This is a genomic window from Leptolyngbya sp. GB1-A1 (assembly GCF_039962475.1).
GTDB lineage: Bacteria > Cyanobacteriota > Cyanobacteriia > Elainellales > Elainellaceae > Leptolyngbya_A.
Genome location: NZ_JAMPLI010000001.1, coordinates 1 through 57,671, shown reverse-complemented (window position 1 = coordinate 57,671; position 57,671 = coordinate 1). Strand labels below are relative to the sequence as shown.

At 51.1% G+C, this 57,671-nt stretch carries 50 protein-coding genes (1 of these 50 running past the window's edge); 23 read left to right on the top strand and 27 right to left on the bottom strand.

The features are described from left to right. A protein-coding gene (locus tag NDI45_RS00250; RefSeq protein ID WP_348245730.1) for a Rieske 2Fe-2S domain-containing protein crosses the window boundary here: on the top strand, positions 1-458 show its end. 982 nt of this gene lie to the left of the window's left edge; the window shows 458 of its 1,440 coding nt (coding positions 983-1,440); its start codon lies beyond the left edge, outside the window; its stop codon occupies positions 456-458. Between the two features lie 28 nt (positions 459-486). Beyond that, a complete protein-coding gene (locus NDI45_RS00245; RefSeq protein ID WP_348245729.1) occupies positions 487-1,047 on the top strand; it encodes a hypothetical protein in 561 nt (186 codons plus the stop codon). 142 nt (positions 1,048-1,189) lie between these two features. Here NDI45_RS00245 and NDI45_RS00240 read toward each other — a convergent pair whose 3' ends face one another. Continuing rightward, entirely contained in the window at positions 1,190-2,263 is a 1,074-nt protein-coding gene (locus NDI45_RS00240) for a M48 family metalloprotease (protein WP_348245728.1), read from the bottom strand. Positions 2,264-2,766: 503 nt separating this feature from the next. Here NDI45_RS00240 and NDI45_RS00235 point away from each other — a divergent pair. After that, positions 2,767-3,561, top strand: coding sequence for an SDR family NAD(P)-dependent oxidoreductase (locus NDI45_RS00235; RefSeq protein WP_190791474.1), 795 nt, complete (start codon positions 2,767-2,769; stop codon positions 3,559-3,561). A gap of 25 nt (positions 3,562-3,586) precedes the next feature. Here NDI45_RS00235 and NDI45_RS00230 read toward each other — a convergent pair whose 3' ends face one another. The 6 genes from NDI45_RS00230 to hppD form a co-directional block, all read right to left on the bottom strand. Further along, entirely contained in the window at positions 3,587-4,024 is a 438-nt protein-coding gene (locus NDI45_RS00230) for a hypothetical protein (protein WP_190791463.1), read from the bottom strand. A 144-nt stretch (positions 4,025-4,168) separates the two neighbouring features. Continuing rightward, a complete protein-coding gene (locus NDI45_RS00225; protein WP_190791462.1) occupies positions 4,169-5,362 on the bottom strand; it encodes a thiolase family protein in 1,194 nt (397 codons plus the stop codon). A gap of 31 nt (positions 5,363-5,393) precedes the next feature. Next, on the bottom strand, positions 5,394-7,484 hold the full coding sequence (locus tag NDI45_RS00220) for an AMP-binding protein (RefSeq protein WP_190791461.1): 2,091 nt from the start codon (positions 7,482-7,484) through the stop codon (positions 5,394-5,396). After that, positions 7,481-8,431, bottom strand: coding sequence for a hypothetical protein (locus NDI45_RS00215; protein WP_348245727.1), 951 nt, complete (start codon positions 8,429-8,431; stop codon positions 7,481-7,483). The genes NDI45_RS00220 and NDI45_RS00215 overlap by 4 nt, the downstream gene beginning before the upstream one ends. A gap of 164 nt (positions 8,432-8,595) precedes the next feature. Next, positions 8,596-9,753, bottom strand: a complete 1,158-nt coding sequence (locus tag NDI45_RS00210; protein WP_348245726.1) for a homogentisate 1,2-dioxygenase — start codon at positions 9,751-9,753, stop codon at positions 8,596-8,598. A gap of 63 nt (positions 9,754-9,816) precedes the next feature. Next, entirely contained in the window at positions 9,817-10,908 is a 1,092-nt protein-coding gene (gene hppD / locus NDI45_RS00205; RefSeq protein ID WP_348245725.1) for a 4-hydroxyphenylpyruvate dioxygenase, read from the bottom strand. Between the two features lie 738 nt (positions 10,909-11,646). Here hppD and NDI45_RS00200 point away from each other — a divergent pair. Both NDI45_RS00200 and fahA read left to right on the top strand, forming a co-directional pair. After that, positions 11,647-12,570 carry a hypothetical protein gene (locus NDI45_RS00200; protein ID WP_348245724.1) on the top strand — a complete coding sequence of 308 codons (924 nt, stop codon included), beginning with the start codon at positions 11,647-11,649 and terminating at the stop codon, positions 12,568-12,570. Positions 12,571-12,750: 180 nt separating this feature from the next. Beyond that, positions 12,751-14,085 carry a fumarylacetoacetase gene (gene fahA / locus NDI45_RS00195; RefSeq protein ID WP_348245723.1) on the top strand — a complete coding sequence of 445 codons (1,335 nt, stop codon included), beginning with the start codon at positions 12,751-12,753 and terminating at the stop codon, positions 14,083-14,085. Here the strand turns inward: fahA and ada are convergent. Together ada and NDI45_RS00185 are read right to left on the bottom strand one after the other, a co-directional pair. Then, the gene (ada, locus tag NDI45_RS00190; protein WP_348245722.1) at positions 14,070-15,197 is read right to left on the bottom strand and encodes a bifunctional DNA-binding transcriptional regulator/O6-methylguanine-DNA methyltransferase Ada; all 1,128 of its coding nucleotides are present in this window, start codon (positions 15,195-15,197) and stop codon (positions 14,070-14,072) included. The genes fahA and ada overlap by 16 nt on opposite strands. Positions 15,198-15,353: 156 nt before the next feature. After that, entirely contained in the window at positions 15,354-16,259 is a 906-nt protein-coding gene (locus tag NDI45_RS00185) for a DMT family transporter (RefSeq protein WP_348245721.1), read from the bottom strand. Positions 16,260-16,503: 244 nt separating this feature from the next. On the opposite strand from NDI45_RS00185, the gene NDI45_RS00180 reads away from it, so the two are divergent. Continuing rightward, positions 16,504-17,025 (top strand): peptidoglycan-binding protein, encoded by a 522-nt coding sequence (locus tag NDI45_RS00180; protein ID WP_348245720.1) that lies wholly within the window; start codon positions 16,504-16,506, stop codon positions 17,023-17,025. 258 nt (positions 17,026-17,283) lie between these two features. Here NDI45_RS00180 and rarD read toward each other — a convergent pair whose 3' ends face one another. After that, positions 17,284-18,234 (bottom strand): EamA family transporter RarD, encoded by a 951-nt coding sequence (gene rarD, locus NDI45_RS00175; RefSeq protein ID WP_348245719.1) that lies wholly within the window; start codon positions 18,232-18,234, stop codon positions 17,284-17,286. Positions 18,235-18,421: 187 nt separating this feature from the next. Continuing rightward, a complete protein-coding gene (locus tag NDI45_RS00170; RefSeq protein WP_348245718.1) occupies positions 18,422-19,546 on the bottom strand; it encodes a THUMP domain-containing protein in 1,125 nt (374 codons plus the stop codon). 329 nt (positions 19,547-19,875) lie between these two features. Here NDI45_RS00170 and NDI45_RS00165 point away from each other — a divergent pair, with 329 nt between their 5' ends. Then, positions 19,876-20,193 carry a hypothetical protein gene (locus NDI45_RS00165; protein WP_348245717.1) on the top strand — a complete coding sequence of 106 codons (318 nt, stop codon included), beginning with the start codon at positions 19,876-19,878 and terminating at the stop codon, positions 20,191-20,193. 103 nt (positions 20,194-20,296) lie between these two features. Here NDI45_RS00165 and NDI45_RS00160 read toward each other — a convergent pair whose 3' ends face one another. Then, the gene (locus NDI45_RS00160) at positions 20,297-20,809 is read right to left on the bottom strand and encodes a molybdenum cofactor biosynthesis protein MoaE (RefSeq protein WP_190791725.1); all 513 of its coding nucleotides are present in this window, start codon (positions 20,807-20,809) and stop codon (positions 20,297-20,299) included. 1,535 nt (positions 20,810-22,344) lie between these two features. Between NDI45_RS00160 and NDI45_RS00155 the strand changes: the two genes are divergently transcribed. Further along, complete coding sequence (locus NDI45_RS00155; protein ID WP_348245716.1) at positions 22,345-24,606, top strand: peptidoglycan DD-metalloendopeptidase family protein; 2,262 nt, start codon at positions 22,345-22,347, stop codon at positions 24,604-24,606. A 632-nt stretch (positions 24,607-25,238) separates the two neighbouring features. On the opposite strand, the gene NDI45_RS00150 is transcribed toward NDI45_RS00155, so the two are convergent. From NDI45_RS00150 to NDI45_RS00140, 3 genes are all read right to left on the bottom strand, one after another. Next, positions 25,239-26,186 carry a DUF4432 family protein gene (locus NDI45_RS00150; protein ID WP_190791723.1) on the bottom strand — a complete coding sequence of 316 codons (948 nt, stop codon included), beginning with the start codon at positions 26,184-26,186 and terminating at the stop codon, positions 25,239-25,241. Positions 26,187-26,562: 376 nt separating this feature from the next. Continuing rightward, positions 26,563-28,758 carry a choice-of-anchor Q domain-containing protein gene (locus NDI45_RS00145; protein ID WP_348245715.1) on the bottom strand — a complete coding sequence of 732 codons (2,196 nt, stop codon included), beginning with the start codon at positions 28,756-28,758 and terminating at the stop codon, positions 26,563-26,565. A gap of 484 nt (positions 28,759-29,242) precedes the next feature. Beyond that, a complete protein-coding gene (locus NDI45_RS00140; RefSeq protein ID WP_348245714.1) occupies positions 29,243-30,676 on the bottom strand; it encodes an ATP-binding protein in 1,434 nt (477 codons plus the stop codon). A 104-nt stretch (positions 30,677-30,780) separates the two neighbouring features. On the opposite strand from NDI45_RS00140, the gene NDI45_RS00135 reads away from it, so the two are divergent. Then, complete coding sequence (locus tag NDI45_RS00135; protein WP_190791720.1) at positions 30,781-31,467, top strand: response regulator transcription factor; 687 nt, start codon at positions 30,781-30,783, stop codon at positions 31,465-31,467. Between the two features lie 168 nt (positions 31,468-31,635). On the opposite strand, the gene fghA is transcribed toward NDI45_RS00135, so the two are convergent. The 3 genes from fghA to NDI45_RS00120 all read right to left on the bottom strand — a co-directional run bounded on the left by fghA (position 31,636) and on the right by NDI45_RS00120 (position 34,353). Further along, positions 31,636-32,490 carry an S-formylglutathione hydrolase gene (gene fghA / locus NDI45_RS00130; RefSeq protein WP_348245713.1) on the bottom strand — a complete coding sequence of 285 codons (855 nt, stop codon included), beginning with the start codon at positions 32,488-32,490 and terminating at the stop codon, positions 31,636-31,638. 250 nt (positions 32,491-32,740) lie between these two features. Further along, positions 32,741-33,751, bottom strand: a complete 1,011-nt coding sequence (locus tag NDI45_RS00125; RefSeq protein WP_348245712.1) for a nucleoside hydrolase — start codon at positions 33,749-33,751, stop codon at positions 32,741-32,743. Positions 33,752-33,927: 176 nt separating this feature from the next. Further along, complete coding sequence (locus tag NDI45_RS00120; RefSeq protein WP_348245711.1) at positions 33,928-34,353, bottom strand: hypothetical protein; 426 nt, start codon at positions 34,351-34,353, stop codon at positions 33,928-33,930. Between the two features lie 505 nt (positions 34,354-34,858). Here NDI45_RS00120 and NDI45_RS00115 point away from each other — a divergent pair. The 9 genes from NDI45_RS00115 (at position 34,859) to uvrB (ending at position 45,720) form a co-directional block, all read left to right on the top strand. Continuing rightward, positions 34,859-35,077 (top strand): chlorophyll a/b-binding protein, encoded by a 219-nt coding sequence (locus NDI45_RS00115; RefSeq protein WP_190792061.1) that lies wholly within the window; start codon positions 34,859-34,861, stop codon positions 35,075-35,077. A gap of 156 nt (positions 35,078-35,233) precedes the next feature. After that, positions 35,234-35,686 (top strand): DUF4383 domain-containing protein, encoded by a 453-nt coding sequence (locus NDI45_RS00110; protein WP_348245710.1) that lies wholly within the window; start codon positions 35,234-35,236, stop codon positions 35,684-35,686. Between the two features lie 348 nt (positions 35,687-36,034). Next, positions 36,035-39,895 carry a GAF domain-containing protein gene (locus NDI45_RS00105; RefSeq protein WP_348245709.1) on the top strand — a complete coding sequence of 1,287 codons (3,861 nt, stop codon included), beginning with the start codon at positions 36,035-36,037 and terminating at the stop codon, positions 39,893-39,895. 47 nt (positions 39,896-39,942) lie between these two features. Continuing rightward, entirely contained in the window at positions 39,943-40,119 is a 177-nt protein-coding gene (locus NDI45_RS00100) for a hypothetical protein (protein WP_348245708.1), read from the top strand. Positions 40,120-40,283: 164 nt separating this feature from the next. After that, positions 40,284-40,943, top strand: a complete 660-nt coding sequence (locus NDI45_RS00095; protein ID WP_348245707.1) for a TIGR00266 family protein — start codon at positions 40,284-40,286, stop codon at positions 40,941-40,943. 177 nt (positions 40,944-41,120) lie between these two features. After that, positions 41,121-41,798, top strand: coding sequence for a TIGR00266 family protein (locus NDI45_RS00090; protein WP_348245706.1), 678 nt, complete (start codon positions 41,121-41,123; stop codon positions 41,796-41,798). A 50-nt stretch (positions 41,799-41,848) separates the two neighbouring features. Then, a complete protein-coding gene (locus NDI45_RS00085) occupies positions 41,849-42,565 on the top strand; it encodes a TIGR00266 family protein (RefSeq protein WP_348245705.1) in 717 nt (238 codons plus the stop codon). A 26-nt stretch (positions 42,566-42,591) separates the two neighbouring features. Further along, on the top strand, positions 42,592-43,419 hold the full coding sequence (locus NDI45_RS00080; RefSeq protein ID WP_348245704.1) for a M48 family metallopeptidase: 828 nt from the start codon (positions 42,592-42,594) through the stop codon (positions 43,417-43,419). A gap of 228 nt (positions 43,420-43,647) precedes the next feature. Beyond that, positions 43,648-45,720, top strand: a complete 2,073-nt coding sequence (uvrB, locus tag NDI45_RS00075; RefSeq protein WP_348245703.1) for an excinuclease ABC subunit UvrB — start codon at positions 43,648-43,650, stop codon at positions 45,718-45,720. A 3-nt stretch (positions 45,721-45,723) separates the two neighbouring features. Here the strand turns inward: uvrB and NDI45_RS00070 are convergent, their stop codons facing one another. Continuing rightward, positions 45,724-46,329 carry a hypothetical protein gene (locus NDI45_RS00070; RefSeq protein WP_190794312.1) on the bottom strand — a complete coding sequence of 202 codons (606 nt, stop codon included), beginning with the start codon at positions 46,327-46,329 and terminating at the stop codon, positions 45,724-45,726. A 399-nt stretch (positions 46,330-46,728) separates the two neighbouring features. Further along, positions 46,729-46,863 carry a hypothetical protein gene (locus NDI45_RS00065; protein ID WP_348245702.1) on the bottom strand — a complete coding sequence of 45 codons (135 nt, stop codon included), beginning with the start codon at positions 46,861-46,863 and terminating at the stop codon, positions 46,729-46,731. A 60-nt stretch (positions 46,864-46,923) separates the two neighbouring features. On the opposite strand from NDI45_RS00065, the gene NDI45_RS00060 reads away from it, so the two are divergent. Further along, complete coding sequence (locus NDI45_RS00060; protein ID WP_348245701.1) at positions 46,924-47,775, top strand: hypothetical protein; 852 nt, start codon at positions 46,924-46,926, stop codon at positions 47,773-47,775. 25 nt (positions 47,776-47,800) lie between these two features. Here NDI45_RS00060 and NDI45_RS00055 read toward each other — a convergent pair whose 3' ends face one another. After that, a complete protein-coding gene (locus tag NDI45_RS00055; protein ID WP_190794309.1) occupies positions 47,801-48,544 on the bottom strand; it encodes an ABC transporter ATP-binding protein in 744 nt (247 codons plus the stop codon). A gap of 55 nt (positions 48,545-48,599) precedes the next feature. Next, positions 48,600-48,827: a ferredoxin family protein gene (locus tag NDI45_RS00050; RefSeq protein ID WP_190794308.1), complete on the bottom strand. Its 228-nt coding sequence runs from the start codon at positions 48,825-48,827 to the stop codon at positions 48,600-48,602. 230 nt (positions 48,828-49,057) lie between these two features. On the opposite strand from NDI45_RS00050, the gene NDI45_RS00045 reads away from it, so the two are divergent. Both NDI45_RS00045 and NDI45_RS00040 read left to right on the top strand, forming a co-directional pair. Further along, on the top strand, positions 49,058-49,963 hold the full coding sequence (locus tag NDI45_RS00045) for an alpha/beta fold hydrolase (RefSeq protein ID WP_348245700.1): 906 nt from the start codon (positions 49,058-49,060) through the stop codon (positions 49,961-49,963). 16 nt (positions 49,964-49,979) lie between these two features. Continuing rightward, positions 49,980-50,681, top strand: coding sequence for a lipase (locus NDI45_RS00040; protein WP_348245699.1), 702 nt, complete (start codon positions 49,980-49,982; stop codon positions 50,679-50,681). Positions 50,682-50,736: 55 nt separating this feature from the next. Here the strand turns inward: NDI45_RS00040 and NDI45_RS00035 are convergent, their stop codons facing one another. The 4 genes from NDI45_RS00035 to sbcD all read right to left on the bottom strand — a co-directional run bounded on the left by NDI45_RS00035 (position 50,737) and on the right by sbcD (position 54,251). Continuing rightward, on the bottom strand, positions 50,737-51,717 hold the full coding sequence (locus tag NDI45_RS00035) for a PhoH family protein (protein WP_348245698.1): 981 nt from the start codon (positions 51,715-51,717) through the stop codon (positions 50,737-50,739). Positions 51,718-51,789: 72 nt separating this feature from the next. Then, positions 51,790-52,155 carry a KH domain-containing protein gene (locus NDI45_RS00030; protein ID WP_348245697.1) on the bottom strand — a complete coding sequence of 122 codons (366 nt, stop codon included), beginning with the start codon at positions 52,153-52,155 and terminating at the stop codon, positions 51,790-51,792. Between the two features lie 352 nt (positions 52,156-52,507). Next, positions 52,508-52,759, bottom strand: a complete 252-nt coding sequence (gene rpsP, locus NDI45_RS00025; protein WP_190794304.1) for a 30S ribosomal protein S16 — start codon at positions 52,757-52,759, stop codon at positions 52,508-52,510. A 157-nt stretch (positions 52,760-52,916) separates the two neighbouring features. After that, positions 52,917-54,251, bottom strand: coding sequence for an exonuclease subunit SbcD (sbcD, locus tag NDI45_RS00020; protein ID WP_348245696.1), 1,335 nt, complete (start codon positions 54,249-54,251; stop codon positions 52,917-52,919). A 202-nt stretch (positions 54,252-54,453) separates the two neighbouring features. On the opposite strand from sbcD, the gene NDI45_RS00015 reads away from it, so the two are divergent. Together NDI45_RS00015 and menB are read left to right on the top strand one after the other, a co-directional pair. Then, positions 54,454-55,440 carry a site-specific DNA-methyltransferase gene (locus NDI45_RS00015; protein WP_348245695.1) on the top strand — a complete coding sequence of 329 codons (987 nt, stop codon included), beginning with the start codon at positions 54,454-54,456 and terminating at the stop codon, positions 55,438-55,440. Between the two features lie 58 nt (positions 55,441-55,498). Continuing rightward, positions 55,499-56,332, top strand: coding sequence for a 1,4-dihydroxy-2-naphthoyl-CoA synthase (gene menB / locus NDI45_RS00010; RefSeq protein WP_348245694.1), 834 nt, complete (start codon positions 55,499-55,501; stop codon positions 56,330-56,332). Between the two features lie 7 nt (positions 56,333-56,339). Here the strand turns inward: menB and NDI45_RS00005 are convergent, their stop codons facing one another. Beyond that, positions 56,340-57,287 carry a methylenetetrahydrofolate reductase gene (locus NDI45_RS00005; RefSeq protein WP_348245693.1) on the bottom strand — a complete coding sequence of 316 codons (948 nt, stop codon included), beginning with the start codon at positions 57,285-57,287 and terminating at the stop codon, positions 56,340-56,342. Between the last annotated feature and the right edge of the window lie 384 nt (positions 57,288-57,671).

Here is a 57,671-nt window from a genome sequence, read left to right as displayed (position 1 = left end):
TGGAACAAATGGGGGGCGGGGCGAATGTGAGTAAGGCATTCTACTTGCCCACGAAAGCCGATGCCTTTGTATCTGCGCTACGGCAGTGGGTGAATCAGTTTCAGGCTGATCCCTTTCCGGGCGATCGTCTCACGCCACCCCTTTCAAAAGAAATTCTGCTCGATCGCTATCATTCTCATACCCAGCACTGCCAGAGCTGCCGAACTGCCCTCAGCAGGATTGAGCAAATCCAGACGGTAATCCTGTTTCTGGGAGCGATTGTTTGGCTGGGAACGCCTTTGCTTGCAGTTCTGCTGAATCAATCGGCAGCAATTCCGGTAGCAGTTTCCGTCGGCGTGAGCGGATTGGTGGGTCTGGGTTGGCTGGGTTTAAACCGACTGAAGCGGCAATTTTACGAAGGACGTGCGATTCCGCTCCGTAATTTGCCGGAGAAGCGGTCTGCTAAGGTGAAGGGATGATCCCTCCAGAAAAATACGCCTGAAACCCATGACTTCTGACCTTTCTGCCATTGCGGTTCTGCTGCCTCAACCTTTGCTCGATCGCCTGGAAACTCTGCGGCAGTCGCGTAACCTGGCATCGATCCAAGAGGCAGTGCTGATCGCGCTTTCAGACTACTTTGCGAGTCAATCTAATGCCTCAAAACCATCACTAAAAGAAAATTCCAGCCCGATCGAAGCGCGGCTTGCCCGCACAGAGGCACTACTGACCCTATTGAGCGATCGCCTGAACCGTCTGGAAGGTCATTCGCTGCCCCGCCCCCCGACCGCCGACATCTCAGACGGCATCGAAGATGAACCGGACGAAGTGCTGCAAAGCTTTCTGGAGCCAGAACGCCAATTCTCTTTTCCAGAAACTGCGAAGCAACCGCCAGAGGGTCGATCGACTTCTCATTATCCGGTTGGGGGAACGGCTCAGGATGCCGAAGTGGTTTCGTTTGGGCAAAATTTGGGCTGGGTGATTCAGCCAAACGGCAAAGTGCAGCCGCTCGCCTACGAAGAGATCGAAGAGGAACCCGACGAGATTCTGTACGATTTTCTCGATCAGTAAGGCAGGTACGACCAGAAAACAGGCACGACCAGCTTCGTCAGAACGAAAATCAGAATGAAAACCGGTTAGCCCAAGAAAGTTGAACGGATTGACACCTCTGAGCGATCGCTTCAATTCACCCAGTTAATTCACCCAGTGACCACTATCTACCCAAAATGCGATCGATATCGCTAGACCCACCGGATCGGGGAGCCACGCGTAGGGAGTTCCCATCTCTCGACAAACCCTCGTAGGCGAGTGGCTGGGTCAAGGTGAGTTTAGCGTCACCCGTGGAGACTAGACTGTCTGCGGGACGCTCGGTCATTAACTGCTGCATCGCGATCCTGCGATCGGGCATCGACGGCTGGTCGGGGTTAGGCTCTGCACCGGGGATACGCTCTAACACTGTCATTGCCCTGAGGCACCCTTCTGGCTCAAAGCCTGCCTGCGTCGCGTAGAGATAGCCGGCTTCATCGGCTTCAAATTCCTGCTGCCGAGCTGCGGCATCTAGCTTTTCATCCAGTTGAGCGATTTGGTTGTTATAGTCTTCCATCATCTCCTCAGTAGTGTCTTCAGGGCCGTCGATCGCTGCTCCTGCAACAGTACCCAACACGCTACCGCCGATCGCCCCTACCGGACCAAGGATGCCCAAAAAGCCGCCTAAGGTTCCTAAAACACTTCCTGCTGTCGCCGCATTTCTGGCTTGGTCTGCCATTTCCTGGCTTTGGGCTACGGCCTGCTGGCTAAGCTGTTCTGCCAGTTGCGCTTGCTGTTCTGCTCGTTGCTCCTCACCCAGGGCAAGGTGGCGTTTGACGTTATGCCCCATCTCTCGCCCCACAATGCAAGCGATCGCCGAAGAATCTCCTGCGAGTTGGTCTAACAAACCCCGATGCACTGCAACCAGATTGGGTTGAGCGGCAAAGGCATAGTTGTCGTAGGTAGGCACGATCTCGACTCTCCAGGGACTGGCATCTAATCCATTTGCCCGCGCAATGCGTTCTACAACTCGATAAAGCACATACATATCGCTAGGTAGCTCCTGCTGAGCGCGATCGTACAGAGTGCTTCCCGCTTGGGGCACGGGTGACAATTGCGCTGGGGGGCTAGACGAGGGCTGCACTTGCGGCGTGGGTGTTGATAACTGTGCCTGAGCGATCGGAGCGGTCACCGTCAAGCCAAGCACACACAGGGATGAAAGCCCTACCCATTTCCGGGTGAGACGTGCGAGTGTAATCATGTCAATCCTTCCAATTGAGCTGATGTTCTATTCGATAATGTTCTATTCGATAACAGTGCTAGCCGTAAGCACCCATATTTTTGAAGCTAAATAATGCCCTGAGAAATGATGCCCTTAGCAAGTCTAGCCCAGTCTACTGATGCCAGTCATCGTGTGCCAGTCATCGTTCGAAAAGACTTCACAGATTGAGATTTGGCAGGTTGAGATTTGCAGGTTGAGATTCGCAGATTGAGATTTACAGATTGATAGAGGAGGGCCTGCGGGAAGACCGAGGGGAGATAGCCATTACTCTAATTAGCGATCGGGGAAAATCGGGGAAGTTTTTAACTCTGCTTGACCGCTTTTGCATTCCCCTTGAGGATTGATTAAAGGTTAGACAAAAAATAGCAAATGTCTGGCATTGCCTCCGTTATATCCCCTTCTGGCACCCGGTTGTGGGGGACTTTAAAACGCAGCCCCATTTCTTATCAGCGATAATAGTCTCAGTGGATAAAAAGGTGAACATGGCAGGATTGGCAGACGTGCGATCGATCAATGCGCTGATTGTGGGCGCAAATCGCGGCATCGGGTTGGGATTCGTGCAAAAGCTGCTTCAGGATGAACGGGTCGATTACCCCGCCGGGGGAACTGCTTCGCATCGCATTTTTGCCGCCCATCGCGAACCTGCTACGCCGGAACTCAGTCAGCTCGCTCAGCAATTTCCGGGTCGTCTGACGCTTGTTGCAATGGATATTACCGACGAAGAACAGATTGCCGCAGCCGTTCAGCAAATCCGATCGCAGGTGAATCAACTACATTTCGTCATTTATTGCGTCGGACTTTTACACGATGACGAGATTCAGCCTGAAAAAGGACTTCAGCAAATTAAAGCAGAACCGATGCTGCGCTATTTTCAGGTCAATAGTATCGGGGCAATTTTGCTGGCAAAACATCTGTTGCCGCTTTTGAAGCATAGCGAAACCAGCATCTTCGCCAGTATCTCTGCTAAGGTTGGCAGCATCGGCGACAATCAACTCGGTGGCTGGTATGGCTATCGAGCTTCTAAGGCGGCACTGAATATGCTGATGAAAACGGCAGCGATCGAATATAGCCGCAAAAGTCCGAAGACGATCGTGGTCATGCTGCATCCGGGCACAACCGACACACAGCTCTCGAAACCCTTTCAGCGCAATGTGCCGCCTGAGAAACTGTTTAGCGTCGATCGCACAGTGAGCCAGCTTCTCAGCGTGATCAGCACCTTGCAGCCCGAACATAGCGGTCAGTTTTTTTCCTGGGACGGCAGCCCGTTGCCCTGGTAATTTATTTTGGCTCTCACTTGCCTGTTTAGCTCGCCTGGCTCAGTTCGCCCGTATTGAGCTGTTCCTGAAGCTTTTGCACCTGGGAAACCCGTCCGGCGATCGTGACCTGCTGGGGCTGAACGCGCACATACACCTTGCTCGATAGCCATTGACGCACCACTTTTTGAAACACAAACACTTCGTCGTCAATCTGCTCAACCTGCTGATAGCCCAACCCGGTCAGCCCTCTGTTCACCTGATTCAGAAGCGTCTGTTCATCATCAGCGGCGATCGGGCGAATCACGGTTCGGTTAAAGTAAGAGCCGATCGCCCCCACAATCACGCCGCCCACGATCGCAATCTGCTGCGGAATGCCGCTTTCCCGGCTGAGCTGAAACACAACCGAGCTGCCGATCGACAAAATCACGGCTGTATAAATGAAATAAACCAAGAAAGTTCCTGCCCCACCAAGACCAACACGCATAGATCGAATTCCTATCGCTGCTAAAATTCAGGCTTTTTCAAACTTGCTTCGATCGTCCCGCTTTCCCTTTCCGCTGCCATCCGTCCTTCTGCTCATCCTCATATCAATTCGGGCGGTGTCCATTTGAAATTCTAAATGACTTCCCTACACCCGCTCCACCCCGACCGCCGTTCCGCCTCCTGTTCCATGACAAATTGATGCAATGCCGAATTGTTGATTGCGTTCCTGTAGCGCGTTTAATAGCGTCACCACGATTCTGGCTCCTGATGCACCGATCGGATGTCCTAAAGCGATCGCTCCGCCGTTCACGTTGAGCTGTTCAGGAGAAATTTTTAATAGATGGTGAAACAGTAAACTGCTGACTGCAAAGGCTTCATTATTTTCAAATAAATCAATGTCCGCGATCGTCATATTGATTTGATCCAGCAGCTTCTTTACTGCCCAGACTGAAACTTCGGGAAATCGCCAGGACTCGCCTCCGGCCATTGTGCCACCCAGCACTCTAGCGATCGGTTTTAGCCCGTAGCGATCGATCGCAGATGGGCTAGCAAGCAGCAACACCGCCGCACCGTCTGTAAGCTGACTGCTATTTCCGGCAGTGAGTACCCCTGCTGGCTGAAAGGCAGGACGCAGCCGTGCCAAACTTTCCAGCGTTGTATCAGGACGAATGCCCTCATCTTGATCGATCGTCTGGAGGATCTGCTTGCTCTGTACTGTAACCGGGGCAATTTCTCGCTGAAAAGTGCCTCGCGCCTGAGCCGCTACCGCTCGCTGATGAGAGTGAAACGCAACCTCGTCGAGTGCCGCACGGCTAAATCCATAGAATGCGGTCAATCGTTCTGCCTGTTCGCCCATGCCTTCTCCTCGCGTGGCATCAGTCAGTCCGTCGAGCAGCAAAATATCAGACAGCGATTCTGGCGCACCCAGCAAGGTTTTATAGCCCCAGCGAGCGCGATGCGACAGGAAAAAACCTGCTTGAGACATCGACTCAATGCCTCCTGCCAGCACCAGATCTGCCTGACCCGTTTGAATCATCATCGTGGCGTTGAGCAAACTCATCATGCCAGAGGAACACACCATGTCGATCGCATACCCATTGACTTCCGGGGGAATGCCCGCTTTGAGAGCCGCCTGCCGGGGAATATGCTGTCCGTGTCCTGCCCGCAGCACGTTGCCCAAGATGTAGCAATCGATCGCCTCCACTGGAACATTAGCTTGGGTCAGCACTGCCTGAATTGCCTGCGCTCCCAGTTCTGCCGGAGAAAGGCTAGAAAGACTGCCGCCAAAGCGTCCGAGGGGGGTGCGGGTAGCGGCGATGAGGTAGGTATTGGAAGGCATGGTGGGGAGGAGATTTAGGGGGCAATAATGTTTAAGGGCGAGGGGTCAGGGTTTCAGAAGGGGAAACGGTTTGGGGTGAGGAAGGGTCGAGCACAGGATGGGATAATCGGTATCGATCGCGCATGACTCGCCGCATAATTTTTTGAGAAGCGGTGCGGGGGAGAGCATCGACGATGACAACATCATGAATTTTGAATAGCGGATTGAGCTGTTGGCGCAGGGTGGCTTGCAGCAGGGATTTTAGGTCAATCGCACTCAGGGTAACTCCGGGCGCGACTACGGCGTAAATCACAAGCTGGCAGGGTCCGCCATCGGCAGGGGCTACGGCGATCGCGGCAACTTCAGCAACGGCTTCGGGTTGAGTCAAAACCCGCTCGATTTCGGCAGAGCTAACTTTGATACCGCCTAAGTTCATGGTATCGTCGCTGCGACCGTGGGCGCGATAATAGCCGTTTGAAAGCCGCTCAATGCGATCGCCGTGCCGTCTTAAAGGAACATCCATTCCGGGAACGGTGGGGATATCGGCAAAGTAAACTTGATGATGATCTTTATTTAATAGCTCGGTGGATAATCCGATCGACGGTGGAATAATAAATGCTTCACCCTGTGAAGATGGACTATCGCATTCATCCAGAATAACAAAATCTAAGCCAAGTGCAGGTGTGGTGAAGGTTGCGGGAATACAGGGCTGAATGACAGTTCCAGTGATGTAGCCGCCGCCAATCTCCGTGCCGCCGCAGTATTCGACGATCGGTTTATAGCCAGCCAGCGACATCAGATACAGCATATCGTCGGGATTGGAGCATTCTCCGGTTGAACTAAAGGTTTTGATTGCGCTCCAGTCTAAGCCTGCCATGCAGTTTGTGGTTTTCCAGGCGTTCACCAAACTGGGAACGGTTCCCAGCATCGTCACGCCTGCCGCCTGAATAAACTGTCCGTAAGCTCGTGTAGTAGGTGCGCCATCGTAAAGGGCGATCGTCGCTCGGTTAATCAGGGTGGCATAAATGAGCCACGGTCCCATCATCCAGCCCAAATTGGTAGACCAGGCAACCCCATCGCCGGGATGAATATCGTGATGCAAATGTCCGTCTACCGCGCACTTGATCGGAGTTGTGTGCGTCCAGGCAATGGCTTTCGGTTCTCCGGTCGTTCCCGAAGAGAAAAGAATATTCGTGGGGGCAGAGGGCGAAACGGCGATCGCCTCAAATTTTCCATCGCGGCTGATAAATTGCGCCCAGTTCAAATCGTCTGGACGCATTGTTAAAAAACATTCGCGACGACACAAAACGATCGCCCTGGGTGCATCCGCCTCCATGACCTTGGCGTAGAGGGGCAGCCGTTTGCCGCCGCGCAGCACTTCATCCTGAGTAAAAATCGCTTTTGCTTTGGCGATTCGTAGCCGGGCTGCAATTTCAGCCGGGGCAAAGCTATCGGCGATCGAGACCACAACGCATCCGGCTTTAATAATTCCCAGATAAATTGCGACCGACTCTGCGGTCATGGGCAAAGCGACGGCGATCGGATCTCCGGGCTTAAATCCAGCATTCACCAGACCATTCGCCACTTGATTACTGGTCGTATTCAGTTTGCCGTAAGTCCAAATGTGTCGCCATTCCTCCTCTTCAGATTGAAAAACGATCGCAATTTGATTCTCAGATGCTTGAAAACAGCTTTCAGCAATATTCAGCCGCGCATCAGCGAACCATTCAGGATGTTCTATCTGCGCTAGATTTGCAATTTGCTCATAGGGCTTCTGAAACCGGATGTTGAGCCGTTGAATCATTCGTTCCCAGAACTGCGATCGATTCTGGCTACTCCACTGATGTAAATCAGCATAGGAATTAATTCCCAGTTCATGCATCAGAGCCGTAAGGTTTGCAGACTCAATTTCAGTCTGAGAGGGTATCCAGGCAGGTGCAAAATCACGGTCGGCAAAAATCGTTTGATACAGCAGTCGATGCAGCGCAAAGGGCAGATTTGACGTGAGGACATCCTGGGTAAGCCGCTGCCAGCAGTCTACCGGGGAAAGGTCTGCAAACTCGTTTCGCAGCCGAGCCAGGATTTGTGCCGCCGCCGTTTTGTCAATGCCGCAGTCAATCAGCTGCTCAAGCGACAGATTCATTGCCGATCTGCTCCTGTCGTTTGCAGCAAACAATCCAGTTGATCTGGCTGATGCCGATCGCGATCGAGTCCTTCCCAGAAGACAGCAATTGCTTCTAGAATTTCTGCGCCACCCTGCAAAAATTTAGCGCGATCGAAATTGGGCTGGAAATAAACTTCTTCCAGTTCTTCGAGCGTGTGTCCGGCGTGTTGTCCTTCGACGCGATTGTGCCAGGTAAAGAAAGCAAGCCGAAGCTGCGAATGGCGACTTTGTTTGATGCGAGAAAGCCCGTCTTCGAGTTCCTGCCAGAATCCGGCAGCTGCCCAGTTTTCTACCGCAAAGCTGGCTCCTTCGGCAAGGTTGGGGTCATCGCTGCCATAGAGCCGAATCAGCTCATCGCAAAAATGCAGCGTCGAAGGGCTACCGTGCTTGCGTTTGCCGATGTCTTCAAAGGTAAGTCCAACGCCCGCAGCTACATCAGTGAGCCACTCGAAATGAGCAGCCTTAAAGCGACAAATTCCCCCGTCTACGGTTCCCTCAATGCTGACCAATTCTGGATCGCCCTGCCGATCTTTTTCTTCGTCGCTTAAGTCGGAAGCGGTCACTTTTGCATCGGGTTTGCGATAAATCACGCCCAATTCATTCAAGAGAATTTCTCGGCTCGATCGCGACTGTTGTAGGGTTTGAGCATTGATAATTTTCTGCAGCGCAGCAATTAAAAACTGATTTGAAAAAACAGAGAACTGCTGAATAAAATTCTTTAATTCTGCATCAGTCGCTTCACCTCGTTGAAACCAGCGCGTATAGGGATTGTTCAAGATAATCCGATGATGCAGCATTCGATCGACTTTCACAAGAAACTGCTGAAAATTCTCAACTTGTGCGGCAGACAGTTCTCCTTGCTGAAGACGGGTTTGAATGCGATCGGAGATCGTCAGCGAATTGGGTTTAGATATGGTGGAGGTCATATTAACGTCCTTTCCAGCCTGATGTTGAATGATTCTTGATCTGTAAAATCTTGAGAGAAGAATTGAATTTTGTAGGATCTATTAGGATTTATTAGGCGAAGCCGTAACAGATTCAATTTTGTGAGTTCCAGTTAGAATGATGCGCTGCGCTGCGCAAATGCAGCCTACGCATTCACCCAGCTATAGAAATAGTTTTGATCTTCTAATTGGGCAGCAACCTCGGTTAGCCGCAGCGGACGAAACGTATCAATCATCACGGCATATTCATTCGTTTCTTGTTTACCGATCGATCCTTCATACGTGCCCGGATGCGGACCGTGGGGAATGCCGCCCGGATGCAGCGTCAACGAGCCGCGATCGATGCCTTTGCGCGAAATAAAATTGCCCTCGACATAGTACAGCACTTCGTCAGAATCAACGTTGGAGTGATTGTAGGGGGCAGGAATGGCAAGCGGGTGATAGTCTACCAGGCGCGGCACAAACGAGCAGATGACAAATCCAGGCGCGGCAAAGGTTTGATGCACAGGCGGCGGCTGATGGATGCGTCCGGTAATCGGTTCAAAGTCGGCGATGTTGAGCGCGTAGGGATACAAATGACCGTCCCAGCCCACCACGTCGATCGGGTGACGGTGATACAAATAGCGGGTGAGGTGGCCTCTGGCTTTGACCCGCACTTCAAATTCGCCTTCGTCATCGTGGACGATCAGCGTTTCCGGCGGACGAATATCGCGTTCGCTATAGGGAGCGTGTTCGAGAAACTGGCCGTAGCGGTTGAGGTAGCGGTGCGGCGGCTCCAGGTGTCCATAGGTTTCAATCACCAGCATCCTCTGTTCCACGTCCCTATCCGGCAAAATCCGCCACAGTACGCCGCTCGGAATCACCAGATAATCGCCCGCTCGATAAGGCAAAGAGCCAAACTGACTTTCTAAAACCCCTGTGCCGTCATGGATAAAAATTACCTCATCCCCATGAGCAAACCGATACCAGTAAGCCATCGGCGCGGTTGGACGGGCGATCGAAATTGCGATGTCCTGATTGCCCATCAAAGGCAGGCGTGACTCGATCGCATCTCCCCCGGCAGATAAGCCGATCGTTCGCAAATGATGGTGATGCAGTGCTTCTGACTGATAGGAAACCTCAATAGACCGCTGCTCCAGAACTTTGTAAACCTGCGTGGGTGGATAGCGGTGATACAGCAAAGACTGAATGCCAGAGAAACCCTGTGTGCTGATCAGCTCCTCATGGTACAGCGACCCATCCGGCTGGTGAAATTGGGTGTGGCGTTTGTGCGGAATTTGCCCGAGCTTGTAGTAATAGGTCATGGTGTAGACTGCCTCCGCCGCTTGCTGATTTGCCGCTGTAAAGCCCTAGGTAAAGCCCTGGCTCTATAAATTTCCTCTCAATGCCTGCTCTCGCTCGATCGCCTCAAACAAAGATTTGAAATTGCCTTCGCCAAATCCCCGTGCTTTGCGCCGCTGGATAATTTCAAAAAACAGCGTCGGACGGTCTTGCAGCGTTTGGGTGAAAATTTGCAGCAAATAGCCTTCTCGATCGCGATCGACTAATATCCCTAACCGTGCCAGTTCATCGATCGGTTCATCAATTTTGCCCACGCGCTGTTCCAGGTTGTCGTAATACGTTGCGGGAACCTGCAAAAACTCTACGCCTGACTTTTGAAGCTGGCTCACCGTCTCGATAATGTCGTCGGTGGCGAGGGCAATATGCTGAATTCCTGCCCCCTGATTGAACTCCAGAAATTCTTCGATCTGCGACTTGCGTTTGCCGTTGGCAGGCTCATTGATTGGAAACTTAATCGTGCCTGTGCTGTCCTGCATCACGCTCGATGTTAATGCCGAATACTCGGTCGAGATTGCCTGATCATCGAAGTGAACCAGCATCTCAAAGCCCATTGTTTTCGCAAAGAACTGCACCCACTGCTCAAGCTGCCCCAGTTCCACGTTGCCTACAATATGATCGATCGCCTTTAAGCCTGCCCCCGATCGGTTGAACTGCATGGACTCACAGAGCGCAAATCCAGGTGCGAATCCGCCTGCATAGTCGCTGCGATCAACAAACTTGATCAGGATATCCCCGTAGGCATGAATTGCGGCATAGCGAAAGACTCCGTAGCTATCTTCTGCTTCTGTTGGCTCGATCGCCCCGATCGCCCCCCGTGAGGTTGTGATATCGTATGCCGCTGCCGCATCTAAAACTTCCAGCCCAATCACAGCAGCATGATCACCGTGCCGCATTACGCCCTGAGAAACCACATGACCAGCCTTTAAACCACTGCTCAAAATAAACCGAATGTTGCCCTGCTCCATGACATAGGAAGCAACTTCCCGGCTGCCGGTCTCCAGCCCGCGATAGGCAGTATTCACAAACCCAAACCTGCTGGAATAAAAACGTGCCGCTTGCTTAGCGTTACCCACGTAAAACTCCAGATGATCAAATCGCTGAATGGAAGGGCTGCTCATGGGAATACTCCTGTTACTTCTACGACTACCCTGAATTGAAAACTATCTTGAATTGCAAACTAATCTTTAGAGCAACAAAATCCGATTTCAGAATTTGTAAGTTCGCCTATACTCCTGCCTGAACTATACGTATCTAAACTATATGTACCTAATGTACCTAAACTATGAGTGACTGAGCTATATGGGCCTAAACAGAAAATTTAGCAGAATGAATCAAAATAATTAAAGTAGAAGCTCTAGATTAATAGGATGAAAACCAATAACCTAGATAAGAAATGAAAATTTGAGAACTGAGGCAGCTCTAGAACAATTCAAATCATAAATTCGCCTCGTGATTCAGTAACAGCGAATTGATAAAACTAGCTGAAAGTCTATTGTATTATTTCTATATATTAGAAATAAAATGTTTTTCTAGAAATATTCTCAAACAATCCCTTTTTGTGAACGATTTTAGTAATCAATCTCAGTCAGCAATCTCAGCTATCCGTAGATGCTCGATAGATACTCGATCGCTGATCAAAAATTAATCGTTCATAACACTCCTATCTCTATTTTGGCAATAAGGAGGGCTGGCTTAACCTCCTTCCCCAGGGGGATCACAGATGCACCCAAAGAGCGATTAACTATAGATGAACAATATCATCAGATGAATCTCATAATCGATTCTAGCGATCGTCTGATTGACTCGATCGCTCTATGCAAATTGCAATTCATCCCTGAACATAAGCAAAATCAATAATGCTGGCATCGCTGAAAACATTGGTGAGCGCGATCGTTGATTATGCTGGGCTTTTTCCGCCAGCGAAACTTGATCTGCGATCGTCAATGCAACGCTACGCTCAAAGTGCTGCTACCCCCGATCGCTGGATGCTGTCTCGTTTTGTGCTGCCTGCTGCCCACTTGGAAGAACTTTATGCGATCGTTCCCGAATTGCCCCTATCCCAATGGTCGCTCAGCCTGGTGGTCAAGAATCTCGAAGAAGTGGAGCAGGCTTTTGCACTGCAAACCGATCGTCTCACCCTAAAAAACGCTCCCCCTTCCGTCAAAATTGCCGCCCTCGAATTCACTCCGCGATCGCCCAGCGAAATTTCTGCCCTGATCAATCAACTGCCGCCAGACCTCGACGCATTTTTTGAGATTCCGCTTGATTCGTCTTTCACAGACTCGATCGCTGTTCTGCAAGGAACTGCTGCATCCGTCAAAGTTCGTACTGGAGGCCTGACAGAAGCCGCTTTCCCGATCAGTAAACAGCTTGCCGAGTGGATCTGTGCCTGTGCCCAAGCCAACGTTCCTTTCAAAGCGACGGCGGGACTGCATCATCCTTTTCCTGGTACGTACCGTCTAACCTACGAACCCGATAGCCCGACTGCCCGAATGCACGGATTTATGAATGTCGCAGTTGCCGCTGCCTTTGCCTACAGCCAGGCGATCGATCAAGAGGAGATCATTCAACTATTAGAAATCAATTCCTTTTCAGATGCTCTTTCAGATGCTCTTCAGTTTGAAAATGATACATTGATTTGGAACAACGATCGAGAGAAACGCCAGCTTGATTTAAGCGAAATTCAAAAGTCAAGACAACGCTTCTTTCGCTCCTTCGGCTCCTGCTCATTCCAAGAACCAGTCGACGACTTGAAAAAGCTAAATCTAATCATCCCCTAACTCCTTTTCTGTTACCTAACTTTCCACCCATCTTCCCCACAGATTCTCCCCAGGCAATCACAGCAAAGAAACTCTTAATCGATTTCAGCTCTCAATTCATTCCGGTTCTCAATTCCCTCTAAAATAAACAGTCGAATTTACGCTTTATTCCCCATCTCTCCATTTCTACCTTCGATCGCTATGACCTTCTCCTTGAAACAAACTCACTTAAACGAAACTCATGATCCGTCCTTAAAAAGCTGGGTTGAATCTGCCAATTCCTCAGACAGCGACTTTCCGATTCAAAACTTACCGTTCGGCGTGTTTCATAAAGGTGGAAATGGAGAATCTGCCCGAATTGGAATTGCGATCGGCGATCAAATTTTAGACCTCAAAAATTGTATTAAGCTGGGGCTGTTTGATCATTTACCGGAACCATTGAAAGATGCCTGTACTGCAACTCGATTGAATTCGCTCATGGCATTAGGTTCCGAGCCTGTTTCGCTGCTGCGATCGGCTGTCAGTCAACTGCTGCGCCTTGATGTTGAGCAATCTCCGCCAGAAGCCGATGTTTTGGTAGCAATGACCGATGCCGAACTGCGGCTGCCTGCGGAAATTGGCGACTATACCGACTTTTACGCCTCGATTTTCCATGCGACCAACGTGGGCAAGCTGTTTCGTCCCGATAATCCGCTGCTGCCCAACTATAAATATGTGCCGATCGCCTATCATGGTCGAGCGTCTTCGATCGTGCCCAGCGGAATGCCGATTCGTCGTCCTCAGGGTCAGCGAAAACCGCCGGATGCGTCTATCCCGGAGTTTGCCCCTGCGCGAATGCTGGACTATGAACTAGAAGTCGGCTGTTTTGTGGGAACCGGAAATGCGATCGGGCAGCCGATTGCGATCGATCAGGCAGAACAACACATTTTTGGACTCTGCTTAGTGAACGACTGGTCAGCGCGAGACCTGCAAGCCTGGGAATATCAGCCGCTTGGCCCCTTTCTTGCCAAAAACTTTGCCACCACAATTTCCCCCTGGATTGTGACGCTCGAAGCCCTTGCCCCGTTTCGTTGTCCTGCGTTTCAGCGATCGAACGACGACCCCCAGCCCTTGCCCTATTTGCACTCAGAAACCGACCAGCGATCGGGCGGCTTTGAAATCACGCTCGAAGTCTGGCTCCGCACCGAGCAAATGCAATCAGACGGTGTTGCTCCGGTTCGCCTCAGCCAGGGATCGTTTAGCCAGATGTACTGGACGATCGCCCAAATGCTGACCCATCACGCTAGCAACGGCTGCAATTTGCGATCGGGAGATTTGCTGGCAAGCGGAACCGTTTCCAATGCCAATCCGGGTTCTCAGGGCTGTTTACTGGAGCTAACCCAGCGCGGCACCCAGTTAATTACACTCCCTGCCGGAGAAACCCGCGCTTTTCTGGCAGACGGAGACGAAATTATCCTGCGCGGATTTTGTCAGCGGGAAGGTTACACCAGAATTGGCTTTGGTGAATGTCGGGCGATCGTTCAGCCCTCTGCTTGATCTGAATCCGTCTTTTCTGGGGCAGCCAGTTGTTTTTCTAAGCTAAGCAGTTCTTGCTTGCGATCGATTCCCCAGCGATAGCCGCTCAAACCGCCGCCTTTCTGGATCACCCGATGACAGGGAATCACCAGCGCGATCGGATTGCTGGCACAAGCTCGCGCCACTGCCCGGACGGATTTAGGCTGTCCGATTTGCTGGGCAATATCGCTGTAGCTGGCGGTCGTTCCCAGGGGAATGGCTCTCAGTGCCTCCCATACTCGGATTTGAAAGGCAGTCGCCTGAACATCGATCGGCAAGGCAGGCAAAGCTTGAGCCCCGCCCAGATAATCCAGCAAATGCTGCACCCACTGCTGAAGCTCAGGATCGTCGGGCTGGAGCTGAGCCGCTTTAAATTCCTGCTGGAGTTCCTGTTCCAGTTCCAGCGCAGTTTCACCCAGCCGCACACTGCAAAGTCCCTGCTGCGTTGCCGCCACTAGCAGCCAGCCAAAGGACGGTTGCTTCGCAGTTCCCCAAGGGGGTAATTGCATGATGGCATAGCGAATCTGTTTCCCCTCGCCAGCGCGTTGATAAGTTGCAGGAGTCATGCCAAGCTGTTTGGGGGCTTTTTCGTACAGGCGGCTACTTGCGCCATATCCGGTTTCATAAAGGGCATCAGCGATCGTTTCTCCCTGGCGAAGGTGCTGTTTTAATCGTTCTATCCGCAGCGCATCCGCATATTGAAACGGAGTGACGCCAACGATTTGCTTGAAAGTGCGTTGTAAGTGAGTTGGACTCATGGCGGTCGTGTGACCTAATTCTGCAAGGGTGGGAATGGAGTCAACCTGAGTTTCGAGATAGCGGCAGACGGCTAAAACTTTTGCCACATTCGCATCGGGAGCAATCGCTTCCTGAGGAACACAGCGTTTACAGGGTCGATAACCTGCTGCTTCTGCCGCTGCTGCCGAGTCAAAAAAGCAGACCCGATCGCGCTGAGGCTTCCGGCTGGAACAGGTCGGACGACAGTAAATTCCGGTGGAGCTGACTCCATAAAAAACAAGCCCTTCAAACGCCGGATCTCGCTGCAAAACTGCCTGCCAAAGGATTTCTTCTGAGAGAATCGATCGCTGCATCATTGCTCAATGTTTAACTACAGCCTTGTTCAGGCGATTGAAGTACAAGAAATGGGGTTCAGGGGCTGTGCCCCCACGCAGGGGCACAGCCCCCACACCCCCCGTACCTTACAGGAGTGAAAAACGTTGTAATGTTTAACTGAAGATGAACGGTCTGACTCAAGCCGAGCGCTGTCGCCTGAGCTGAAATCGACCGTCGATGGCAATCAGTCCCAGGAAAATTAGCCCCATTCCGATCACCTCTGTCCATTGCACCTGTTCTTTTAAGACTAAAACACCTAAAACTAACGCACTAATCGGAATCAAAAACGTCACCAGCAATAAATTTGTTGATCCAGCGGTTGCAAGCAGTTGAAAGTAAATCAAGTAAGCCAGTGCCGTACTCAATAGCGACAATCCCAGAATCGAGAATACGGCGATCGAATCCGGAGCGAGTGTCCAGGGGCGATCGATGATCAGAACCAGAGGCAGCATCATCACGCTTGTGCCAATTAGCATTCCAGCGGCAGCAACCGGAGGGGAAAGCGATCGAAACCGCTTGCCGTAAATACCTGCCAATCCGTAGGAGCAAGCCGCCCCCAAAATGGCCAACTGAGCAAGATTGGTCAAATTAAACTGAGACAATGCCTGAGGACTCATCAAGACAACCACACCCCCCAAGCCTAGAACCGTTCCAGCAAAGCGATCGGGGGTTAATCGTTCGTCTTGAGTCAGCCAATGAGCTAGAATCACGGCAAAAATTGGAGTGGTTGCGTTCAAAATGGCGGCCAAGCTGCTGTTAATCTGCGTTTGTCCCCAAGCGATCAAGCTAAAAGGAATCAAATTATTTAACGCACCCATCACCAGAAATTCCTGCCACTGTTGCAGGGAACGGAGCAGGGGTTGACCAGATATCCAGACCCAAAAAGTGAGTACGATCGCAGCCAAGCTGACCCGACTAAAGACGATCGTGAAAGGAGGCAATTCCGTGAGCGCAAGTTTGATGAATAGAAATGAGCCACCCCACAAAACGGAAAGCGTGATGAGCAAACCCCATTCTCGAACTCCCATCTGTTTTTGCAGCATCCGATCGCTCCCTTTTCAACTGTATTTTCAGGCTAAAGCGTGTTTTCAGGCTAAAGCAGAGGCGGAGCAGCGTTCTACCCGATTCTTGCGATCGAATTCAAATCATTCTTTTAAAACTCGATTTTGTTAATCAGCAGGAAGCCTCTTTGAAGGGCGACAGTCCAATCGCTGTTGCGTTAGAAATTGGTCGTTATAGACTGGTGGTGTAGAGAATTTTGCGCCAGCCGTTTCACTCGCTCCCAAAATGTCTCCTGAATACTCTGCTTCTCCTCGATCGTCTCAATTTTCACAAAACCCCGTTCTCTATCCCTGGGATGTTGGTCCGGCTGTGGCTGAAATGCAGGATTTGCTGCGGGCGCACGGCTATTCGCTGCGGGTCGATGGAGACTTTGGCTGGAAAACCGAGATGCTGGTGAAGGCATTTCAGCGAAAACAAGGCATTCGGACCGATGGCATTGTTGGTCGAGAAACCTGGAACGTGCTGAGGTCAACGGTGCAGCCTGGAACGCGTGTGTTGAAACAGGGGCTGGTAGGCGAAGATGTGGCAGAGCTTCAGGGACTTTTACAGGTCAACGGCTATGCGGTCGATCGCTCTGGTCACTTTGACGCTGCCACGCAAGAAGCCGTAATTCAGTTTCAGCAGCGGCATAATCTCAAAAACGATGGCATCGTAACGGGGGTCATGTGGACACTGCTGCAAGGACGCAAAGAACCTACCAAAATGAGTAATCCTTTTTTGCTCAATCGATTCCGCAAGCCAACTTAGTTTCGCGTTAGCAGCGTTCAATCCTGCCCAACCAAATCCGATAGAATCACTCGATCGACCTACTTCAATCGGTGGCGAATTCACAAAATTAGCAATTCCAGCTCGCTAATCAGGAAGATACGATCGAGAATGGCTTTTTCACTTCTGAGAGAGGCGATCGAGAACGATGAGGATTTAGCTTAAAAGCACGATGAATCACACAAACCATCATGCTGCAAACAAATCACAGTTCCATCGTTGACTACCTCATTTTTTCCGTTATGGTTTTTTCGCTGCTGGGTCTGGCGTTAAGCGAGTGCCTGCTTTTCCTGTAACGCCTTTTTCTGTAGAGCTGTAGAGATAAAGCGCGATCGCCGTCCAGATACAGCTAAAGGTAATGGCATGAGTCTGGGTAAAGGGTTCTCGATACAGAAAAACACCTAAAAGCAGCTGAAGCGAGGGCGCGAGATATTGAAAAAATCCCAGTGTGGAAAGCCGCAATCGTTTAGCAGCATTGTTAAACCACAGCAGCGGCATTGAAGTCATAACCCCAGAGCCGATAAACAGCAGCGTAATCAGCTGATCGCTGCCCAGATGACTCACTCCGGTAAACGACTCCCAGCCAATGATCAGCAGCGCAACAGGCGTGACCAAAAGCGTTTCGACCGCTAACCCGACCATCGGCGCAACCGGAACAATCTTTCGCAGCAGCCCATAAAACGCAAAAGACAACGCCAGCAGCAGGGCAATCCAGGGAACCTGACCAAACTGCCAGATAAAATATGCCACCCCGATCGCTGCTAGCAGCACCGCCAGTTTCTGTCCCCGGTGCAGCCGCTCTTTTAGAAAGAGAAATCCCAGCGACACACTCACCAGGGGATTAATAAAATAGCCAAGGCTGGTTTCGACGACCCGATCGGTGTTTACCCCGTAGATATAAAGCCCCCAGTTAAACGACAGCAGCATTGCCGTTGTCAGCAAAAGCACGATCGACTTTGGCGTTTGCCAGAGCTGTCGCAGTTCCGATCGCCGCTGTTGCAGCAGCAAAACCCCCGTTAAAAACAGCATCGACCAAACAATGCGATGGCTTAACACCTCAACAGGCGGCGTAGAGCCAAACAGTTTCCAGTAGATCGGCAGCAGTCCCCAGGACGCATACGCCAAAATCGCGTAAACGGAACCAGACGAGAGAGCAGCAGGATTCGATCGAGCCAAAACAGCGATGTCCAAAAATGACCTTACCCATGATAGCGATCCGGGCGAAAGTAAGCGGTGTGTCAGAAGAGAGACCCCGATCACGAAGACAGGCTCTAAAGACTCTGAGAAGCGTAGCCAGAACCCGGTTCGCTCCCCCTGCATTCCCTCATCTCGTTTTTGTTAAAAGGGGGCTAGGGGGATCTAAAGCAGCTAACTCACCCTAGTACAGCTCATACTTCATCAACTGACAGGGCAAAGTCCCGTTATAAACTGCAAATCGCTGGCTTGACTTTAGCCCGATCGACTGCGCCAGCTCCTTATTGCCGCTCAAAACAAACGCTGTCCAGCCTTTAAACCGCTGCTTCAAAACGTCGCCAAGCTGACGATAAAAGGCTCCCAGGTCACTATCTCTGCCCAATCGCTCCCCGTAGGGCGGATTGCAAAACAATACCCCGCTATCGGTCGGAGGCTCCACCTCAGACAAATCCATCCGCGAAAACCAGACCTGATCTGAGACACCGCAGTTTCCGGCATTAACCATCGCCTGTTCGATCACCGTTTCATCCCGATCGCTTCCCCAAATCGGCGCAGCTACTTTCTCACGTTGACTTGACTCCGCATCCTTAATCAGGCTTTCTAATAAATCCAAGTCAAAGTCGGGCCAGGTCTCAAACCCAAACCGCTCCCGAAAGAGCCCAGGCGCAATGTTGAGCGATTTAAGACAGGCTTCTAGCGGCAACGTACCAGACCCACAAAGCGGATCATAAAACATCTGCTCCGGCTGCCAGCCCGAAAGCTGAATCAACGCCGCTGCCAACGATTCCTTTAACGGAGCCGCCCCCACTGCAGGACGATAGCCCCGACGATGCAAACTGTTGCCCGAACTGTCCAGGCTCACCGTGCAGGAATCGCGATCGAGATGCACATTAATCCGCACATCAGGGTCTTGCAGCTCCACATTCGATCGATCGCCAAACTGCTCTTGCTGCTGATCGACGATCGCGTTTTTTACCTGAAGCGCAGTGAAGTGGGTGTGGTTGAGCTGAGTTGTTTTACCCGTTGCGGTGACGGCTAGCGTTAAATCAGGCGTGAGATAAACAGACCAGTCAATTTTCTGAATTCCTTGATAAAGATCTTCGGCATTTTGACAGGGAAACTCCCGTAGCTTCATCAGAATCCGAAACGGCAGCCTCGCCCAAAGATTAACCCGATACAGCAAGGCACGATCGCCCTCAAAGGCAGCCCCACAAAACTTAGGCTCCACCGAATGGGCCCCTAGCTGCTCTAATTCCTGTGTAGCAAGCGATTCCAAACCCCGCGCCACCGTTGCAAAATACTGATTCATACAGGCTGATTCACCAACGTCTATCGCACGCCCCTCGTAGGAAATGCCCTGCTCCTATAATGACGCACCCGGATTAAACTTACACTAGCGTTCCATCGCTGCAATTCTTCAGAAACCAAAAAGGTTGCTGCTTAACATCGCACTTAAGGTTGAAGTACCACCACCGACGGTTTGACTATACTCTCGGTTACTCACTGCTCGATCGAGCAGCGGGTAATGATCAACTGTATCGTTCAGATCTCGTAAATGCTACAGCGCGTTTTTGGACGATCGCAGTTCATAGGGTTTTGGTTTGAAGCGACAATCAAGCCTTCATTGGGAGAAAATCAATGTTTAACTTCGACAAAATTAATGATGCGCTAAGGAATGCTGTACCGGGAGCAAGACAAGAGGAAGACGAGGATAGGAAAAGAGGTCGTCGTAGTGACGATGAATATTCCGAGGAAGATTACGACGAAAACAGAAGAAATCGACGCGACGACAACGAAGACAGCGATGACGAGGACAATCAAAGCAGAAGAAGTCAACGCGATAATGACGAAGACTACGATGGGGATAGAAGAAGTCGTAGAGACAATGACGATGACGAGGAGGACAGAAGAAGTCGTCACCGGAATGACGACGATGACGATGATGACGACGATTAGTTTGTAATTGCTCTATTCAGATTGCAAGACTCGTAAATCTTTCGCAGTGTTATTTTCGTATTGTCATTTTCGCGCTGTCATTCTTGCAGAACTAATCAACGGGTCAGCACCCCTCTCCAGACGGCTCACAAGCGCCAATGCTGACCCAACTCGTGGAGCCGTCTTCCCAGTGTTCCTTTTTCCAGATGGGGGCGTTGTGCTTTAATGTGTCGATCGCATATTTACACGCCTCAAATGCTTCGGTGCGGTGCGGGCAGCCCACAGCCACTAAGACGCTAATTTCGCCGATCGTCAAGCGTCCGACTCGGTGATGAATCACTACATGGGTTACGTCTGTCCAGCTCTGGCGGATTTGGTGGGCGATTTGCTTGAAAATCTCGATCGCCATCGGCTCGTATGCCTGATACTCCAGCGCGACTACTGCCCGACCTTCGGTATTGTCTCGTACCATGCCGCTCATAAGTACTACTGCCCCATTTGCCGGGTCATCGGCAAGCCGATAAACCTCTTCTAAAGACAACGAAGCATAAGTAATCGCGAAACTATCCCCCAAGTAGGTGGGTGGACGTAGCGGGGAAACGGCTCCGAAGGGGGAACTGCTTTGCACCAGGGTCATGACAGCAGATAAGGGGTTTCTCTACCACTGTATCAGGCTAACACTGGATCGGGCTGGCACTGGATCAGGCTGGCACGCCATCTGGGGCATCCCCTTAGGTTAGGTAGGAAGGGTAAAAGAGCTTTGGTGATGCAACGACAGCACAGGGAGCAACCCAGAGGACAGCACAAAGATAATAAGGAGCAGGAGGAAAGATTAGGGGCAAAATGCGGTTCGGCTACGAAATCAGGCTTAGTTCATTTGCCTAATGAGTTTTTCTAAAGCGTTTAGAGCTGATTTTGCATTTGCACAATGCGCCTGCATGAATTAAACTCCCCCATTTCCCAGCCTTTTCTCCCAGGGTTTTCCTTGAGGAGCAAAGGAGAGCCACGCTCAAAGTTCCTCTACTGTTCCGTAATGGAGAAGAATTGAGGGTGGGAGCAGGCATTCGCGCAGCAGATTTCATTGCAATCGATTTTTTTGTATTGAAAGCTACCTTCTATTATTTGAAATTTCTATCTAAGCGTCACTTTTGATTGAAAGAATTAGGAGTTGCAGGGGAATTCTGATTTATTCCAGAATAGAGGGGCTGTTGGAGAGGCGGATGAGTGTTTGTTTATCGTGTCCTGTTCGTCAGCAACCTCTATTTCATCTGTCTAATTTGTTCCTGGAAATCGCAGGGGAAATTTAGGCAAAAATACAAAAAAACGCTGTTTATTCCCAGTTTCGCTGTAATGCATTAGCTAGAGATTCTCTTCATCACTGCTGCCACAAGCAACACTGCTGCGCTAAAAACCTTATAGCCTTATTACCGGGAAGAGCAACACCTCTTTTATAAGAAATTTATATAACTCACGGAATAATTTGGCAAAACGAGAAAAGCTGTTAAACTCGCTACAACTTCTGCCAATCCCTGCCAAACTTTTCGTTTCGTATTATCCCCGGATCGGGTCTGTAGCCTACGAATTCAGAGGCTCTGGGGCACTTTTTGCCAGCAGCAATATTTTTTTTCTAACTGAGGGTTGAGCAATATCAAATAATTGCCCAACTCACTTCTAATCGATCGCCTGAGCCTGAAAAAGCTCGCCCATAGGGTATTCTAAGACTGACCATCAACTGTAGAAAAACATCTTGGTAATGGCAAGCCCTGTTTCAGACAAAATAAAGATCTCTATGAGAGCAGATTCTTTGATGCCATTCGCGCAGATGTAGGATAGACTATGCCGGTAAGATTTCTATCACCCCCTGCAAAGACTGAAATAACTCGGTTACAGCAAGCAATCGTGATAGGGCTAAGCGTTGATGAGGCAAGAGTTTTTTATAAACATTTCATTTTTGATCGATGAACACTTGAAATTTTTTTCATCTGATGTAAGCTTGTCTAAGTCAAAAAAGCAGGGTAATCTTACCTAGTCATCTGTCCCTCGTCGGTGATCCAAGTCTCAATCTTGTTTGATATCGATCATCTACTTCAGGGCATTTGATTTGGGTATATCGAAGCAAGACCACAAGGTCTGAAGGATAGTTTAAACGCTGCTCAACAGGAGGTCGTTCTTTTGAAGCGAGCATATCTGCGGAAGGTCAAGCCTAATGTTAGCTCCTCTGGTTCAGTTGATAATGCAATAGGTCAGACGGAACAAGGTTCCAGGGGAGTTCGTCGTCGGGCACGCACTTCTGCTGCCATGGTCGGATTAGCCCTCTCGATGGGTGCAACGGGTCTTGTGATACCCCGCCAAAGTGATGGTGCGGCAGCAGCAGAATCAGCCGGGACAGAAGCCAGTGTTTCTCCGGTTTCTCAAGCGGCGCCGACTGGTCCATCTGCGACCGAAGCGTCTAATTTAGACACCGCTGCTGCCGAAGTTCAGCACAAAGTGGCTGCAGGCGAGACGCTGATCGGTATTGCCAGGGAGTATCAAGTGACCGTTGCGGCGATCGCGAAGGCAAATAAGCTTTCGACTCGTGCTGGTCTCCAGGTTGGACAGCTACTCAAGATTCCGGTACAGTCAGATGTCCAACTGACGCCAGCAAGCTCCTCGCCAAGCGTGGATAGTGCGGCAAGTGAGAAGGCAGCCATTGATTCGCTTCAATTGGATCGGGAGCAGGCACTCAGCCGCCTTCGTGTTCAGCGTGAACAGCTCCAAAGTAAGTTGTTAGAGCTACGCCCGGAGCAGAATGCCGAGCAGAGCGTCGGGCCTTCTCAGGAAGCACCTGCTAAACTTCAGCAAGCCCCGATCGCCGAACTGCCTCCTAACCTGGCTCCAGCAGCTCAAAGCAGTTCTTCCCAACGCCAAATCGAGCAGGAATCAGCAAGCGTTCCATCGGTTCCTCAGGCACATTCTCAAACCGATTCTCAACCCCAGGTCTCACAAGCGGCAGCCCCGATCGCTCCTCAGCAAAACGTTCCTGAGCGGTTGCCCGAACCTGACTGGATTCGCTCCAGCCAAAACGGGGTAACTCCAACTAGCCAGGTCACGGCTGCCCCTGCTGTACCCGAAAATCTGCTGGCTCTTCGTCGGACACCAGTGATTCCGGTAACGCAGCCGACGATTCCGCAAACGGTAATTCCACAGCTTTCTTCTGAATCGGGGGCAATTGCCTACCGGGTGGGTCCTGGGGATACGGTTGCCGAAATTGCTGAGGCGTACAACGTTCCGCAATCCTTATTAATCTCCGCTAATCGCATCAGCAATCCAAATTTCATCTTTGTGGGGCAGGTCTTGCAGGTTCCAGGCAATCAAGCCGCCAGCCCTCAGGTTCCTACTAGAGAATCTAGCTTTGAAGCAAAGGCTCCGTCGGTAGCAGAGGCTCCGCTCCCAACTCGGTTAGAAACCCCGGCTGCGCCCGTTCAGATTTCCTCAGTTCAGGGGATAGAGGCTAGTCAGACTGCTGAAGCCGTCACTGTTCCAACAATTCCGACTGCTGTGGCTTCTGAGCCGTCTGCTACAACCCTGATGCTGCCTCAGCAGGTCGCGGCTGCACCCATTAGCACGACGCCTGCGACTCCCGCAGCCGGAAGCGAATTGATGCTGCCTGCCACTCCTGCTCAGCAAAGCAACGCAGCAGATAACGTGACAAATCCGTTTGTGCAAAATTTGCTGGCTGAGATTCGCACTTTGAGACAGCAACATCAGCATCCGTCAGGCGCTCCCCAGGTGCAGGCAGCTCAGACTGTCACTGCACCGGCTGAGCCTGCAACGATCGCAGCCGCTACGGTCTCAGGTTCAATGGCGGTCAATCCTCAGTTTCAGCGGCGCAATGAAAGTGCGGTAGGGGGTAGTGCTCCTGCACCCGAAACGAATCAGTCGCAAGTAGTCGCGGTCGCTCCGCTAGGCTCAGAAAATTATGAACCACTGCTGCGACCCGTAACTGGACGGATGGTTTCACCCGATCTGCCGCCGCTGCCCGGAGCAGACAACTTCCTGCCCAATCAGCGCGAAGTCTTTGACGGCTTTATCTGGCCTGCTCGTGGGCTTCTGACTTCTGGTTATGGCTGGCGTTGGGGTAGAATGCATCGCGGAATTGATATTGCTGCTGATGTCGGAACCCCGATTTACGCAGCTGCCGATGGCGTGATCGAATTCGCTGGCTGGAATGCGGGCGGCTACGGCAACATGATCGAGATTCGCCATGCAGACGGCAGTATGACTCGCTATGCTCACCTGAATCGGATTTCGGTTCGGTCGGGACAAAGGATTGGGCAGAGTCAGCAAATTGGTGAGATGGGCAGCACGGGTTACAGCACGGGTCCGCACCTTCATTTTGAAGTCCATCTTGCACAAGGTACGGTTAACCCAGTTTCTTATCTGCCCAGTCGTTAGTAATGGTATATCCCGTTCATCTCAAATCCGGTTCATTGGCTATTCTCCGACCCGTCACCTGGTTTTTTCTTCAGGGTCTTTAAGCGGATTTGATATCAGCCAATAAGGGGAGCAATATTGCTCCTCTTTTTTATGTTTAAAGTTCGGAATCTCGGTTTGAAGTTCGACATCGGGCTTGCTTTAGGATTTCAAAGTTCCCCATTCCTTAGGAATTCAGGGGGTAATGTAGCCTTTCTGATTCTCCTCAAACTCCCTTCGGAAAAACCAATGCGATCGCTGTTCTGATTGAAACGATACCCAGCATTCGCGCAAGTTTATTAAACCAGGGACGATGAGAGGGTTATTTGTCCCTTATTATTTGTCTCTGTCATTGCTATTCATCATTCGCAATTCGCAGAGAGCCATTCACTGATGACAACCGTATCTCGCGCTGATCTTTGTCTCTTTGTTTATCCCTAATTGCTTTACTAAATCGATCGCTCAACTTAGTCGCCTAATAATTCCAAAACCTTGATCAGCAGCGTATTTAATACCAGCCGATCGAGTCGCGTTAAAATCATGTTATGCTTTGTGACGGTTTTCGATTAGGGATCGTCAAAACCGCCTTTAGCTTTGTTTTTAGCTCTGAAAGTCTAACTGCGCTGGAGCGTGATCATAAGCGATCGCGTTTGGGTTTCCTGGGGTTGCAGGTAGGCGATCGTTCCGTTTTCGCAGGCAACATTCAGGTCATAAGGCATGGTAGTGCAAGGTTCAACCACAACGACATAGTGATCGTGCCAGCCACCGAAGCTCTGAAACATCCAGACATAGGGAAATTCTGCCGTGTCAAAGCGCATGACCAAAGCAGACTTCGACTTCATGCTGCGAATGCCGCAGTGACCCGCTGCCAATTGAGAACTGTAGAAAAATTCCTGGAGTTGGGAAGAGCGGGGTGGCACCTGCTTGATATTGATTTCGGTTCCTTCGGCGGTGAGTGCTTTGGGAAAGCGGGTCTGCTGTTGCTGACCGATAATGCGGCTAAAGTCGAGCGTCACAGGTTCGATCAGGCAATCGGGCAAAATGATTTCGTCACCCGGTTCGATCGCAATTGCGGCATGATGCTTTAGCAAAAACGGAATCGTTTCATCGACCTGATTTTGCAGCGTGTAGACGATCGCTGCTTTCGGTTTAGAAGCACTGATGCGAATATTTTTGGTGACGGTCACAGGGACAGTTTGGCAAACGTATCGCATCGTCACGCCCAGTTTTGTGGATTCGATCACTTCCCAGGACTGCGACCACAGTTCCCCGTGATCCACCAAATTGCGCCCCTGAAATTCCCCTGCTGCGTCATTGGGAAACACTTCATCCCAGCCGCCAGTCCAGTTCTGATCAAAGGAAGCTCCAACTTCCAGCGATCGAGACTTATTGGCATTGTATTCTTCAGGATGCCAAAGCCATTTCTTACCCGTTTGTAAATCCTGAAGTTGATCAATTCGTCCACCCAAATCGGGTCTGATCACGAGCTTGATTTCTGCATTTTCTAAAATCAAAGCTTGAGTAGAAAGGGGCTGTAGCTGGGACGAGTCGATCGCGACCACCTGATTTTCTCCTTTGCACGACTAATCCACAAATACCGCTGTTTCAAGGTTCCTGTCACTCCCACTAGAGATAGATAAGCCCGTTACTGAGCCGAGTTTAGATGCTTCGCTCAGTCACGGGCAGAGTGTAGATAAAAGTGATAAACCCTGTGGTCGGGAGAAATTGAGCAATGAGTTTGTGAATGGTTTAAGGATGAGTGTGATCTGCTAAACAATCCTCAAACCGATCGATTTGTACCTAAAGTTTAGAGGACGAACCTGTTAATTTTAGGTTCCAAACGATTCACAAACGGGAGATTAAGGGAGCGGATTTCAGAGAATGTTTGAATCATGAGATACTGCTCAAGCCACCCCTCAAACCCATTCAAGGCAAGAATCAAGCGAAATAATTGCCAGTTGTTAACCTGCCGCCTGTCGCATCTTGCCCTGCCATCTGAATTCCCGTTAGGTTGACTACAAGATCGTTGTTGCTAAAACTTGCCACACCGTCATTAGCGGCAACATAAGTGCGTGTGCCCCATTGGAAAAAGACGGCTTCATTGGGTTGCAATGCCTGGTCTCCGCCAACAAGCTGGTTTTTGTCGCGGAATGCTGCTTGAGCGGCGGCTGTCAGGTCGCTACCCGTTTTGCGTCCGGCATTGAACACGCCGCGTGGAAGTTGGGCGGTTTGCAGGTTGTTGTCGTAGTCAAGCTGAAGTCGATCGCCTTGAGCGAAGGTGAAATCCGTAATGCGATCGAGGCTGCCAACACGGGACTGGCTGAAAGCTGTCTGCTGCGATGCCCCTGCATAAACAAAGCGATCGGCTCCGGTTCCCCCGGTGAGGGTATCTGCGCCCAGGTTGCCAATCAGCACATTATTGCTGGCATTGCCCACTAGCGTATCGTTGCCGCTCGTTCCGTTGAAGGTATTGCTTCCTGATGTGCTTTCCCCTGATATACCGCCTCCTGATGTACCGCCTCCTGGCATGCTTTCCCCTGATGTACCGCCTCCTGATGTACTGACTGCTGATGTACTGCTTCCTGGAGCCATTGCGCCTGCTTCAAATGCACCGATGTCAATCCGTCCATCCGATCGCGTAAAGCCGCGTCCATCCGTCGTGGGTGCGCCTGCGGCAATGCCGCTATTGATTGCGGGACTTCCTGCCAGTAGGGCGTGGGTGAGCATCCCGCCGCCGTTATTCTGGAGCGATCCCAGCATTGGATCGACCAGTCGAACGCTTGGAGTTGCGTTGTAGTCGTTCCAGTTGTTGGTGCGCTTGGGCGGAAACTGAATATTGCCGCCATTGTCAATCAGGACGCGGTTTGTGTGCTGCTGAATGCCCCAATTGTTCGTGCCGTTGTCGGCAGTGTTATTGGAAAAGATGGTGTTTTTCACCGTTACACGGGCATTATCCGGTGCAGAAATGCCACCCCCGACCCAACCTGCTTTGTTGTTGGCGATCGTTGTGTTGATAATATCCGTGTTGCTATACAGCGTCATCGCGCCGCCCACGCGGTTGTAGTCGGTTCCGGTGGTTTTGTTGCCGGAGAAGGTGCTGTTCGTAATCGTGCCGGGTGCGCCCATCATCCACAAGCCGCCGCCCTGACTGGAAGCTGTGTTGTTGACAAACGAGCTATTGCTGATGACAAGTCCCCGGTTGTTACCGTTGCTCATCACCACCACGCCGCCGCCGTTGCCGCCATTGCCCTGTGGAAGGGACTGCACTGCGTTGTCTTTGAACGTACTGCGATCGATGATGACGTTATCCTGCGTTCCGGTGTACAGATAGGCTGCGCCGCCTTCTGCCTTGCCTTGGTTGCCTTCAAACACGCTGCCCACAATCCGAATCGTGCCCGATGCCTCGCTGGTGCTGCTGGCGCGATCGGTGTAGATGGCTCCGCCGTAGCCGCGCAAAGTCGGATTTTGCTGTCCGGCTGCAAAGCTGGCTGCCAGCGTACTGTTGTTGATAAAGCGCGAATTTTCGATCGTCAGTTTGCCATTGAGGCTGTTGATTGCACCGCCGTTAATACCCTGGTTATTGGTGAAACTGCTGTTTCGGACGATGAAATTCCTCGGGCTGAGAAAGGCGATCGCCCCTGCACCACGTTCGTCATTTCCGGCAGTTGCCTGGTTGCGATCGAACTGGGAATTGGTGACGGTCAAATTGTTTTCCCAGGCTGAGTAGATGGCTCCGCCGCCTTTGTTGGCAACGTTGTTTTGAAAGCTAACTTTGTCGATGCTGATGTTTGCCCTGTGTTCACCCTTGATCGCACCGCCCTGATCGTTCGTTTTACCGTTGATCAGGCTGAGATTTTTGAAGGAAACGGTGGTGGGAAAGTCTTGGTTCGAGTTCACCCAGAATATGCGGGAGGCATTATTGCCACTGATTTTTAACCCTGGCGCAGTGCTGCCATCGATCGTGATGTTTTTGCCAGGGGAGACTTCAATTTGTCCGCTTGTGAGCGTAATCGTTTGTCCCGCTAGATTGGATGCAAATTGAATCGTGCTTCCAGCAGGTGCCGCAGCGATCGCTGCCCGCAGTGAACCTGCACCACTATTCGCAGTGCTGGTAACGGTGATGATATTCGACATGAAAGCTCCTCTAATGGTGGGAGTCACCGCGCAGATTGCGATCGTCACGCTTCTCGACGGAAGCAGAGAGTAGAAATCTGGGTGCAGCAGCACCGGGTGATCTCGCAATGAATAACAGACACAACAGGGATGCTTCGTCGTTTCAACCTGTTTGCTATTTCACACGCACAGAACACACTGAGGTTCACTCAAAGTGAACGAATTGAGCTGGTAGAAGTTGGTAGTCTGACCCTTTTTCCCTAATTTTGGATTGCCCGGAAAGGCAACGCCTGCGGCGTGGTAGATTCACACTCATTTAACAGGAGAGCCGCAGTTGCTTCACACCGACTCACTGTAGAGGGTAATGGGAGCCGGAGGATGTGATAAGCCACAGTAGAGGGGGTGATATGTATCACGAGGGGATGGGCAGAGATGAGGTTGTTTGGGGTGGAAGGTGTTTAGGCTGGCTGTAGGAAAGATGAGGATGGATGAAGAAGGGAGATGGTTAGGCGTTTGGGGGGTGGGGCGATCGCGCACCAACGTGGGGAAGGGTGACGGTGAAGGTAGTTCCTTTGTCTTCGATACTGTCGATCGTAATGTTGCCTTGATGCCGATCAACGCACTGCTTAACCACGGCTAATCCCAGCCCGCTACCGCTCACGCTGATGCTGTTTTGTCCTCGATAAAATGCCTCAAAGATTTGCGATCGATCGGCTGGGGCAATGCCCAATCCATTGTCTTTGATTTGGAGAATGGTTTGTCCGGGTTGACAGTCAAGCAGCAGTTCAATGAGCGAAGTAGAACTGGAATATTTGATAGCATTGCAAAGCAAATTGCTCAGAATTGAATACAGCAGTTTCTCATCTAAAAGCACGTGTCGCTGGCTGCCCTGGCTAATGATTTGAACAGGATGAGACGATCGCATTGAGAGCTGAATTTCTTCAACTAAATTGAGGCAAAATGCTTCTAGATCGATCGGCTGCGGGTTAAATTCCAGTTTGCCTGCTTCGGCTCTGGTCAGGGTAAGAATGTCGGACAACATTTGCTTCATCAGCTTGGCAGAAGATTGGATTCGCTCCAGATTTTTTTGCTGGCGTTCTTTTGTCCACGAGGCTTCGTTATCACGCATAAGCTGGGCGGAGCCTAAAATTACGCTGAGCGGAGTGCGAAACTCATGCGACACCATCGAAAAGAATTTCACCTTTAACTCGCTGAGTTCCTTTTCCTGAAGCAGAGTCGATCGCAGCTTTTCTGCTTGCTGCCGCTGGGCATACTGGTAATAGAGCAACAGGGCAAACCCAAGAAAGATAGCCAAGCTAGAAAGGCTAATCAAAAACTCAATTAAATATCGGCTGCGAATGCTAGTTTGGGATTGGTTGAGCCACTGCTGCAAACGCTGTTCTTCCTCAGCTTGCATCTGATTCATCACCAATACAATTTGCTCCCGAAGCTGAATGCTTTGTTCTGTAATTTCTGCTTGAGTGGTGCGATCGTTCGGCTGTTTCTGATGAAGCTGAATCGATTGTTCCAGAAGAATGATGCGGCGATCGAGCAGTTGTTTAAGCTGGTTAAATTGGGCAATTTGCTCACTGTTCGTGTCAATTTGCTGCTGAAGAAGCTGCATTTTTGGAACGATTGCTTTAACTGCTTCTTGATACCGCAAATATTCAGCGTGATCGCTGAGAAAAACGTAACCGCGTCGCCCGGATTCAGCAACTGTCATCGTGGAAAAAATATTGGCAAGGCTTTTAATCACTTCATAGGTTTGTTTGGATTGATTGGTGCTTTCAATGAGCTGCTTGGCGTTTTGATAGGAAGTCCAGTTCGTGAATCCCATTAATACAATCACAGAAGCGAAACCTGCTCCCAGTGCTCGTTTTCTCTGCAAGAGTTTCACGTTAACTTTTGTTCCGTCTCGATCGCCGATCTGCTCTGCCACGCTTCCCTTCCTCGCCTACCTTCTCTTCAGCATATCGCTCCAGAATTGCCTAAGATTGAGATAAGTTGAGAGATTGAGGCGAACCGGATTAAGCGAAGGCGGCGATGCGAATTTTAGTGGTCGAAGATGATGTTCAGCTAGCAGAAGTCGTAGCGGAGGCTTTGACTGATGCTCAGTATGTAGTGGATGTGGCGCGGGATGGAGAGTCTGCCTGGGATTGGCTGGAGTCGCTGACCTATGATTTGCTTGTGCTGGATGTGACACTGCCGAGGCTAGATGGTATTCGCCTGTGCCGGCGGCTGCGCGATCGTCATTTAACCCTGCCAGTGCTGATGCTGACTGCGCGAGATACGATCGCCGATCGCATTACCGGATTGGATGCAGGGGCAGATGATTATGTGGTCAAGCCGTTTGACTTACAGGAACTTCTGGCGCGAGTGCGGGCACTGCTGCGGCGGGGCAATGCGACGGCGGCAACGGAGTTAATCTGGGGCAGTCTTCAGCTCAACCCCAGCACCTATGAGGTGTTTTACGATCGCCAGCTTATTGCCCTGACGCCCAAGGAATTCGCACTACTGGAACTGCTGATATCAAGCGGTCGCCGGGTGCTCAGCCGAACTGGAATTATCGATCGCATCTGGTCGCTGGAAAATCCTCCCGCTGAGGAAACAGTAAAATCGCACGTTAAATGTTTGCGAAATAAGCTGAAATCGGCAGGTGCGCCAGAAAATTTGATCGAAACAGTGCATGGGTTGGGGTATCGCTTGAGGCAGCTCGATGGGGGAACATGAGCTATCTACCCGATTTCTACCCGTTTTCTGCCCGAATTTCTGCTGACCCTGGGGTTATCGTAAGAGCAAATATGGATTCACCTTCGGGGGCGGCGACGAGAAGCAGACAGCCAGCCCCGATTTTTTTAACTGTAGCTTGGTGGTTGCTGCGGCGTGCAGTCGACTTTCTCAAGACGATGCTTGCAGTGCGGTGGCGTGATGGTGAATGTGGTCTTCGATAAAGCTGGCAATGAAGTAATAGCTGTGATCGTAGCCGTCCTGCATCCGCAGCGTCAAAGGTTGCCCAACCTGGGCGCAAGCCTGCTCCAAGCGATCGGGCATGAGCTGTTTTTCGAGAAAACTATCGGCAGTTCCCTGGTCGATCAGGATGGGTCGTCGCCAGGGGGCAGTTAGAATTAGCTCACTCGCATCGTAAGCTTTCCAGCTTTCCGTTTCTTCGCCCAGATAGTGACGAAACGCTTTTTGCCCCCAAGGGCACTGCATCGGAGCAGCGATCGGCGCAAACGCAGATACCGAGCGGTAGCGATCGGGATTTTTGAACGCGCAAAGTAACGCTCCGTGTCCTCCCATTGAATGTCCAAAAATTCCCTGGCGATCGGGCTGAATCGGAAAATGGGCAGCGAGTAAGTCAGGTAGCTCCTGAGTGACATAGCTGTACATTCGATAATGCGGTTTCCAGGGTTCCTGCGTTGCATCGACGTAAAACCCTGCTCCCGTGCCAAAATCCCAGTCGTCCTCTTCTCCCGGAATTCCACAATTGCGCGGACTGGTATCCGGCGCGACCAGCATCAAACCATGCTTTGCAGCAAACTGCTGTGCCCCGGCTTTCACCATAAAATTTTCTTCGGTGCAGGTTAGCCCAGACAAAAAATACAGCACCGGAACAGGATTTGCAGCTGCCTGAGGCGGGCGGTAAATCGAAAAGCGCATTTCGCTATTGCAAGACTGCGATCGATGCTGATAGAACTCGATGGTTCCGCCAAAGCAGCGAGCTTGATTCAGCAATTGAGGAGCTTCACTCATAGAGAAGAAAAGAGAAGAAAATGGGCATGCAACGGGGATAGACCGATCGAAATGAGAGGTTGTTGAAAGCATGGTTGAAAGCATAACTGTGCCCCAGATCGTGCCTCTCGTTCCCCAGGTTTGACTTTATCAATCTTGCATGATTCAGAAATAAAAAATCTACTCCTCTAAGCAGGATTGATAAAGAAGTCAGTTGATTATCCCAGAGAAAAAATTATCTGGTGTCGATCGTATTTTATGTTGCTGTGTTTTAGGCTGTGATCGTGAGCATCAGGTAAATCAAATCCTGCAGAAAACTAGTGAAAAACATTTCTGCATTTACCTGCATCGCAACCCACGCATTAGCTCCCGGTTTGGCAGTGTGACGGCGATCGATCAGCGTTTGCCCGATCGTCCATTCTCCCTGGGTTTCGATTTTTACCGTCGCTCTTTGCAGCAAAAACGATTCTGGGTAGAACAAATAGCCGATCGTGGCTGCATCGTGAACCAGGAATCCGGGAATGCCTCTGGTTTCACAATAGCCTGTTGCCGTACCGATCATAAATTCACAAAGCGGGCTGATGAGCTGAGCGATCGGGCTGCGATGGGAAGAATTGGTCACGACCGCCTGTGCCATCTGACGAGTAAAGATCAGGTGTTGCGTCACATCGAGCGGCATCACGACTAGATCATCGCGACTGTTGAAAACCGTTTGGGCAGCGACGGCATTGAACCAGATGTTAAATTCGGCGTGGGGCGTTACGTTGCCCGGTGCGAGAAAAGCTCCCCCCATGACGATGATCTCTTTCGCCTGCTTCAGGATGCCGGGCTGTTTGGCTTCGGCGGCAGCAAGATTGGTCAAAGGACCGATCGCTACGATCGTCACTTCCCCAGGCATGGCGTTGAGGCGATCGATAATCACATCATCGGAGCGGCGGGCGGTTTCAAACGCATGGGTGGCTACGGGTAGCGTCTCCGATAGGTTGCCCATCCCGTCATGTCCATGAATAGAGGACGCATCCTCGATCGCCCCTTGCACAGGCACTCCTCGACCGACTTCGATTTGAGAAAATCCTGCTAAGCTCAGGATTTGGCTGCTGTTGCTAAAGGTCTTTTGGGCAGCGACGTTACCATCGGCTGCGGTGACTGCAATCAAATCTGCAAAGCCCCGTTTGACTAGACTGAGTAGCCATAAGAAGGCAAAGGTATCATCGCCACCCGGATCAGTGTCGAGAATGATTTGAGGAATACTTTTTTGAGGAATACTTTGAGAATGAGTCATTACAGGTCACGTATAAAAACAGATATGAAAACAAGGACAAAAGCAGGGATGAAAATTAGTTCAATCTTTTATTAAGCCTTTTATTAAGCAAACGAGCGATCGCGTTTACTAGAACTTTGAGTTCTACAGGTTTTGCAATGTGTTGCTGAAACCCTGCTGCCATTGTCTGCGGACAGTCACTTTCCCCCATGCAGCAAATTAATAAAACTTTCCCAATCGCGATCGCGGTCATCTGGGTGGTTCACATCGTCAACGGTGAGGGCAAAGAGTTCTGCCTCGGTATATCCGGTAACTCCACAAAAAGCAGCATTCTTGCGCAAAAAACGACGAGTTTTAGCATCTGTCTGGGTCATGCCCATGCTAGTCAGGCTAAACATTGCATGAGAGTTTGTTTCACTCTCGCCCAATACATCCCGAACGTGCTGATGCGTAAACGCTAAGACAGGCTTCTTAAACCAGGTTTCGATCGAGCCAAGCGGGGTTTGGGTTTGTATTTTTAGCTCATTAGCATTGCTTTCAGCAGGGGCAAAGCGCGATCGCATGAGCATCGCCATTTCGCTGTCACTGCCAAAGATAGTCTCAGAGAGATTAAAATTTGCCATGATTTCCAGTGACAGATCCCAGCTTCAGGAGGGTGATAACTATCCGTGAATCCAGCAGTGAATCCAGGAACGAATTCAGCGCAGTGAATCTAGAGCAACATCCCTTCTAACGGCTGGCCAAGCTTAGCAAGATGCACGTATCAACCTAGGTCAATCTTCTACCACTAGGTAGAACAGCGGATCTACCTTCCGGAGGAATGCCTACTTGCACGATCAGGATTCAGGCGGGCAGCCTCCTGGAGAGCATCCTAATTCGCAGAAGTGATATATGAGGAGATATAGGCTCGCTGTCACTTCTCCCACATTCTCTTAAATGCTGCCTGTAAATCACAAGAGTAATCAGTAATAACAGTTCGATTATTACTTTCATTACCCTGATTGCTTACAGCAATCGATGTTGGATTCCAATCTTTTGACAGAGCTGATACTCGACCCTATTACAGACCATTGCAGTGATCTGAATGAATACCATAATCAAAAAATACATGAATAACTGGCTGTCATTATGAAGACTGCAAGCACCGCACCAAAAATTGATACTGCTCAAGTTCCAACGATCGCCCCTGCTTATAACGGAGCCGATCGCAATGCCTGGATTTTTGGCTGGAACCCTCAGCAAGAGCTATGGAACGGACGTCTGGCAATGATTGGTTTTGTCGCCTATTTCCTCTGGGATATCGCAGGTTACAGTGTCCTTCGGGATGTGCTGCACCTGATTCGTTAGACCGATCCGTTAGACATTTGCATCGATTTGCTACAGACGCGATGTTAGCGAAGCATGATTCAATCATTTGTGAAGAAATCGTTCGTGAACAAATGGTTCGTGAAAGTCGCTGATTGATTTCAGCAAACAAGATTATTGAAAACCCGAAATACTGCCATGCAAACTACTGCAAACTCCTCAATTCGCTACGCTGCCCTCAGCCTCGGAACCCTTTTCCTGTTTTTGGGTCTGGCTGGCTTTCTGCCTGCTTTTGTTGTTCCTCCTGATAGCTTTCTGCCTGCAATGGGATTTGGCTATCTGTTTGGTCTGTTTCCGACAAACTACTTCCACAATGCGATCGGCATTCTCGTTGGGCTGTGGGGCATTGCAGCGTTCACCAGTCTGACTGGCTCGATCGTCTTTAATCGCATCTTCGCGATCGTTTACGCGCTGGGTGCAATTTTAGGGCTGATTCCTTTTACCAATACTCTGTTTGGCATTACGCCGCTTTTGGGCAATAATATCTGGCTCAATGCCATTGTTGCAGCGATCGCCTTCTATTTTGGATTCATTAAGCCCGCAGAAGTTCAGCTTCCTGGAGCGTCGACTTCTCAGGCAAGCATGCAATAAAAACTCGCTCAAATCGTGCCCAATCGCCCATAAAAATGGAGCTTCCTCAAGCTTCTTAAAAGCAATTCTTGTTAAAAGACGAAACAGTGCATTCTTCAGAGTTCGCTGATTCATGAGTAGCCCAACCAGGGCTACTTTTTTTATCGGCTTATTCGATCGAATAAGTTGCTGTATTAAGCTGTTAACCGCCAAATTAAGATGCTAACCCTGCACTAAACAATCATTAAGATGTTATTAAGCCTCATTAAAATATGAACAACTGCACACTGGATTATCAGCCTGTTGCTGTTAGAAACCTTTGCTTGCTGGGCATACTAATCAAGCACTGCCGGTCAAACACATCGCACTATGACCTCCTTGCCTTCTCCGTCTAGCTTGCAGTTTCAAACCTTGCAGGAAAGCCTGCTGCACCGAATTACGAATCGAATTCGCCAATCTCTTCAGCTTCAGGAAATTCTGCAAACCACCGTGACGGAGATTCGCGCTTTTTTGGAAACCGATCGCGTCATGGTGTATCGATTTTACCCAGATGAACACGGAGAAGTGATTGCAGAAGCAATTCATCATGATCGGCTACCTTCCTTGCTGGGGCTACATTTTCCTGCTGAAGATATTCCCGCTGAGGCGCGAGAGCGTTTTTTGCAGGCGCGGCAACGCTCGATTGTTAATTTATCCACCGCACAAATTGGCTGGAGTCAGCCCCGATCGATTGAGTCAGCCGATCGCACATCTGACGACATTCACTACCGCCCCATTGACCCCTGCCACGCTGAATATCTTAAAGCAATGGGCGTGCAATCGTCGGTTGTCGTTCCCATTGTGCAAACAGATCAGCTTTGGGGATTGCTGGTTGCCCATCATGTCGAGCCTCGCCCCGTTTCCGAAGCCGAGCTGCATTTTCTGCAATTGGTGGTCGATCAAGTCACGATCGCGATCGCTCAGTCTGCGCTGTTGGTTCAGGTGCAGACCCAGGCATTCCAGGAGCGTACTGCAAATCAAATCGCAACCCTGCTTCATAGTGAAGCGGCAAATCCGTTTGAGGCAGCTCTGAAAGCAACCGTTGAAGTGATCGGCGGGGTGGGGGGGCGACTGTTGCTGCTGCCGAGTGCTGCGGGGCAGGCGAGTGAACTATATTGCTGCGGAACCCAACCCGTCCAGTTGTCTTTTGCCCCTGACTCGTGCTTGGAGCAGGAGCCTCTCTGGCAAGCTGCTCTGTTGTCACCGAAACTGACGATCGCAGACTTAGCCGACGATCCCCGATGTCAATCTCTGCACCAGCGTTTTCAGGACACTTCTATCCGAAGTTTACTAATTATGCCCCTGCATGGGGGAGCGGAGACGATCGGCTGTCTAACGCTCTTTCGAGATGAAATTGAGACGGAAACCCTATGGGCAGGCAGGATTGAACCTGATGGACGGCAGACGATGCCGCGTCAGTCTTTCAAACAGTGGCGACAGTACAAACCGAAGCAGGCTCAAGCGTGGACGGAAACCGATCTCAACCTGGTGAAAGCGATTAGAATTCACTTCGCGCTGGCGGTCGCACGGTATCAGCTTCAGACGCAGGTTCACGCACTCAATACCAGCCTGAAGCAACAGGTTCAGCATCAGAGCCGCGATCTGGCAAATATTCAATCTGCGCTGGATCAATCGTCAATCGTGGCAATGACTGACCCTCAAAGCATGATTTGCTATGTCAATGATCGGTTTTGCGAAATTTCTAAATACAATCGAAATGAGCTGATTGGGCAGTCCTATCATCTGCTGCGCTCAGAGCACCATCCTAAAGAGTTCTTTAGCCAGATGTGGCAAACGATTGACAGTGGTGCGATTTGGCGGGGAGAAGTCAAAAATCGCGCTAGAGACGGTACAGAATATTGGGTGGATAAAACGATCGTTCCATTGTTAGATGAGCAGGGAAAACCCTATCAATATGTGGCGATTGAAAGTGATATTACTGCCCGTAAACAAGTCGAAGCAGCGCTACGCTATCAGTCTAGCCTGCTGCAAAATGTGATTGATTCCAGCACAGACTGGATCTTTGTTAAGGATCTCGATTTCCGCTACCTGCTTGCTAATCAAACCTACCTTAGCGCGATCGATCGCAAGCCTGAAGACATCATTGGTAAAGATGACTTGGAACTTGGATTTCCCCCTGATCAGGTGTTTGGTAATCCAGAGCAAGAAACGATTGGTTTCCGGGTGGACGATCAAAAAGCGATCGCGGGTGAGATTGTCTTAAATCTGGGTGAACCCGTCACCGTCGCTGATGGCACTGTGGTGTGGATGGAAACGAAGAAGCTGCCCTTGCGCGATCAAGAAGGGCAGATTTTTGGCGTGTTGGGAGTTTGCACTGATATCACTCAGCGCAGACAAGCAGAAACTACCCTGAAACGAACAACAGAGCGGCTTCAAGAAGCTCAGCGCGTTGCCCAAATGGGAAGCTGGGAATATGATGTGGCAACGGGAACTGTGAATTGGTCGGACGAACTCTTTCGCGTTTTTGGAATGGAGCCACGCGCAACCGCACCATCGCTGGAGGAACATGCCCAAATCTTTCATCCTGACGATTGGAAATGGTTTCAGCAAACGTTTGACCGAGCCATTCATGAAGGCATCCCCTATGATGTTGAAATCAGATTTTTTCATCCGAATGGATCAACGCGCCTAATTAACGCCAAAGCAGAAATCGTCAACGATGAGACAGGTCAAATTGCTGCTTTGTTTGGTACGGTGATGGATATTACCGATCGCAAACAAGCAGAAGCCACGCTTCAGGAACAGCTTAATTTGGCTGCATTTCGAGCTGATGTTGATGCTTCGTTAACCCGAGGTAAGACACTTCAAGATATGCTGCAATACTGCACTGAAGCAATGGTTTCTCATCTCGGTGCTGCGTTCGCGCGAGTCTGGCTGTTGAATGCTCAGGAGAATATACTGGAACTGAAAGCAAGTTCTGGTTTATACACTCATCTGGATGGCGATCATGCCCGTGTTCCAGTCGGAAAATTTAAAATTGGTTTAATTGCCGAAGAATGTCAACCCCATCTGACAAATTCAGTTCTGGATGATCCCCGTGTAGGCAATAAAGAATGGGCAAAGCAAGAAAAGATGGTTGCTTTTGCCGGATATCCTTTGATGGTTGAGAACCAGCTATTGGGAGTGATGGCAATGTTTGCACGACAGCCTTTGTCGTTCTCAACGCTGGATGCTTTAGCATTGGTGTCACAGGAAATTGCTCTTGGCATCAAGCGACAGTACGCTGAAATGGCATTACGACAATCTGAAGTCGAGTTACGCGAAAAAGCTCAACAGCTAGAGCAAGCTCTGCACGAACTTCAGCACACCCAGGCACAGCTCGTTCAAACCGAAAAAATGTCGAGTTTAGGACAACTGGTGGCAGGGGTTGCCCATGAAATTAATAATCCCGTCAACTTTATTTATGGCAACCTGGCGCACGTTGGTGGGTATGCCTATGATTTGCTGAATTTACTGGATCTGTATCATCAGTATTATCCGGTTCCCGTTCCCGCGATCGCAGCCGAAGCCGAGGAAATTGACCTTGAGTTCCTCAAAGTAGATCTGCCGAAGCTCCTGACCTCGATGAAGGTGGGAGCCGATCGCATTCAAAAGATTGTTCTGGCACTGCGAACCTTCTCCCGAATGGATGAAGCGGAAGTCAAAGCGGTGAATATTCACGAGGGCATTGATAGCACGCTGATGATCTTGCAGAGCCGCCTGAAGGAAACTGCAGGGCACTGGGGAATCCAGGTGGTCAAAGCTTACGGAAATTTACCCCTGATTGAATGCTATGCCGGACAGCTCAATCAGGTTTTTATGAACATTCTCAGTAATGCGATCGATGCCCTCGATGAGTTTAATAGCACTCGTTCCCCTCAGGAAATTCAGAATCATCCCGCCGCGATTACGATCAAAACTCAGCAGATTCACAGCCACCGCATTCAGATTCGGATTGCAGACAATGGTATTGGCATGAGCGAACAGGTGCAGCAACGGCTATTTGAACCCTTCTTCACTACTAAGCCGATCGGCAAAGGCACTGGACTGGGGCTATCGATTAGCTATCAGGTGGTTGTTGACAAGCACGGCGGCCTGTTAACCTGCCATTCGGCTCTGGGCCAGGGAACTGAGTTTGTGATTGAGCTACCCCTAGCGCTCGAAAGCGAGCTATTTAAAAGCGAACCCTAAGGTTAACCTAATGGCGCACCTGGGACTGATTCTTGTGCTGCTGCGCTATGCCGATCCCTCACTGTTTCAGACAGGCGGCATACCCTTACAGAGCTTCGACCGTCTCTGGACTGGAAAACAACTTGCCCACCGCAGACAACCTGGAAGTAGCACGATTTCAGGGTAAGCAGGTAACTCAAGTGGCGCGTGCGCTCAAAATGGCAGGTGAGATGGATTTGATCTAATTTGATCGGTTTGTGTCAATCGGTTTGTTTCCGAAGTTCTCTCACCGGGAATACTCACATCGATCGCATTCTTAACCAAACTCCAGGCGGATTTTTAGAAATGCTTCTGAAGAGTTCTGAAGAGTGATTGCATCTGTCGAGTCAGCTCGCTGTGAGGTATCGCTGTGAAATACGAGATTCGCTATAAACCTGCATTCGCAACAGTTTTTTTGACGCTGCAACCCGGCGATCGAATTACTGCCGAGGCAGGCGCGATGGTTAGTATGGCAAGCCGTGTGTCGATGACGACCCAGTTTTCGGGTGGCTTAATTTCAGCATTGCTCAAGACGTTTTTGGGCGGCGAATCGCTGTTTGTCAACGAGTTTAAGAACGCGACCGGAGAACCACTGGAACTGGTACTCAGCCAGGGAACGATCGGCGATGTTGCCGTGGTGGAACTCAATAACAACGAAATTTGTTTTCAGCCAGGGGCATATCTCGCCCATACCCCGGGAATTCGGATGGGCGTAAGCTGGGCAGGCTTTTCGAGCTGGCTATCAGGCGAGGGGCTATTTAAGCTGAAGCTGAGCGGCAAAGGATTAGTCTTCTTTGGCGGCTATGGTGGTGTCACGCAAAGACGAGTCAACGGCGATTTGGTAGTAGACACTGGGCATCTGGTCGCCTATGACCCCCAAATCAAAATGAATATCCAAATGGCAGGCGGATTAGTTGGCTCCGTCACTTCTGGCGAAGGACTGGTGAACCGCCTCTCCGGTCAGGGACGAATTTACCTGCAATCGCGCAGCGTAGACGGTTTAGTGCGATTTGTTCGATCGAAGATCTAAAAGGGTGGATGGGTAAGAGAAAGAAATTGGGCGATGAATACAACGCTTGAGCTGTAGTTGCTTTGCAGTTCTTCCTCCCAACGATCACAACAATTGCCCCTCACCCCCTCACTCCCTCATCCCCCATCCGCTCATCTACCCCTGTACCCCTTCACCCCTTCACGGAACTTTTCAACCATGAAACTCGATATCCTCCACCGACCCGATAGTGCGATCGCCAAAATCAACATGGCTCCCAGAGAAGAAATCATTGCCGAAGCCGGCGCGATGGTTGCCATGAGTGCCAGCCTTGATGTGAATACCACGCTGCGAAAGGGCAAGGGCGGCGGCGTATTGGGAGGACTCAAGCGCATGGTCACAGGCGAATCGCTGTTTTTAAGTGTGTTTCGCTCTGGTAACACTCCTGGCGAAATTTATCTCGCCCCAAAAATGATGGGCGATATTGTGGCATACACGCTGAGCGGAACGGATCTCGTGATTCAATCCACCAGCTATTTGGCGTCCACGGGCAATGTCAGCGTTGATTTGGGATTTCAAGGATTTAAGTCTATTTTTTCTGGTGAAGCAATCTTCTGGCTCACCGCGAGCGGCACGGGTTTAGTGTTGCTGAACTCCTTTGGCAGCATCTACGAAGTAGACGTAGACGGTGAATACATTGTAGATACCGGAAACATTGTTGCCTTTGAGAAAACCCTCAGCTTTTCGATTACGAAACCGGGTTCTAGTTGGCTGGGCGCACTTATGGGCGGGGAGGGGTTTGTTTGTCGATTTAAGGGCAAAGGCAAACTGTACTGCCAGACCCACAATCCCCGCACGTTTGGTCAATTGATTGGCAGCCAGCTTCCGCCTCGCTAAGACATGAAATTAACAACGATCGCCCCTCCCCTCTCTTCAGGAAACTCAAAATGACAAACACTAAAAACACCACAAACTCTGAATTTGCCTATCAGATCGAACACGCGCCTGCCTACGCCTCGCTCTCGATCAAGCTAAGAGCCAATCAAACCGTTCTGGTAGAATCGGGCGCAATGGCAGCAATGGACAGCAGCATCCAGATGAAATCCAAAGCCAAGGGCGGCTTGATGAAGGGCATCGGGCGGGTGTTGAGCGGCGAGTCTTTGTTTGTCAGCGAGTTTACAGCGGCAAACAACCCTGGCGAGCTGATGATTTCCCCACGAGTTCCCGGCGATATCCAGTATTACCGACTAGACGGAAGCAAAAGCCTGATGGTGCAGTCTTCCGGGTTTGTCGCTGCCAGCTCCAGTATCCAGATCGACACCAAATTTCAGGGAGCTAAAGGCTTTTTTAGCGGCGAGTCGCTGTTTTTGCTGCGGGCATCGGGTACGGGGGATTTCTGGTTTAGCTCATACGGAGGAATCCTGGAAATTCCGGTTTCGGAGGAATATGTGGTCGATACGGGCTATATCGTGGCGTTTGAAGAGACGTTGCAATACCAAGTCGAACTGCTGAGCGGCTTATCGTTTAAGGGTTTGCGGACGGGCTTTTTAGGCGGCGAGGGCTTGGTTTGTCGGTTTAAAGGCACAGGCAAACTGTGGATTCAGTCGCGGCAGCTTTATCCGCTGATTAACTTTTTCCAGGCATTTCGACCCACCCGTAACTAGCCCGCAAGAACTGCGAGAACTACCGTATGTCGATCGAACTTCCTCCCGGCATGGCGGACTATAGCGAAGCTTCGCCTCCGCCCAAAAATCGGCAGATCGTGCTGTTGCTCAGTTTTTTTGTGGGGCTGACGATCGCCCTATTTCTGTCTGTTGATCTGATGGTCGGCGTTCTGATTGGCTGGATTCCTCCGGGGGTTGAACGCCAGCTTGGAGCACTGATCGTCCCCGCATTTGAACAACAGGCAGCCCCTTCCTCAGCTCAAGACACCCTGAATCAATTGCTCGATCGCCTGAAACCGCATTTGTCTGCCGAGCAACAACAGCGAGATTACAAAGTGCTGTATGTTCCAGATGAAACGGTGAACGCGCTGGCGATACCGGGCGATCGAATTATTTTATATCGAGGATTAATCGAGCAGGCAGAATCAGAGAATGAGCTGATGATGGTTTTGGGGCATGAACTGGGACACTTTGCCCATCGCGATCACCTCCGCCAGCTCGGACGCGGATTATTGATGCAGATTACCATCTCTAGTCTGTTTGGGGATATCAGCGGCATTCAGTCGATCGCCCTTTCTGCTGCTCAGACGATCGGCAATTCTCGGTTTTCCCAAAACCAGGAATACAAGGCTGATGAAATGGGTGTTACGCTTCTGCAAAAAATCTACGGACAGGTTGCCGGAGCAACTGATTTTTTTGCCCGTTTAAGCGAGAAGAAAGATCTACCGATCGATTTTCTCACCACCCACCCTAATCCCGGCAAGCGAGTGCAGCGATTGGAAAAACTGGTTCAGCAGAATGGTTGGACGGTTGGAGATCGATCGCCCGTGGCTGAAAGTCTCAAAATGCCTTGAGGTTTACTACCTTGGGATTCATATCCTGAGATTTATACCCTGAGGTTCAATGCCCCGAGGTTCAATGCCTTGAAGTTAATGAGACAGCAAGTTCCCGCAAACTGATTCCCCCAGGGGAATTCGCTTATCCGATCGCCTGCGTTCGGGCAACCTGTCTTTTAGAATGCCAACAAAATCCGCAGATTTCGTCATCATAGAGGATAAGGCATTCGCAGGACGCGCACCCCCATGGCACATCCGTCAGACTTTCACATTCAAGCCCCGTTTGAGCCGAAAGGCGACCAGCCAAAGGCAATTCAGAAGCTGACTAAATCGGTGGAGCAGGGCGATCGCTATCAGACGTTGCTGGGCGCAACCGGAACCGGAAAAACTCACACGATCGCACGAGTGATTCAAAACGTGGGCAAGCCGACGCTGGTTCTGGCGCATAATAAAACCCTGGCGGCGCAATTGTGCAATGAGCTGCGGGAGTTTTTCCCGGATAATGCGGTCGAGTATTTCATCAGCTATTACGACTACTATCAGCCGGAAGCTTATATTCCGGTGACCGATACCTACATTGCCAAAACTGCTTCGATCAACGACGAGATCGATATGCTGCGGCACTCGGCAACGCGATCGCTATTTGAGCGCAAAGATGTGATTGTGGTCGCGTCGATTAGCTGCATTTACGGTCTGGGCATTCCGAACGAGTATTTAAACGCGGCGATTCCGTTTCGGGTAGGTGCGGAGGTAGACCAGCGGGCAATTCTGCGCGATCTGGCTTCGGTGCAGTACGAGCGCAATGACCTGGAAGTGGGGCGCGGCAAGTTTCGCGTGAAGGGCGACGTGCTGGAGATTGGTCCGGCGTACGAAGATCGGATTATTCGGGTGGAATTCTTTGGCGATGAGATCGACGCGATTCGCTACATCGATCCGCTCACGGGCGAAACGCTGCAAAGCATGGACGGGATTAACGTTTACCCGGCGCGTCACTTCGTCACTCCTGAAGATCGGCTTCATGAAGCCTGTGATGCGATCGAGCAAGAGCTAAAAGAACGTCTGATGGAACTGGAAGGCGAAAATAAATTACTGGAAGCACAGCGACTTGAACAGCGCACTCGCTATGATCTGGAACTTCTGCGAGAAGTAGGCTACTGCAACGGGGTCGAAAACTATTCGCGCCATCTGGCAGGACGCAATCCAGGCGATTCGCCCGAATGCCTGATCGATTATTTCCCGAAAGACTGGCTGCTGGTGATCGACGAGTCTCACGTTACGATTCCCCAAATTCGCGGGATGTATAACGGCGATCGATCGCGCAAAATGACGCTAATTGACCACGGCTTCCGGTTGCCCAGCGCGGCAGATAACCGACCGCTCAAGTCCGACGAATTCTGGGAGAAGGTGAATCAGTGCATTTTTGTCTCGGCAACGCCGGGCGACTGGGAGCTAGAGCAATCGGGCGGCAAGTTTGAAGTCGAGGGCGAAGGCAAGAACGAGTCGAGGTCTTATATCCCAGGTACAGGTCACGTCGTAGAGCAGGTGATTCGTCCCACGGGTGTGCTTGATCCAGAAGTGTTTGTGCGTCCCACCGACGGACAAATCGACGATCTGCTGGGCGAAATTCAGGTGCGGGTGCTAAAAAACGAGCGTACTCTCGTCACGACGCTCACGAAGCGCATGGCAGAAGACCTGACGGAGTATCTGCAAGAAAGAGCGATTCGCGTCCGCTATCTCCACTCCGAGATTAACTCGATCGAGCGAATTGAGATCCTGCAAGATCTGCGGGCAGGCGAGTTTGACGTGCTGATCGGCGTGAACTTGCTGCGGGAAGGTCTGGACTTACCGGAAGTTTCCCTCGTCGCGATCCTGGATGCGGACAAAGAAGGCTTCCTACGGGCAGCACGATCGCTGATTCAGACGATCGGACGGGCAGCGCGTCACGTTCGGGGACAGGCAATTCTCTACGCCGACAACCTGACCGACAGCATGGCACGAGCCATCAGTGAAACCGAGCGTCGTCGCGTCATCCAGCAAGAGTACAACGAAAAGCACGGCATCACCCCCAAGCCGATCATCAAGCGGCAGAACAACGCAATTCTACAATTCCTGGAAGTCTCGCGGCGCGTCAATGCTCAGGAGCTAGAGCAGATCTTTGAAAAGGCAGACGATCTGCCCCTGGAAAACATTCCTGACTTGATCGTTAAGCTCGAAACCGAGATGAAAGCAGCCGCTAAAAATCTGGAGTTTGAGGAAGCCGCCAAACTGCGCGATCGCATTAAACACCTGCGCGATCGATTGTTGGGGAAGCGATCGTAACTTCTAGCGCATCGCTGCCATCGTATTTTTCCAGGAAAGCTCCTTGCATAGAATCTCTAGTGCCCGTCTTTCCGCGCCTTCAAACAGCCCACAGTCTGCGAGTTCCTTTAAGACCTGCTGAGTGAGCTGAGCAGCAAACGTGCCGCCACAGCGCAGCAGATGACTGTAGTAACAAAACTGAGAATTGCCATTTTCGTTGCAGTGGAAGTGGTAAATTTCCTGCTCGGTCATCACAAACGCAGGCGTGTTGATCGGCACAATCACCTTGGGAATGCCGTGACAGCCATAGCGCGATCGATCGCTTTCAGTCAGCGTCCCCACCAGCACTACTCCCAGCAGCGTCCGAGTATCTGCGACTAAATCGGGCGTAAACATCGGGTCAGGTTCGCTCGACAAGCGCGGACCATTGCTAAGAAACATCGGGTTAAAGAGCTGGGAGTTATACACCAAGCCCACTGCCCAGTGTCGCTCGTCTGGCTCTTCCAGTTTGACAAAACAGCCAAAGCCGTAGTCGTCGGGCAGCGGAGGATAGCTGACCTCGTGGCGATCGTCTAGCTGCACGACATAGTCGCAGTGAGAGTTTGACTTGACCACTTTTCCAAGGCGCATTGTTTTCTCCAATCGCATCACCCGTTCCTCTCACTGATAAGAGACTGCTGTTTCTCTAACTCGTTTCTTGAACCATTCGCGATTTCGCTGACCGCATTTTATCGGACTTTCGTACAACTGAACTATCAGAATCGGGGGAATTAAGCCGATCTCTTAAATTTCTTTAGAAAAAACCTTCTGGGCTTGCTGTTAAGTCCGCTTGAGAAAGAGTTTAAAGAGAACATCATAAAGAGCGATGTCGCCCCTTCTGCTTTCCTTTCTAACCGCCAAAGGTAGGCGTTCAGCGTTCTATCAGCGTTCTACTATCAGCGTTCTAATGGTCATTAGTAGCCGATCGGCGAATTAATCACGCATTAGGATAGAACAGGTATCGCTTGGGGCAAACTGAAGTTATTCCCGTTAAAACGGCACGGCTCGCATCAGGATCAGACAATTAAACGATTGATTGCACGATCGCCCCACGAGAAACTGCTTCGTATGGTCTGACTTAATCTGGTTTACCTCGATCTGGTTTGCCTCGATCAGGAGCTGCATTTCGACTAGCGATGATGCTGGTCGTCTATAACAATATTTCATCCCCGCTGCGCTGAATTTATGACTGACTCATCGGATGTACGCCCACCCAGTGCTCAAGCCAGCTCTAAAAATCCATCTGGTTTGAATTCGCTGACTGGCAATTCGGCAGGAAGTCCAGCTGAAGCTCTCTCCGATGTGCAGATAACGCTCACTTTACCAGCAGAGATCGCCTCAGCAATTCAGCAGTCTTCGCAGCAGCCGATCGGTCAGCAAATCCTGGCACTGCTGCAACAAGCAGTCAGCATCCGGCAGCCATTAGAACAGCCGCCAGAGGCAAAGGTCAGCCAGAGTTCGCCTGTGGATGCTTCGCTGCGGCAAGAAGTAGAACAGCTTAAACATCGCCTCAGTCTGCTCGAAGCCCTGCTGCCACGAGTTGAGGCGATCGAGAAAAACGTCAATGACTTTACCGGAAAAACGGCTTCGCCTTGTCCTGGGAACGATCGAGCGACTCCCGCTCCGCAGGCATCTGCTCCCCCAACCGCTCCGGCAATTCAAAACCCTGCATCTGTGCCAGAGCCGCGACCGACTGGAGTTCCTTTGGATGCTGACAAACCGCAGGAGCAAGACAAAGACGGCAATCCCGGATCAGCGATCGCTTCGCTCTGGATGCAGGTTCAGCAAAACAATCATCCGCCTGCCTCGATTCCCTCCACGCTGCAACCCGCCGATCCCTGCTCAGTGGGGGAGCATCGGTTAATGCCGTTTAAATCTTCTGGTCGGAGCGTGTGTATCAAATGCGGCTGGACGGATAACCCTCGCAGTGATAGTTTGACTACGCCTCCGGTCAATGCTTCAGATCTTCATCAGCTCCTGGAACAAGCCGCGATCGAGTCTTTGGAAAACATGAAGCCCCGCAAGCGATCGACTTAGCGATCCGCTGATGATCAGGAGTGCATTAGTGTTTTCCCGCACCCAGATAAAGCTCACCCACTTTTGGATCGTTGAGCAAATCCTGTCCTCGTCCTTCAAATCGATCGCGTCCCGTTTCCAGGACATAGCCGCGATCTGCCATTGCTAAAGCTTTACGAGCGTTTTGCTCCACCAGCATAATGGACGTGCCTGAGCGGTTGATTTGCTGAATAATTTCAAACACGCTGTTAACAAGCTGGGGTGACAGAGCGGCGGAGGGTTCGTCGAGGATCAGCAAACTGGGTTGCAGCATCAGTGCCCGTCCCATGGCTAACTGCTGCCGTTCGCCGCCCGATAGGGTTCCGGCACGCTGTTTTCTGCGCTCCACCAGTCGCGGGAACAGGGCAAAAATCTGATCTTTGAGTTCCTTCAAGGAGCCGCGCCGCACGAACGCGCCCATTTCCAGGTTTTCTTCCACTGTGAGCGACGGAAACACATTCGCAATTTGCGGTACATAGCACATTCCCCGCTGCACAATCTGATTCGACTTCAGGCCGACAATATTCTGCCCTTGAAACAGAATCTTGCCTTTGTGCGGGGTCAGCAAGCCGAAGATTGTTTTCGCCAGGGTTGATTTTCCGGCTCCATTCGGACCAATTACAACCACCAATTCTCCCGGATCAACGCGAAAATTTACCCCTTGCAGGATGTCCAGGTCTTTGATGTATCCGGCGTGAACGTCTTCAACTTGTAACAGGGGGACGGGCAGCAGGGGAGCAGTCTGAGGCATAGCAGGAAAGCCAGACAAAAGGGCTATTGCATAGTCTTTAGCGAATCATAGCGAATCATTTTGGGGTGGACTGAAGATCAGGACGTTCTTCTGGGACGATCGCCCCTTCCACAGGACAGACTTGCAGACAAATTCCGCAGTCAATACAGGTCGAAAAGTCAATCCAGTACCAGTCGGTTCCTTTCGTGTTTTTACCGGGACCGTCGTGGATACAAGCGACCGGGCAGGCATCCACACAGTCAGCGACCCCTTCACAGATGTTGGTTACGATCGTATGCGGCATAGCGTTCTCTTAAGATCGGCGGGATAGGCTGGGTCAGGATAGTTTGGGTCAGGATAGTTTGACAGGGCAATCCCCTGGCGGAGAACTGCATCCTTTCTCCTGTTCACCGTTTCTCAGTGTACCGATTTCCGGTTAGCTCGTGTCGATAATGGTCATTCAGAATTGCAGACGAACTCTGAAGTCCGAATTGGTATCATGAAAAGAAGTTAAGAAATATCAATAAAAGTACTGTGACGACTCAAATTCCTGTTTCTGCCTCTGCCCCCCTGCCGATCGAATTCTCCACCTGGAGTTGGCAGGGACACAATATCTGCTACACCGTTCAGGGTGAGGGAGTGCCGCTGGTGCTAGTGCATGGCTTCGGCGCATCGATCGGGCACTGGCGCAAAAATATTCCTGTTCTGGCTGCGGGCGGCTATAAAGTGTTCGCGCTGGATCTGCTGGGCTTTGGACGATCGGATAAGCCGATCGAGCTAACCTACGAGTTGGAACTGTGGCAGCGGCTTTTAAAGGAATTCTGGGAAACGCATATTCAAGAACCCGCCGTGTTTGTGGGAAATTCGATCGGCGCGCTGCTGTGCCTAATGGTGCTGGCGGATTATCCGGAGATTACCAGAGGTGGGGTATTGCTGAATGCCGCAGGCGGGCTGAATCACCGTCCTGAAGAACTGCCGCTGCCCCTGCGATTGATGATGACAGGCTTTAATAAGCTCGTGACCTCTCAGCTTGTCGGTACATTTTTGTTTAACATCATTCGGCAAAAGCCCCGTCTGCGTCGTACGTTGAGACAGGTTTATCGCGATCGCACTGCCATCACCGACGATCTGATCGATCTGCTCCACGAGCCGTCCTGTCATCCCAACGCCCAAAAAGTCTTTGCCGCGATCCTTTCTGCCCCACCCGGCCCCAAACCCGAATCGCTCTTACCCAAAATCACCCAACCCCTGCTGATCCTTTGGGGCGAGAAAGATCCCTGGACGCCGATCAGCAGCGCAAAATTTTATCAAGACCTGGCAGAAGAGAAAGAGCACGTTCAGTTTATTCCCATTCCTGACACTGGACACTGCCCCCACGACGAACGCCCCGATCTGGTCAATGCCCATATTTTGAACTGGCTGAATACTGCGATTCGCTAAGCGATTTTTAATCTTCATGTCTCTTCCTACGGTGATTCTTCCTGGCTATTTGGCAGGCGCGGTTCCCTATCGCGAAATGGAGCAAGCCCTGCAACAGCTTGATATTCCGGTTAAGACGGTTCCCCTGAAGCGTGGCGATTGGTTTCCAACCCTGGGCGGGCGATCGATGCTGCCGATTCTGACTCAGCTCGACCAGACCGTGAAATCCCTGATGCAGGAAACGGGAAGCGATCGCGTTAATCTGGTCGGGCATTCAGCAGGCGGCTGGATTTGCCGGATTTATCTGGGGGAAATTCCCTATGATGTACATCCGGGCGATCAGGGAAAGCCCTGTCTCTGGCAGGCACATCCACAGGTGACAACGCTGGTCACGCTCGGCACGCCCCACGTGAGTCAGGAACGCTGGACAAAGCGTAATCTGGATTTCGTCAAGCAACACTATCCGGGCGCGTTCTACCCCAGCGTGAAGTATGTTTGCGTTGCAGGTAAGGCAATTTACGGCAAACGAGATTGGGCAAACTGGTTTGTCTACAGCAGCTATGAACTCACCTGCGGCAAAGGCGACTGCTGGGGCGATGGCATTACTCCGATCGAATCAGCTCACCTGGCGGGCGCAGATAATCTCACACTGGAAAACGTGCTGCATTCCCCCCACCCGAGTAAGCTGTGGTACGGCTCCCCGGAAGTGGTGAAAGCTTGGGCAACTCACCTGACGTAAAGGTGCTTCTGATCGGGGTGATCGATGCTTCCCTGGCAGCATTTTGCAGAACGCTCTACCCCTTATCCTCCTTCCCCTTTTGCGGCTGCTCGAATGCCTCATAAGCTGCCACAATGCGCTGCACCAACGCATGCCTGACCACATCTGCCTTTGAAAGCTCACAAAAGGCGATTCCCTCTACGTTCTTCAAAATACGCTGAGCGACGGCTAAACCGGACTCCTGGTAGGACGGCAAATCAGTTTGGGTAATGTCGCCTGTCACCACCATCCGCGATCGAAATCCGATACGGGTCAGCACCATTTTCATTTGTGCCGGAGTCGTATTTTGCGCCTCGTCGAGAATCACAAAGGCATTGTTGAGGGTGCGTCCTCGCATATAGGCGATCGGAGCCACTTCAATCACGCCCCGCTCCATCAGGTTGGCAATTTTCTCTGGGTCGATCATCTCGTACAGCGCATCGTAGAGCGGACGCAAATAGGGATTCACCTTTTGCTGAAGATCCCCCGGTAGAAATCCAAGCTTTTCCCCTGCTTCCACGGCGGGACGAGTTAAAATCAGCCGCTCGTACTGGTTTGCCAGAAGTGCCTGAACTGCCACCATCGCTGCCAGGTAGGTCTTTCCCGTGCCTGCGGGACCGATGCAGAAGGTGAGGTCGTGTTTGCGGATTGATTCAATATATTGCCGCTGTCGAAAGGTTTTCGCCCGGATTTCTTCGCCTTTACGGGTGCGGACGATAACGTCCCGTTGCAGCATTTCCAGATCGTCTTCGCGGTGCGTGTTAATCGCGTGGCGAACGGTCTGGATATCTACTTCAGTGATCGGCTTGTCCTGACTCCAGTAGGGTTCGAGCGATCGAATGAGTTTCTGGCACAGTTCGACCTGATTTTCAGTTCCCGTAATCAGCACTGATTGCCCCCGTAAAACCAGGGAGGCTCCAGTTTGCTGACTCAGGTACTTCAGGTTGGCTTCCTGTGTACCCGCTAGAGCGATCGCACTTGCGGGGGTCGGTAAATCGATTGTAAGCGTAGTTCCCATTCCATATGAGCCAGGGGAACGTTGAAACCGCTAGCTCTATTACGACATTAGCAAATTTATCTGTTTCCGAATTTAGCGACGCGGACGGCGGGAAGGCTGCGATCGAGGTGGTCTATTGTCATTTCCTCCATTTCTGGAGCCTTCTCTGCGATCATCATGTCCCGAAGGTTGTCCACCCATGCCGCCAAACACTTCGAGATGAACTACCTGCCCTGCTGCCTGAGCCAACGCCTGCACCACAGTGCGAATTGCCTGAATGTTACGTCCGCCACGCCCAAACACTCGCCCTTTATCTTCGCCTTCGATCGCTAAACGAATTAGCACCCGCGAGGTGCGCGGAGAAACTTCGCAGTCGAGCCGCAGAGATTCTGGGGAATCGAGAAACGGCTGCACCAGAAAGCGAACGAGTTCGGAGTAGTTAGAGCTAGTTTGGGACACAGGTTTAATCAGGATACCAGCGGAAATTCTGACCGAAATTTTTATCGTAGGATGCGCTTTTGGCGACATCGCCCTTGGTGGGTCAAGGCTTTGGAATGATGATGTGAATCGACGAGCTGAATCGATGCAATGCGGGGGCTGCCTGAGCGGCTGTGGAAGAAGTCGCAAAGGTTTTATATTGTCCCCTAAATTATTGCCGCCTAAATCCCCCAAAGTTGGGGGACTTTGAATTTCTAAAGCAATCTAGGTTGCCCACAAAATTAGGGGTTAAGGGGACGTACGGATAAAACCAACGACTCTTCATCCTTGAACGCATCTTACAAAATTGCCGAAATGCGATCGGATTTAAGCCCTATCCTTGATAGCGCGCCGGAACGAGGTTGGCTTTTTCCAGAATGCGACGCACGGTATCGGTAGGCTGTGCGCCCTGTTCCAGGCGGCGACGAATTGCCTCTTCCTTTAGCTTTACTTCGTCGGTTCTGGGGTTGTAGTAGCCCAATTCTTCGAGGGCGCGGCCGTCTCGGCGAGAAGTCCCAGTCATTGCCACAATTCGGTAGCTCGCCTCAAACTTTTTACCGAACCGCTTTAATCGCAGCTTGATCATGCCTAAAAATGTTGCTCCTGTTCAAAAAATAACGCTCACTGCTTCGGTTCAGAATGCAGCCAGCAAAATCGAGTCTAATTGGTTGCCCAACTAGCAATTATAGTATGTAGAAGTCAGATCATACCATTAAAGCAAGCGTAACAATTCAGCGTCACCGTCACAGTAGGCGCAACTGTTCGTTTGCAGGTTCTTCCAGAAGCAAATCATCCGACAAGTCCGGCAGTCTCAGCTCGCCAACCCCCGCCCATTCCTCCTCGGTAGACAGTAGCAGATGAGCTGTTTCCAGCATTTCGGCAGCAAATTCTGCCAGATGAGGCTGGTTCTCTAAATAGGTTTTGAGGGCATCGATCGGCGTCAGACAGGTTCCCGTACCCAACTCCGGCAGCCGGGGACGCGCAAGCTGACTAACCAGATCTGCTTGAATTGTGTAGGTGTGTGCTGCGCTGAGGGCCTGATGCACTGCCGCCTGATCGATCGCGTCGAGCTGTTCCGAGCGCACTTCATAAATTAGCCGCACCACTGCATCATGAATTTCGGTCGATTCGATCGCTTTCAGCAGAACTGAGTGGGGGTCGTTCGACTGGGACAAATTCACTCGAATTGTGCGAAATGGACGCACCGGCAAAGGGCAGAAATCCATTTCGACTGAACCGCGCTGCGAAGCCGTTCCTCCTGGGGGGGAATCGACCTTGACCAGCACATAACCCTTATCCTCAGTTTCTTCGCTAAAGTCCACTCGCTCAATGCTGCCCGGATAGACAACCAGCGGCTGCTCTGCCAGAACCTGATGCCGATGCACATGACCCAGTGCTACATAGTCAAAGCAGGAACGGGTCAGGACAGCAAGAGGGACGGTAAAGCCCTTTCCCACGGCTAAAAATCGCTCTGCGCCAAATCGCGCCGTATCGGTCATCAAATGTGCTAGCAGCACTGTGGGCAGATTGGGATCAAGCTGACGAATTTCGCCTTCCAGCGCAACCCGGAGGCGATCGGTCAAAAGCTGATTCACCTCTGCTAGAGACAGACCCTCGGTTTCGGGGCGGGTGAGCAGGGTCGATCGCGTCAGCCAGGGTAGGGTAATGATCTGAATTGCTCCGTTCCGAGTCTGAATCCGGTGGGTTGCCAATCGATCGCCCACCACAAAGCCGGGTACGCCCAGCGTCCGATAAATACACAGGCTTGCTCCGCCCTGCCCCTGCGAGTGCTGATCGTGGTTGCCCACCAGCAACACGGTGGGAATTTGAACATCGACCAAGCGGCGAAACTGCTCGGCAAAAAGCTCCTGCACGATCGGCGGCGGCGTCGCATCGGGGAAAGCATCTCCGCCAAACAGCACCAGATCCACAGGTTCGGCAATGGCGCGATCGATACAGTAACTCAGCGATCGCACAAAGTCTTCCAGGCGGGTATTCAGTCCGGTTTCAGAATTGATGCGTCCGTGGGAAAAGCCGCTTCCCAAGTGGATGTCGGAGAGGTGAAGGATTTTGATCATGGGTTGATCGTTTTGATCAGGGATTTAATCAGGAACTTGATCAGGGACGATCGGGCAAGGCGTTTGCGTTCTTTGGAGGTTGTTTGAGCCGATTTCGCCAGAATCAAGCGATTAAGGGACGGTTCGGGTAATTATCATCGCTTTGCAAACATCCTCCCAAGTCGATGGCAAGATGAGAGGAATGTTCTGAATTTTACCGCAAATGACCGGACAAGATGAACAAGCGTACTCTTTTCCACCGACTCGAAATCGCGCCCCCCGTAATCGCACGATCGAATTAACCGAAGCCGATCGCCAGCATTTACAAAATCAAATCATCCAAATCTCACCGGGCAATTTTCTAACAGAATTACCTATCGGAATTATCCGGGGTGATTCGCTTCAAATCGCACCTTTGTTGCCGCCCAATTCTGTAGATTTGCTCATTCTTGATCCGCCCTACAACTTGAGCAAAGCCTTTGATGGCTATCGGTTTACAAGACAGACGATCGACCAATATTCAACCTGGCTCGATCGGGCAATTACTGCTTTTAAGCCGCTTCTCAAAAACACTGCAACGATTTATATTTGCGGCGATTGGCTGACTTCGATTTCAATTTTTACAGTCGCTTCGGCTCACTTTATCGTCCGTAATCGCATTACCTGGGAGCGGGAAAAGGGTAGAGGCGCAAAGTCTAACTGGAAAAACGCCAGCGAAGATATCTGGTTTTGTACAAGCTCCGATCGCTATACCTTTAACGTAGATGCGGTGAAATTGCGGCGAAAAGTAGTTGCGCCCTACCGGGATGCCAGCGGAACGCCTAAAGATTGGACAACAACCGAAAGCGGCAATTTTCGGGATACGCATCCGTCGAATCTGTGGACAGATATTACCATTCCTTTCTGGTCGATGCCCGAAAACACAGACCATCCCACGCAGAAAAGCGAAAAACTAATTGCCAAACTCATTCTTGCTAGCAGCAATCCGGGCGATCACGTCTTCGATCCTTTTCTGGGCAGCGGCACGACAACGGCGGTATGTGAAAAGCTCGATCGCAAAGGTTCAGGCATTGAACTCAGCGAGGAATATTGCCTGACCGCTGCAAAACGCTTGGAGCTTGCCCACCAAGACAAGACAATTCAGGGCTGGAGAGACGGAGTGTTCTGGGAGCGCAATACGTTTGCCTCGCAAAAGCTGACTTCTGAATAATGTTGCTGTCCTGAGCCGCTAAACTAAGGGATTGCACCCCTCGCCCCCGTTTGCCGCTATGAAAATCGAATGGCAGGTCGCCAAAACCTACGAAGACATTCTCTATCACAAAGCCGACGGCATCGCCAAAATCACAATTAACCGTCCCCACAAGCGCAATGCGTTTCGCCCCAGAACAGTGTTTGAGCTTTACGATGCCTTTGTCGATGCGCGAGAAGATACCTCGATCGGCGTCGTTCTCTTCACCGGGGCAGGACCGCATACCGACGGCAAATACGCTTTCTGCTCTGGCGGCGATCAGAGCGTACGCGGCGAAGCGGGCTATGTAGACGAGGCAGGCATTCCCCGGCTGAACGTGCTGGACTTGCAGCGGCTGATTCGATCGATGCCCAAAGTCGTGATCGCGCTGGTGGCGGGCTATGCGATCGGCGGCGGTCATGTGCTGCACCTGATTTGCGATTTGTCGATCGCCGCAGACAACGCCATCTTTGGGCAAACGGGTCCGAAAGTGGGCAGCTTTGATGGTGGCTTTGGCGCAAGCTATCTGGCACGGGTGGTCGGTCAGAAAAAGGCGCGAGAAATTTGGTTTCTCTGTCGGCAATACGACGCACAGCAAGCCTTAGACATGGGCTTGGTCAATTGCGTTGTCCCGGTCGAACAGCTTGAAGCCGAGGGCATTCAGTGGGCGCAGGAAATTCTGGAGAAAAGCCCGATCGCCATTCGCTGCCTCAAATCTGCCTTTAATGCCGACTGCGACGGACAGGCAGGCTTACAGGAACTCGCCGGAAACGCGACCCTGCTTTACTACATGACCGAAGAAGGCTCAGAAGGAAAGCAGGCGTTTTTAGAGAAGCGATCGCCTAACTTCCGGCAGTATCCGTGGTTGCCGTAGGGGGCAGTTAGCGAACTGCCTCGACTCCTGCCATCTCCAGAATCTCAGGAATCAAATCTTCGCGCCGCACTGCCATCAGGTGAACCCCCTGGCAAATCTGCCGCGCCATGTGCACCTGCTCTGCCGCGATCGTCATTCCTTCCCGTAGAGGGTCAGAGGCTTTTTCCAGGCGATCGATAATCTCCTGAGGAATGGTCACGCCCGGCACATTGCGGTTAATAAACTGAGCGTTTTTGGCAGACTTTAGCAGAAAAATTCCGGCAAGCACGGGCTTATTGCAGCCGATCGCCATATGCTCCATGAATTTGCTGAGGCGATCGAAGTCTGAAATGAGCTGACTCTGAAAGAACTGTGCTCCGGCGGCCAGTTTGCGCTCAAATCGACGCTGTAGCCCTGACCAGCTCCCGCACTGGGGATCAACGGCTGCCCCGGCTAACAGAGTCATTGCACCGTCGGGCAAGGCTTTGTCGTTAAAGTCAAATCCCTGGTTTAACTTGTCAATCAACTTGAGGAGCCGCACTGATTCCAGCTCAAATACGCCTCTTGCCTCTGGGTGATCCCCCGCTTTGATCGGGTCACCTGTGAGAGCCAGCACATTGCGAATGCCGAGTGCCTGTGCCCCCATCAGATCTGCCTGGAGCGCGATGCAGTTTCGATCGCGGCAAGCCATCTGACAAATTGGCTCAATGCCCTGCTGTTTTAGGAGAACCGACGCAGCCAGAGACGACATCCGCATCACCGCTCGACTGCCATCAGTAATATTCACTGCATGAACCCGCCCCTTCAGCAGATTTGCCATCTGAATCATGTGAGACGGATCGCCCCCCTTAGGCGGCATGACTTCTGCTGTTACCAGAAAATCGCCCCGCTCGATCGCCGCATGAAACTGGCTAACCGGAGCCTGAGCCGCAGGAGCAGATGATGAAGGCATACTAAGCAGTTGGGAATCAGTCATGGATGAATTGTTGTTCCGGTGAGATCGAGGGTTGAGCAGGAGCAATGGCGAATTGATCATTTCAGCCGTAACCCGCTCAGCCGTAACACCTGCTCAGCCGTAACAATTGATAGGGCTACCTCAGCCAGTATGCCTTAGAAGGGGTTCAGAAAGAATCTGCACTAAAGCAGGGTGCAGAAAGTTCACTGCCTTACCCCACAGGAAAAACGAGTTCACGCAGTCAGCGGCTTTGCGTTGCCAAAGTCGCTTTTGGATTCTCTTGATTGAATCCCTAGTAGTCTGCCAAGGGAACTTTGCCTGGTGGGGTTATTTCTGGTAAGGTGACTCAAATCCAGGAAGATCATTATGAGTCAGAAGCGTTACATCGTCGATTTAACGGATGCC

Excerpts from the sequence above, each read along its gene's own strand:
- NDI45_RS00245 (WP_348245729.1), top strand. The coding sequence starts at position 487 with ATGACTTCTGACCTTTCTGCCATTGCGGTTCTGCTGCCTCAACCTTTG.
- NDI45_RS00240 (WP_348245728.1), bottom strand. The coding sequence starts at position 2,263 with ATGATTACACTCGCACGTCTCACCCGGAAATGGGTAGGGCTTTCATCC.
- NDI45_RS00235 (WP_190791474.1), top strand. The coding sequence starts at position 2,767 with ATGGCAGGATTGGCAGACGTGCGATCGATCAATGCGCTGATTGTGGGC.
- NDI45_RS00230 (WP_190791463.1), bottom strand. The coding sequence starts at position 4,024 with ATGCGTGTTGGTCTTGGTGGGGCAGGAACTTTCTTGGTTTATTTCATT.
- NDI45_RS00225 (WP_190791462.1), bottom strand. The coding sequence starts at position 5,362 with ATGCCTTCCAATACCTACCTCATCGCCGCTACCCGCACCCCCCTCGGA.
- NDI45_RS00220 (WP_190791461.1), bottom strand. The coding sequence starts at position 7,484 with ATGAATCTGTCGCTTGAGCAGCTGATTGACTGCGGCATTGACAAAACG.
- NDI45_RS00215 (WP_348245727.1), bottom strand. The coding sequence starts at position 8,431 with ATGACCTCCACCATATCTAAACCCAATTCGCTGACGATCTCCGATCGC.
- NDI45_RS00210 (WP_348245726.1), bottom strand. The coding sequence starts at position 9,753 with ATGACCTATTACTACAAGCTCGGGCAAATTCCGCACAAACGCCACACC.
- hppD (WP_348245725.1), bottom strand. The coding sequence starts at position 10,908 with ATGAGCAGCCCTTCCATTCAGCGATTTGATCATCTGGAGTTTTACGTG.
- NDI45_RS00200 (WP_348245724.1), top strand. The coding sequence starts at position 11,647 with ATGCTGGCATCGCTGAAAACATTGGTGAGCGCGATCGTTGATTATGCT.
- fahA (WP_348245723.1), top strand. The coding sequence starts at position 12,751 with ATGACCTTCTCCTTGAAACAAACTCACTTAAACGAAACTCATGATCCG.
- ada (WP_348245722.1), bottom strand. The coding sequence starts at position 15,197 with ATGATGCAGCGATCGATTCTCTCAGAAGAAATCCTTTGGCAGGCAGTT.
- NDI45_RS00185 (WP_348245721.1), bottom strand. The coding sequence starts at position 16,259 with ATGCTGCAAAAACAGATGGGAGTTCGAGAATGGGGTTTGCTCATCACG.
- NDI45_RS00180 (WP_348245720.1), top strand. The coding sequence starts at position 16,504 with ATGTCTCCTGAATACTCTGCTTCTCCTCGATCGTCTCAATTTTCACAA.
- NDI45_RS00170 (WP_348245718.1), bottom strand. The coding sequence starts at position 19,546 with ATGAATCAGTATTTTGCAACGGTGGCGCGGGGTTTGGAATCGCTTGCT.
- NDI45_RS00165 (WP_348245717.1), top strand. The coding sequence starts at position 19,876 with ATGTTTAACTTCGACAAAATTAATGATGCGCTAAGGAATGCTGTACCG.
- NDI45_RS00160 (WP_190791725.1), bottom strand. The coding sequence starts at position 20,809 with ATGACCCTGGTGCAAAGCAGTTCCCCCTTCGGAGCCGTTTCCCCGCTA.
- NDI45_RS00145 (WP_348245715.1), bottom strand. The coding sequence starts at position 28,758 with ATGTCGAATATCATCACCGTTACCAGCACTGCGAATAGTGGTGCAGGT.
- NDI45_RS00135 (WP_190791720.1), top strand. The coding sequence starts at position 30,781 with ATGCGAATTTTAGTGGTCGAAGATGATGTTCAGCTAGCAGAAGTCGTA.
- fghA (WP_348245713.1), bottom strand. The coding sequence starts at position 32,490 with ATGAGTGAAGCTCCTCAATTGCTGAATCAAGCTCGCTGCTTTGGCGGA.
- NDI45_RS00125 (WP_348245712.1), bottom strand. The coding sequence starts at position 33,751 with ATGACTCATTCTCAAAGTATTCCTCAAAAAAGTATTCCTCAAATCATT.
- NDI45_RS00120 (WP_348245711.1), bottom strand. The coding sequence starts at position 34,353 with ATGGCAAATTTTAATCTCTCTGAGACTATCTTTGGCAGTGACAGCGAA.
- NDI45_RS00115 (WP_190792061.1), top strand. The coding sequence starts at position 34,859 with ATGAAGACTGCAAGCACCGCACCAAAAATTGATACTGCTCAAGTTCCA.
- NDI45_RS00110 (WP_348245710.1), top strand. The coding sequence starts at position 35,234 with ATGCAAACTACTGCAAACTCCTCAATTCGCTACGCTGCCCTCAGCCTC.
- NDI45_RS00105 (WP_348245709.1), top strand. The coding sequence starts at position 36,035 with ATGACCTCCTTGCCTTCTCCGTCTAGCTTGCAGTTTCAAACCTTGCAG.
- NDI45_RS00100 (WP_348245708.1), top strand. The coding sequence starts at position 39,943 with ATGCCGATCCCTCACTGTTTCAGACAGGCGGCATACCCTTACAGAGCT.
- NDI45_RS00090 (WP_348245706.1), top strand. The coding sequence starts at position 41,121 with ATGAAACTCGATATCCTCCACCGACCCGATAGTGCGATCGCCAAAATC.
- NDI45_RS00085 (WP_348245705.1), top strand. The coding sequence starts at position 41,849 with ATGACAAACACTAAAAACACCACAAACTCTGAATTTGCCTATCAGATC.
- NDI45_RS00080 (WP_348245704.1), top strand. The coding sequence starts at position 42,592 with ATGTCGATCGAACTTCCTCCCGGCATGGCGGACTATAGCGAAGCTTCG.
- uvrB (WP_348245703.1), top strand. The coding sequence starts at position 43,648 with ATGGCACATCCGTCAGACTTTCACATTCAAGCCCCGTTTGAGCCGAAA.
- NDI45_RS00070 (WP_190794312.1), bottom strand. The coding sequence starts at position 46,329 with ATGCGCCTTGGAAAAGTGGTCAAGTCAAACTCTCACTGCGACTATGTC.
- NDI45_RS00065 (WP_348245702.1), bottom strand. The coding sequence starts at position 46,863 with ATGCAGCTCCTGATCGAGGCAAACCAGATCGAGGTAAACCAGATTAAG.
- NDI45_RS00060 (WP_348245701.1), top strand. The coding sequence starts at position 46,924 with ATGACTGACTCATCGGATGTACGCCCACCCAGTGCTCAAGCCAGCTCT.
- NDI45_RS00055 (WP_190794309.1), bottom strand. The coding sequence starts at position 48,544 with ATGCCTCAGACTGCTCCCCTGCTGCCCGTCCCCCTGTTACAAGTTGAA.
- NDI45_RS00050 (WP_190794308.1), bottom strand. The coding sequence starts at position 48,827 with ATGCCGCATACGATCGTAACCAACATCTGTGAAGGGGTCGCTGACTGT.
- NDI45_RS00040 (WP_348245699.1), top strand. The coding sequence starts at position 49,980 with ATGTCTCTTCCTACGGTGATTCTTCCTGGCTATTTGGCAGGCGCGGTT.
- NDI45_RS00035 (WP_348245698.1), bottom strand. The coding sequence starts at position 51,717 with ATGGGAACTACGCTTACAATCGATTTACCGACCCCCGCAAGTGCGATC.
- rpsP (WP_190794304.1), bottom strand. The coding sequence starts at position 52,759 with ATGATCAAGCTGCGATTAAAGCGGTTCGGTAAAAAGTTTGAGGCGAGC.
- sbcD (WP_348245696.1), bottom strand. The coding sequence starts at position 54,251 with ATGATCAAAATCCTTCACCTCTCCGACATCCACTTGGGAAGCGGCTTT.
- NDI45_RS00015 (WP_348245695.1), top strand. The coding sequence starts at position 54,454 with ATGACCGGACAAGATGAACAAGCGTACTCTTTTCCACCGACTCGAAAT.
- menB (WP_348245694.1), top strand. The coding sequence starts at position 55,499 with ATGAAAATCGAATGGCAGGTCGCCAAAACCTACGAAGACATTCTCTAT.
- NDI45_RS00005 (WP_348245693.1), bottom strand. The coding sequence starts at position 57,287 with ATGACTGATTCCCAACTGCTTAGTATGCCTTCATCATCTGCTCCTGCG.